The sequence below is a fragment of the Streptomyces sp. NPDC018947 genome (assembly GCF_044390505.1).
In the GTDB taxonomy this organism is placed as follows: domain Bacteria; phylum Actinomycetota; class Actinomycetes; order Streptomycetales; family Streptomycetaceae; genus Streptomyces.
Map to the genome: position 1 here is coordinate 1 of NZ_JBIRZD010000026.1, position 54,377 is coordinate 54,377.

40 protein-coding genes and 11 pseudogenes are annotated in these 54,377 nt (G+C 67.3%); 25 read left to right on the top strand and 26 right to left on the bottom strand.

What is annotated here, in order from left to right; all coding sequences use genetic code 11:
* Positions 1 to 950 precede the first annotated feature (950 nt).
* From ACH499_RS33435 to ACH499_RS33445, 3 genes are all read left to right on the top strand, one after another.
* The gene (locus ACH499_RS33435; protein ID WP_399020709.1) at positions 951 to 2,369 is read left to right on the top strand and encodes a hypothetical protein; all 1,419 of its coding nucleotides are present in this window, start codon (positions 951 to 953) and stop codon (positions 2,367 to 2,369) included.
* A 168-nt stretch (positions 2,370 to 2,537) separates the two neighbouring features.
* Positions 2,538 to 2,771, top strand: coding sequence for a DUF6207 family protein (locus ACH499_RS33440; protein WP_399020711.1), 234 nt, complete (start codon positions 2,538 to 2,540; stop codon positions 2,769 to 2,771).
* Positions 2,772 to 2,934: 163 nt separating this feature from the next.
* Entirely contained in the window at positions 2,935 to 4,035 is a 1,101-nt protein-coding gene (locus ACH499_RS33445) for a hypothetical protein (RefSeq protein WP_399020713.1), read from the top strand.
* 697 nt (positions 4,036 to 4,732) lie between these two features.
* On the opposite strand, the gene ACH499_RS33450 is transcribed toward ACH499_RS33445, so the two are convergent.
* Complete coding sequence (locus ACH499_RS33450; RefSeq protein WP_399020715.1) at positions 4,733 to 5,716, bottom strand: ABC transporter permease; 984 nt, start codon at positions 5,714 to 5,716, stop codon at positions 4,733 to 4,735.
* 106 nt (positions 5,717 to 5,822) lie between these two features.
* Here ACH499_RS33450 and ACH499_RS33455 point away from each other — a divergent pair, with 106 nt between their 5' ends.
* Both ACH499_RS33455 and ACH499_RS33460 read left to right on the top strand, forming a co-directional pair.
* Positions 5,823 to 6,446 (top strand): TetR/AcrR family transcriptional regulator, encoded by a 624-nt coding sequence (locus tag ACH499_RS33455; protein WP_399020717.1) that lies wholly within the window; start codon positions 5,823 to 5,825, stop codon positions 6,444 to 6,446.
* Between the two features lie 43 nt (positions 6,447 to 6,489).
* Positions 6,490 to 6,673, top strand: a pseudogene (locus ACH499_RS33460) (IS630 family transposase); the annotation flags it as partial.
* A 19-nt stretch (positions 6,674 to 6,692) separates the two neighbouring features.
* Here the strand turns inward: ACH499_RS33460 and ACH499_RS33465 are convergent.
* Positions 6,693 to 7,435, bottom strand: a pseudogene (locus ACH499_RS33465) (IS5 family transposase); the annotation flags it as partial.
* A 428-nt stretch (positions 7,436 to 7,863) separates the two neighbouring features.
* Between ACH499_RS33465 and ACH499_RS33470 the strand changes: the two are divergent.
* Entirely contained in the window at positions 7,864 to 8,337 is a 474-nt protein-coding gene (locus ACH499_RS33470) for a lamin tail domain-containing protein (protein ID WP_399020719.1), read from the top strand.
* 178 nt (positions 8,338 to 8,515) lie between these two features.
* Here the strand turns inward: ACH499_RS33470 and ACH499_RS33475 are convergent, their stop codons facing one another.
* The 3 genes from ACH499_RS33475 to ACH499_RS33485 form a co-directional block, all read right to left on the bottom strand.
* Positions 8,516 to 8,887: a hypothetical protein gene (locus tag ACH499_RS33475; protein ID WP_399020721.1), complete on the bottom strand. Its 372-nt coding sequence runs from the start codon at positions 8,885 to 8,887 to the stop codon at positions 8,516 to 8,518.
* Positions 8,888 to 8,923: 36 nt separating this feature from the next.
* A complete protein-coding gene (locus ACH499_RS33480) occupies positions 8,924 to 9,583 on the bottom strand; it encodes an HNH endonuclease family protein (protein ID WP_399020722.1) in 660 nt (219 codons plus the stop codon).
* A gap of 340 nt (positions 9,584 to 9,923) precedes the next feature.
* A complete protein-coding gene (locus ACH499_RS33485) occupies positions 9,924 to 10,625 on the bottom strand; it encodes a restriction endonuclease (protein WP_399020725.1) in 702 nt (233 codons plus the stop codon).
* Between the two features lie 1,428 nt (positions 10,626 to 12,053).
* Between ACH499_RS33485 and ACH499_RS33490 the strand changes: the two genes are divergently transcribed.
* Together ACH499_RS33490 and ACH499_RS33495 are read left to right on the top strand one after the other, a co-directional pair.
* Positions 12,054 to 12,338 (top strand): hypothetical protein, encoded by a 285-nt coding sequence (locus ACH499_RS33490; RefSeq protein ID WP_399020728.1) that lies wholly within the window; start codon positions 12,054 to 12,056, stop codon positions 12,336 to 12,338.
* 10 nt (positions 12,339 to 12,348) lie between these two features.
* Complete coding sequence (locus ACH499_RS33495; protein WP_399020730.1) at positions 12,349 to 13,365, top strand: helix-turn-helix domain-containing protein; 1,017 nt, start codon at positions 12,349 to 12,351, stop codon at positions 13,363 to 13,365.
* A 194-nt stretch (positions 13,366 to 13,559) separates the two neighbouring features.
* Here ACH499_RS33495 and ACH499_RS33500 read toward each other — a convergent pair.
* From ACH499_RS33500 to ACH499_RS33520, 5 genes and pseudogenes are all read right to left on the bottom strand, one after another.
* Positions 13,560 to 13,850: pseudogene (locus ACH499_RS33500) on the bottom strand (transposase family protein); the annotation flags it as partial.
* 296 nt (positions 13,851 to 14,146) lie between these two features.
* A complete protein-coding gene (locus ACH499_RS33505) occupies positions 14,147 to 14,584 on the bottom strand; it encodes an SUKH-4 family immunity protein (protein WP_399020732.1) in 438 nt (145 codons plus the stop codon).
* Positions 14,585 to 14,665: 81 nt separating this feature from the next.
* Positions 14,666 to 21,219, bottom strand: a pseudogene (locus tag ACH499_RS33510) (RHS repeat-associated core domain-containing protein).
* A gap of 126 nt (positions 21,220 to 21,345) precedes the next feature.
* A complete protein-coding gene (locus tag ACH499_RS33515; protein WP_399020734.1) occupies positions 21,346 to 24,954 on the bottom strand; it encodes a LamG domain-containing protein in 3,609 nt (1,202 codons plus the stop codon).
* Positions 24,955 to 25,842: 888 nt separating this feature from the next.
* Positions 25,843 to 26,106, bottom strand: a complete 264-nt coding sequence (locus ACH499_RS33520; RefSeq protein WP_399020736.1) for a transposase — start codon at positions 26,104 to 26,106, stop codon at positions 25,843 to 25,845.
* On the opposite strand from ACH499_RS33520, the gene ACH499_RS33525 reads away from it, so the two are divergent.
* From ACH499_RS33525 to ACH499_RS33550, 6 genes and pseudogenes are all read left to right on the top strand, one after another.
* Positions 26,096 to 26,815, top strand: coding sequence for a hypothetical protein (locus ACH499_RS33525; protein WP_399020738.1), 720 nt, complete (start codon positions 26,096 to 26,098; stop codon positions 26,813 to 26,815). The genes ACH499_RS33520 and ACH499_RS33525 overlap by 11 nt on opposite strands.
* A gap of 65 nt (positions 26,816 to 26,880) precedes the next feature.
* Positions 26,881 to 27,024: pseudogene (locus tag ACH499_RS33530) on the top strand (IS5/IS1182 family transposase); the annotation flags it as partial.
* A gap of 118 nt (positions 27,025 to 27,142) precedes the next feature.
* Positions 27,143 to 27,550 carry a DUF6193 family natural product biosynthesis protein gene (locus tag ACH499_RS33535; RefSeq protein ID WP_399020740.1) on the top strand — a complete coding sequence of 136 codons (408 nt, stop codon included), beginning with the start codon at positions 27,143 to 27,145 and terminating at the stop codon, positions 27,548 to 27,550.
* A 52-nt stretch (positions 27,551 to 27,602) separates the two neighbouring features.
* Positions 27,603 to 27,850, top strand: a pseudogene (locus tag ACH499_RS33540) (IS5/IS1182 family transposase); the annotation flags it as partial.
* Between the two features lie 576 nt (positions 27,851 to 28,426).
* Positions 28,427 to 29,107 carry a hypothetical protein gene (locus tag ACH499_RS33545; protein ID WP_399020742.1) on the top strand — a complete coding sequence of 227 codons (681 nt, stop codon included), beginning with the start codon at positions 28,427 to 28,429 and terminating at the stop codon, positions 29,105 to 29,107.
* A 38-nt stretch (positions 29,108 to 29,145) separates the two neighbouring features.
* Positions 29,146 to 29,576: pseudogene (locus ACH499_RS33550) on the top strand (transposase family protein); the annotation flags it as partial.
* 282 nt (positions 29,577 to 29,858) lie between these two features.
* On the opposite strand, the gene ACH499_RS33555 reads toward ACH499_RS33550, so the two are convergent.
* Both ACH499_RS33555 and ACH499_RS33560 read right to left on the bottom strand, forming a co-directional pair.
* Positions 29,859 to 30,161 carry a DUF4240 domain-containing protein gene (locus ACH499_RS33555; protein ID WP_399020744.1) on the bottom strand — a complete coding sequence of 101 codons (303 nt, stop codon included), beginning with the start codon at positions 30,159 to 30,161 and terminating at the stop codon, positions 29,859 to 29,861.
* Positions 30,162 to 30,303: 142 nt separating this feature from the next.
* Positions 30,304 to 30,570 (bottom strand): hypothetical protein, encoded by a 267-nt coding sequence (locus tag ACH499_RS33560; protein WP_399020746.1) that lies wholly within the window; start codon positions 30,568 to 30,570, stop codon positions 30,304 to 30,306.
* 127 nt (positions 30,571 to 30,697) lie between these two features.
* Here ACH499_RS33560 and ACH499_RS33565 point away from each other — a divergent pair, with 127 nt between their 5' ends.
* The 3 genes from ACH499_RS33565 to ACH499_RS33575 are packed head-to-tail and all read left to right on the top strand — an operon-like array spanning position 30,698 to position 34,255.
* Entirely contained in the window at positions 30,698 to 31,039 is a 342-nt protein-coding gene (locus tag ACH499_RS33565) for a hypothetical protein (protein ID WP_399020747.1), read from the top strand.
* 55 nt (positions 31,040 to 31,094) lie between these two features.
* A complete protein-coding gene (locus ACH499_RS33570) occupies positions 31,095 to 31,586 on the top strand; it encodes a hypothetical protein (protein WP_399020750.1) in 492 nt (163 codons plus the stop codon).
* Positions 31,583 to 34,255 carry a Helicase associated domain protein gene (locus ACH499_RS33575; protein WP_399020752.1) on the top strand — a complete coding sequence of 891 codons (2,673 nt, stop codon included), beginning with the start codon at positions 31,583 to 31,585 and terminating at the stop codon, positions 34,253 to 34,255. The genes ACH499_RS33570 and ACH499_RS33575 overlap by 4 nt, the downstream gene beginning before the upstream one ends.
* 89 nt (positions 34,256 to 34,344) lie before the next feature.
* Here the strand turns inward: ACH499_RS33575 and ACH499_RS33580 are convergent, their stop codons facing one another.
* The 4 genes from ACH499_RS33580 to ACH499_RS33595 all read right to left on the bottom strand — a co-directional run bounded on the left by ACH499_RS33580 (position 34,345) and on the right by ACH499_RS33595 (position 39,701).
* Entirely contained in the window at positions 34,345 to 34,836 is a 492-nt protein-coding gene (locus ACH499_RS33580; protein ID WP_399020754.1) for a hypothetical protein, read from the bottom strand.
* A complete protein-coding gene (locus ACH499_RS33585; protein WP_399020756.1) occupies positions 34,833 to 36,320 on the bottom strand; it encodes an RNA-directed DNA polymerase in 1,488 nt (495 codons plus the stop codon). The genes ACH499_RS33580 and ACH499_RS33585 overlap by 4 nt, the downstream gene beginning before the upstream one ends.
* A 310-nt stretch (positions 36,321 to 36,630) precedes the next feature.
* Positions 36,631 to 38,700 (bottom strand): Shedu anti-phage system protein SduA domain-containing protein, encoded by a 2,070-nt coding sequence (locus tag ACH499_RS33590; protein WP_399020758.1) that lies wholly within the window; start codon positions 38,698 to 38,700, stop codon positions 36,631 to 36,633.
* A gap of 233 nt (positions 38,701 to 38,933) precedes the next feature.
* Complete coding sequence (locus tag ACH499_RS33595; RefSeq protein ID WP_399020760.1) at positions 38,934 to 39,701, bottom strand: Shedu anti-phage system protein SduA domain-containing protein; 768 nt, start codon at positions 39,699 to 39,701, stop codon at positions 38,934 to 38,936.
* Positions 39,702 to 40,028: 327 nt separating this feature from the next.
* On the opposite strand from ACH499_RS33595, the gene ACH499_RS33600 reads away from it, so the two are divergent.
* Entirely contained in the window at positions 40,029 to 40,490 is a 462-nt protein-coding gene (locus ACH499_RS33600) for a hypothetical protein (RefSeq protein WP_399020762.1), read from the top strand.
* 100 nt (positions 40,491 to 40,590) lie between these two features.
* Positions 40,591 to 41,109: a lamin tail domain-containing protein gene (locus ACH499_RS33605; RefSeq protein WP_399020787.1), complete on the top strand. Its 519-nt coding sequence runs from the start codon at positions 40,591 to 40,593 to the stop codon at positions 41,107 to 41,109.
* Between the two features lie 260 nt (positions 41,110 to 41,369).
* Here ACH499_RS33605 and ACH499_RS33610 read toward each other — a convergent pair whose 3' ends face one another.
* The gene (locus tag ACH499_RS33610) at positions 41,370 to 41,648 is read right to left on the bottom strand and encodes a hypothetical protein (protein ID WP_399020764.1); all 279 of its coding nucleotides are present in this window, start codon (positions 41,646 to 41,648) and stop codon (positions 41,370 to 41,372) included.
* 154 nt (positions 41,649 to 41,802) lie between these two features.
* Entirely contained in the window at positions 41,803 to 42,216 is a 414-nt protein-coding gene (locus tag ACH499_RS33615) for a hypothetical protein (protein ID WP_399020766.1), read from the bottom strand.
* Between the two features lie 98 nt (positions 42,217 to 42,314).
* Between ACH499_RS33615 and ACH499_RS33620 the strand changes: the two are divergent.
* Together ACH499_RS33620 and ACH499_RS33625 are read left to right on the top strand one after the other, a co-directional pair.
* Positions 42,315 to 42,860 (top strand): annotated as a pseudogene (locus ACH499_RS33620) (transposase family protein); the annotation flags it as partial.
* Positions 42,861 to 43,601: 741 nt separating this feature from the next.
* Complete coding sequence (locus ACH499_RS33625; protein WP_399020768.1) at positions 43,602 to 44,033, top strand: transposase; 432 nt, start codon at positions 43,602 to 43,604, stop codon at positions 44,031 to 44,033.
* A 497-nt stretch (positions 44,034 to 44,530) separates the two neighbouring features.
* On the opposite strand, the gene ACH499_RS33630 is transcribed toward ACH499_RS33625, so the two are convergent.
* On the bottom strand, positions 44,531 to 45,967 hold the full coding sequence (locus ACH499_RS33630) for a NucA/NucB deoxyribonuclease domain-containing protein (protein ID WP_399020770.1): 1,437 nt from the start codon (positions 45,965 to 45,967) through the stop codon (positions 44,531 to 44,533).
* Between the two features lie 338 nt (positions 45,968 to 46,305).
* The gene (locus ACH499_RS33635) at positions 46,306 to 46,893 is read right to left on the bottom strand and encodes a DUF6461 domain-containing protein (RefSeq protein WP_399020772.1); all 588 of its coding nucleotides are present in this window, start codon (positions 46,891 to 46,893) and stop codon (positions 46,306 to 46,308) included.
* A 629-nt stretch (positions 46,894 to 47,522) separates the two neighbouring features.
* Here ACH499_RS33635 and ACH499_RS33640 point away from each other — a divergent pair.
* Positions 47,523 to 47,762, top strand: a complete 240-nt coding sequence (locus ACH499_RS33640) for a DUF6207 family protein (protein WP_399020775.1) — start codon at positions 47,523 to 47,525, stop codon at positions 47,760 to 47,762.
* On the opposite strand, the gene ACH499_RS33645 is transcribed toward ACH499_RS33640, so the two are convergent.
* The 3 genes from ACH499_RS33645 to ACH499_RS33655 form a co-directional block, all read right to left on the bottom strand.
* Positions 47,755 to 48,297: a hypothetical protein gene (locus ACH499_RS33645; RefSeq protein WP_399020777.1), complete on the bottom strand. Its 543-nt coding sequence runs from the start codon at positions 48,295 to 48,297 to the stop codon at positions 47,755 to 47,757. The genes ACH499_RS33640 and ACH499_RS33645 overlap by 8 nt on opposite strands.
* Before the next feature lie 509 nt (positions 48,298 to 48,806).
* Positions 48,807 to 49,361 (bottom strand): SUKH-4 family immunity protein, encoded by a 555-nt coding sequence (locus ACH499_RS33650; protein WP_399020779.1) that lies wholly within the window; start codon positions 49,359 to 49,361, stop codon positions 48,807 to 48,809.
* A 66-nt stretch (positions 49,362 to 49,427) separates the two neighbouring features.
* On the bottom strand, positions 49,428 to 49,685 hold the full coding sequence (locus ACH499_RS33655; protein WP_399020782.1) for a hypothetical protein: 258 nt from the start codon (positions 49,683 to 49,685) through the stop codon (positions 49,428 to 49,430).
* Positions 49,686 to 49,858: 173 nt separating this feature from the next.
* Here ACH499_RS33655 and ACH499_RS33660 point away from each other — a divergent pair.
* Positions 49,859 to 50,206, top strand: a pseudogene (locus tag ACH499_RS33660) (transposase); the annotation flags it as partial.
* 17 nt (positions 50,207 to 50,223) lie between these two features.
* On the opposite strand, the pseudogene ACH499_RS33665 reads toward ACH499_RS33660, so the two are convergent.
* Positions 50,224 to 51,406 (bottom strand): annotated as a pseudogene (locus ACH499_RS33665) (IS110 family transposase).
* 590 nt (positions 51,407 to 51,996) lie between these two features.
* On the opposite strand from ACH499_RS33665, the gene ACH499_RS33670 reads away from it, so the two are divergent.
* Positions 51,997 to 52,434, top strand: a complete 438-nt coding sequence (locus ACH499_RS33670) for a DUF5959 family protein (RefSeq protein WP_399020784.1) — start codon at positions 51,997 to 51,999, stop codon at positions 52,432 to 52,434.
* A 74-nt stretch (positions 52,435 to 52,508) separates the two neighbouring features.
* On the opposite strand, the pseudogene ACH499_RS33675 reads toward ACH499_RS33670, so the two are convergent.
* Both ACH499_RS33675 and ACH499_RS33680 read right to left on the bottom strand, forming a co-directional pair.
* Positions 52,509 to 52,796 (bottom strand): annotated as a pseudogene (locus ACH499_RS33675) (hypothetical protein); the annotation flags it as partial.
* Between the two features lie 210 nt (positions 52,797 to 53,006).
* Entirely contained in the window at positions 53,007 to 53,471 is a 465-nt protein-coding gene (locus tag ACH499_RS33680; RefSeq protein WP_356206852.1) for an excalibur calcium-binding domain-containing protein, read from the bottom strand.
* A 182-nt stretch (positions 53,472 to 53,653) separates the two neighbouring features.
* Between ACH499_RS33680 and ACH499_RS33685 the strand changes: the two genes are divergently transcribed.
* Complete coding sequence (locus ACH499_RS33685; RefSeq protein ID WP_399020786.1) at positions 53,654 to 53,992, top strand: hypothetical protein; 339 nt, start codon at positions 53,654 to 53,656, stop codon at positions 53,990 to 53,992.
* Positions 53,993 to 54,377 lie beyond the last annotated feature (385 nt).

Consider the following 54,377-nt stretch of genomic DNA (forward strand, 5'->3'; position numbering starts at 1 on the left):
CCGGTCCGGGAGCAACGGCTCGATCCGCGCCCACTGCGCATCAGTCAACGGCACACACGGACCAACGACCGGCTGATCCAAACGAAACTGCCTAGCCGGCCTCCCTGCTCGGCCCGCCGCCTCTCACGCATCAGGTGGCGCTGAACTCGTGGGCAGGCCCTCCGCGCCATTCCACCCACTGCGGGTCGTCCACGATGGCCTCGGGTCGGCGACGCCGGCGCCCTCGAGGAACACGACCAGGACATGGTCGCTGTAGGCGGTCCCGAGGATCTCGTCCCGGCCGCTGCTGTGCACGGTGACCCTCCGGCCCCCGTCGGGGAGGGCCGGTGCACAACAATCGGCGCGCTGGTCACGCCTTCCAGCGTGCCTCCGGACCCGTGGGTGGTGCGAGACGAGCTGGTGGATGTCAACGGGAGACCTGTCTGGCGCCTATCAGGGGCGATCCCTGGTTGTCCCGGCCCTGTCCCGCCCGTCGGGGGCCCCCTCGGGGGGCGGCGCCGTTCTGCCTCCTTGTATCCAAGAGCCCACGTACTTCGGCTCGCTGTGAAGGTGAATACCTGCCCCGGAGGTACTGACGCGTGCGGTTTGCATCGCCACGGCACCGCCGGTGACGGAGGAATCCAATGCACAGACGCTGTGGAGGGGCCGGAGCAGCCGCCCGGGTCAGACCGCGGCGGCCTGCTTCCCCAGCGCAGGCGAGCGGAAAGGCGGGACCGTCCCCACCGCGCGCAGATGCTCCCAGTTGAGCTCCGGGTGGTCAGGAACGACCGACGGACGCCGTGGTGTAGAGCGCGACGCCGACGGTCCCGGCCGGGCTCGTGCTGAAACCGCGGGGAGCGGACGTTACTTCGTCCGCTTCTCCCCGGGGTGTCAGACCCGGGGGCTAACCTGTGCCGATCATGAATGCAGGTGACCGGGCCTGGCGCTCGGATGCACTGGAGGGGAAGCACATGAAGCTGAGACGCATGGCCGTCCTTGCGGCTGCCGCCGTGGTCGGCCCGACCGTCCTCACGGCCACGCCCGCACTCGCCCAGGAGAACCCGCCGGTCGAGGTACCGGACTCGGCGCCCAAGGAGGGGGCGGAGTCCGGCGGCGACGTCGTCTCCGCGGGCTTCACCGAGGGTCCGAAGATCTGGATGCGGGACTGGCAGGTCCCGACGAGCTTCGAGCCCGGCGGGAGCTTGCACGAGCTGACCGTGCTGGTCAACAACGGGGACCGTGCCTCGGTATCCGGTTACGTCCCGGCCCTCGGCATCTCCGAGGAGACCGGCGCGCTGAAGTCCTCGGACATCACGGCCGAGGTGCAGGGTTCGGACGGCAGGTGGCGTCCGGCGGCGCTTCGCCTCGACCGCGGGCCCAAGGTCTTCGAGGTCGAGTTCGGAAAATTCGACGTCGCCTCCGACGGCGAAATGTATCTGCACGTGCGGATCGGTTTCACCTCCGACGCACCGCAGGTCCCGATCGAGCTGTACACCACGGGCCAGGGCAGCAGTGCGGACGGCAATGTCGTGTCGGCCGCGAACTGGTACAACAGCGCGATCGGGGATGCCGCGCCGGACGGCGAGAACGGGGAAGGCCAGGTCGACAACGAAGGCGCGAAACTGACACTGGACGGCGTCCCGGCCTCCGGCTTCATAGCCGGGGCTGACTGGACCGAGCTGACGATGCACGTCGACAACACGGGCCTGCAAGCCGTCGACGAGTACGGGTACGCCGTCGGTCTGAACATGACACGCGGTTTGGGGCAGGGCGCCTGGCTCAAGGCCTCCCAGATCAAGATCGAGGCCTACGGCCTGGACGACAACGGCGTCGAGGGCTGGTACCCGCTCGAGGTCGAGGGATCGGAAGAGTTCTACAGCATGACCGTCGGCGGGCTTCCGCTCGACGCGGACGAGAAGACCGAGGTCAAGCTGCGGATACGCTTCACCGAGGACGCCGCGCCGGGTCCCCTGGAGCTCCACACGGTCGGCTTCACCTACCACGAGGGCACGGACTCGTGGTCCACGTCCGAGCCGATGACCTACCTCACGAAGATCGTCGCGGCGTCCCTCCCCGGAGGCAGTGAGCCTGACGACACCTCGGGCAGTGGCGACCACACAGGTGGTACGGGGAACGACACCTCCGGTCTTGGCGACCACACAGGTGGTACGGGGAACGACACCTCGGGCAGTGGCAACCACACAGGTGGTACGGGGGACGGCACCTCCGGCAGTGGCAACACCCCGACCGCCGCCGGAGGCCAGCTCGCCCAGACCGGCGCCGACGCCGCCACCACCTGGGCCATCGGCGGCGCTGCCCTGTCCCTCGCCATGGGGGCGGTCTTCGTCGCCGGCACCGGCAGGCACCGCCGCCCCACCCAGGAGGCATAGGGTTCGGGAGGTCAAGCGACCCCCGGTCGGCCGCCTGCGGACTGCTGAACGCCGCCTCGCCCCGCGACCGTCGACCTGCTAGGTGGGCGGCAGCGAGCGGGGCGCTCGCTCGGGTGAATGCGGACGCTCGCGCGAACTGCCGTCGCCGTGGGGTGCGTCGTGCCGGTCATGGAAGCGATCAACGATGCGCACGTGTCTGAGCCCGGTCTGGTCGTCGTCGACGTCGCCGCGGCCGACGACGAGACCGCCTTCGCCTTTCATGCGGCGCTGGCCGCACAGTGGGCGACGACGTCTGTGGAGCGCACGACGCGGGACGCGGGCCAGGCGGGTGTGCGTCTGCGCTGCTACCTCGACCTACGCCAACCGATCAACCCGCCCGGCTCCCGCGGCGGGCCCTGGTAGGAACCCGGGCCAGTGGGGTGTTCGTCTCCCTCGCGCTCACGCCGAGCCGTAGGCGTGACAGGTGATGCTCCGCTGTCGTCGCTGTCTCGCCAGCGGAGGAAAAACGCGTTGGCCGGTGAGCCGTGTGCTGCGACGATGCCCCTGTTTCTCCAACGGAGGGTATTTGTTCGTTTTTCTGTGTGCTGGCTGCGGGGCCAGGCTGACCGTCCCGCTGTCGCAGGTCGCACTGCCGGCCCACGCTCATCAGAAGTACGGGAACGGAATCCAGCTACCGGTGCTCATGGAGTCGGGCACGTTCGCCGTGGACCCGGAGCCCTGGGGGCCGCCGTGGCGGCGGTGGGAAAAGATCCATCCCGAGGAAGCGGCCGCCCGCGGTGTCCACGCACCGGTGTTCGCCCTCTCCGACGGCGCGCCTGGCGCGGTCGTCATCGCGCCGGGCGACGCCAGCGGCACGGTGCTGATTGCGGACAGACGCGCAGGCGGCTACTGCTGCGGCCTCGACGGCGCCGACGGCCCCAACGTGGCGTGCGTGGAGTGTTCCCTGCCGGTGGCGAGCCGGATCGACGACTGTTCGCTCTGGCAGGCGATGTGGCTCGCCCCGAACGCCGTACGCCGCGTCCCTGCCGACGGCGCCGACGCCGCGCCGCTTTCCTGGTCCGAGCTGATGGAGGCAGGGAAGGCCACGCCCCCGTTCGAGCCGAGCGCCACATGGGGGTCAAGGATGGGGGCCGGCCACTGGTCGAACTACTGGTGGTCGTGGAGCCCGCAGTGGGAAGCGGCGGCAGGGCAGGCGCTCGCCCACCTGCTGGCGGCGTCGCAGGGCCAACCGGTGACCGTCCCGGACGGCTTGGCCGGGCGAGTCTTCCAACGCGCGCTCGACGCCCTGCTGCCCCCAGGTGGGCCGGCGCGGCGCGCCGCCCTGGCCGGACCCCGACTGCCCGCTCCCAGCGAAGACGTTTCCATCCTCCTCGTGCCGTCCCATCCTCAGACGGGGAAGACCTGGGCCCCGTCCCTCCCAGCGCCGTACCTGGTGCCGCTGCCGTTCGGGGTGTGGCTGTGGCTGGCCTTCCCCAAACCAGCGCCGCCCGAAGGGGTCCGTAGCCTTCACGTCCGCTGGACGGTGAGTGGATCGGTGGCCGGCTGGCAGGCGGGGCGGTTGCGGCTGGCTCCGGTGGCGGGGGCGGTGTCCCGTTCGGGTGGCAGGCGTGTGTCGTTGCTGTTCAGGTCGTCCAGGCGGTCGCGGTCGGCGCTGGTCACCCAGTAGCGGTGCACCTTGGTCCCGGCGCGGAACTGGATGGGCACGAAGGTGCCGGCGGCGGTCTGGCGGACCATGTCGTCGAAGAGGACGTCGCGGGGTTTCGGGGTGGAGTGGGCCTTGCCGCAGCGGCGGATGCCGTGGGGGCAGGGGTAGAGGGCGTGGGTGTCGCAGTGCCAGAAGTCGAGGACGCGGAAGCCGGAGACGATGCGGAGGTCGCCGTTGCGGGCGACGATGTGGGCGGGGAGGTTGTCGCTGCGGGTCCAGTGGGTGTCGTTGCGCTGGGCGTAGGCGGCGCCGTCGGTGTGCCAGGCCGGGGTGATGCCGTTCTTGGCGGCCTTGGCGGCGCGGGCGCGGACGCCGCGCAGGCCGCTTTCGTCGATGGTGGACAGTTGGACTTCCAGCCGATGCGGCGGCCGTCGGCTCCTTCTACGAGGGTGTCGGTCTGGATCCAGGTGCGTCCGACGCGGGTGCGGACCTCGCTGTCGCCGCTGAAGCCGCCTTCCTCCGCGGCGCGCAGGATGCGTTCCTGGTAGGCCTTGTGCTCGTCGCTCATCGGGGCGGTGTGGCGTTCTTCGTCTTCGCGGCGTTCGTGGACGGCTTCGCGTCGGCCGCCGCGCATGCGCAGGTGCATGCTCTGCGGACCGTCGGCACCGTCGGCGTCCTTGGTCGTGGTGATCCACGAGCGCCCACGGCCTGGTCGGCCTCAGACGGGGCTTGCCGCGGGCCGCAACTCGAGGGAGTCGTTCCCGCCGGGGGCGTGGCGGCGCTTGATCAGCGCGCCGAGCCAGATCAGGGACAGCCCCAACAGGCCCCAGATGCCGAGGGTGACCAGAGGTCCGCCGACTGCGTTGCCGTCGAAGTAGGAGGCCGAGCGGAGTAGCTGGCCACCGGCGCCGGGCGGCAGCCACTGACCAAGAGTGGCTGCCGGTTCGGGCAGGAGCTCTGGGGCGGTGGAAACGCCGGAGAACGGGTTGCCGAGCAGCATCAGCACCAGCGCGCCCAGGCCGATTCCGCCGGTGCCGAGCAGCGCCGCCAGGCCTGTGACCGTCGCGCCGCCGGCCAGGGCAACGAGGGCGAAGGCACCGGCCTCGGTCCACCAGTCCCCGGCCAGCGCGCCGAGCCAGCTGTGCGCAATGCCGGCGGCGACGAGCCCGATCGCGCTGGCGGTTCCGAGGACGGCGGTCGCGGCGCGGGTGCCGCGCAGGCCGAGTACGGTGACGACACCGCCCATGGCGATTCCCGCCAACGTCATGGGCAGCACGCTGGCGTTGAGCGCGGTGCCGCGTGGGTCCTCCTCGGGCAGCGCGACGACATCCTTCGTCGGCATGGGCCGGCCGCCTTGTTCGCCGATGGCATCGGTGAGCAACTGCGCCACGGCCGGGCTGGCGGCGGAGGCGGTCAGCAGCTGCGGACCCTGCTGGCTGACCACGACGGCGCCGTAGATCTCGCGCTTTTCGATGGCGGTGCGGGCGGCGGCTTCGTCCGCGTAGGGGTGCACCTCGAAGGCGCCGTCGTGCTGCTCCAGCTCCGTCTTGACTGGTGCGGTGGCCTGGGCGGGCCCGGCGACGCCGAGTGGCAGGTCGCGTGGTTCGAGGCGGGCGTTGGGCCACAGGAACGCCCACAGGGCAAGTGCGATCACGGTGGGGACCAGAAGGACAACGGTGATCACGCTGCGTCCGTGCGACATGGGATGCCTCGCCCACTCAGAGAAGGATCGTTCGTTTTACAATTCTCACCTTGGGCCGGGCTGGAGTTGCTTGTCAAGAAGGAACGTTCGTTTTAGCGTGGCGGACATGGCACGTGTATCCCAAGCGCACCTTGACGCCCGACGGCAGCAGATCATCGCCGGCGCCCGCCGCTGCTTCACCCGCAACGGCTTCCATGCCACGTCCATGCAGGACGTCTTCAAGGAGACGGATCTGTCGACCGGCGCCGTCTACCGCTACTTCAACAGCAAAGACGAACTGATCCAGGCGGTAGCCGCCGAGGCGTTCACCTCGATGCGCGATGCCTTCGCCAGCGCCACCCGGGAGACCCCGATACGCCCGCTCGACGAGGTGCTCAGCGACGTGTTCAGCCGTGTGCTGGAAGAGCAGGCACATCAGGCAGGCGCCGAGAGTACCGGCGCCTTCGCCGAGCTGATCCTGCAGGTGTGGGGTGAATGTTTGCGCAGCGAACCGCTCGCCATCACCCTCCGGCGGGGGTACGAGGACATGCATGTGGTGTGGAGCGAGCTGGTCCGGGCCTACCAGGAAGCAGGCCAGCTGCCCACCAACGTCCCCACCGACCACGTCGTACGCACCCTGATGGCCTTGGTGCAGGGCTACATTGTCCAGCAGGCCCTGTTCGGCGACGCCAGCAGCGCGATGCTACGCAACGGACTGCACACTCTGATGACGGCGAACGCTGACACCTAGTCTTCTGAGTCAGGAATTCCCTTCAGATACGTAAGGTTGCCTGGTGGCGCGTACTGGGCGGCCGAAGGCCGAGTTGATCCTGTCGGATGCGGAGCGGGCCGCGCTGGAGGGATGGATGCGGCGCCGTTCCACTCCGCAGGCGTGGGCTTTGCGGTGCCGGATCATCCAAGGACGTGGCCGCCCAGCTCGGGTCGACAGCGCATGCGGTGGGCCGCTGGCGGAAGCGGTTAGGACTTGTCCGGGCGATCACGTGCGAAGCCAGATGACGAGGGCTGCCGCAGTGACGGTGCCGAGGTAGACGTACCCGCGCTTGTCGTAACGGGTCGCGACCGCACGGGAGTTCTTCAGCTTGTTGATCGCTCTCGACGGTGTTGCGTTTCTTGTACCGGTCCTCGTCGAAGCCTGGTGGCCGACCGCCGCGTGATCCCTTGCGCAGGCGGGCGGCCTGGCTGTCAGTCTTCTCCGGAATCGTGTGCCGGATGCCGCGTCTGCGCAGAAAGTCGCGGCATGGGCCGTTGCTGTATGCCCTATCGGCGGCCAAGCTGTCGGGTTTCTTGCGGTGCCTGCCTCGGCCGATCCGCGGGACTCGGATCTTCTCCAGTACGGCTATGAACTGGGTGCAGTCCGCCCTCCGCCCTGGTGCGACGATCAGGGACAACGGGCGGCAGCAGCCGTCCGCGCTCAGGTGGATCTCGCTGGTGAACCCGCCCCGCGAGCGGCCCAGGCCCTCACCTCCAGCACCACCTCCACCAGCCGGGCGACAAGGCTCTGCCACGGCGTCTCGTCCTGGTGTTCCCCTGGCCCATCCCCCTTTGAGGAAAGGGCTGGTGCGGATTGGTGCGAGCGCCGGCCGCGTGCTGGTGGGCGCGCACGATGGTGGAGTCGACCGAGATGTCCCAGTCGACCTCACCGGCCGCGTCCGCTTCAGCCTGGACCTGCCGAAGCAGGCGCTCCCAAGTCCCGTCGGCGGACCACAGCCGGTGGCGTTCGCGGGGAAATGCAGGTGCAAGGCCTGCCCGGCGCTCCATCCAGTCCCGTCCCCGGCATCTCGGGGGTGGGACTTCTTCACATCTGCTGCCGGTCGCGGTGCGAGGGGCTGTTACTCACGATCGGGTGAACGCCGCAGGACGGGTGGGGTGGTGTGGCCTGGCGTTTCGGGCCGTGAGGCCAGTGCTGGAGCGGGCTCTGGCTGTGAGCAGGCGTCAATCCGGCGCGTTCGCGACTTAGGTGGATTTTGCAGGCGAGTGTCACGGTGGGATGGGGGCTCGGTAACAGCGTTCACGTCGTCTCCGCGTGCCGGTCGCCGGGTGGGCAGGGTGTGGCTGCGCGGCCGACCGGCAGCGCATGCACCACGCACCACCCGGCCACCGTCTTGATGCCGTGCGGCTGGGGTGCCCGTACCGAGCAGGGGGACCCTGTGTCGAAGTCCTTCACCGCCCGCCGTCTGACCGCCGCCGCTCTTGCCGTCGGGGCGCTGACCGCGGCCCTCGCGGTGCCGGCCACCGCGGCCGACCACCACCGGGCGCCGCGCCCGAACGTGGAGATCAGCGACGTCCAGTACGACTCCCCGGGCCGTGACGACCGCTCCAACCGTTCCCTGAACGCGGAGTGGGTGGAGATCACCAACAACACCCGCCGCGCAGTCGACCTCGACGGCTGGACCCTCAGGGACGAGGCCGGCCACCGCTACACCTTCCACGACTACCGCCTCGAGGGCCGGTCCACGGTCCGCGTCCACACCGGCCGGGGACACGACACCCGTACCGACGTGTACCAAGACCGCCGGACCTACGTGTGGAACAACAACTCCGAAACGGCCACCCTCCGCAACGACCGCGGCCGGTTCATCGACTCCGAGTCCTGGGGCCACCGCCACGGCGGCCGCCGCTGACACACCCGGGCGGTGCCGGTGAACCCCACCGGCACCGCACCGTGCGGCACACCCTCCCCCACGGCCGGGGACGGCGTGCCGCACGGCCGCGAAGCGGTTCCTCACCGACTCCTACAGCGCGCCCCCGAGGAACGTCATGACCACGGGGCTCGTGGCGCGCCGCGGGGCCGTGCGGGTTTCAGGGGATCATCACGCAGTGGTTCTCGATGACCCGGCTGCCGCGGTCGAGGCCGCCGCAGACGGCCAGCCTCGGGTACGCCCTGACCTCCCGGTTGACGACGAACCGCCACCGCGAGACGTTCACCTTGCTCCCCCGGTAGTCACCGACGAACGCACGCAGCGTCCCCGGCAGGCCGTCCCTCGTGGTAACGGTGACGTCCTGAACGTAGTCGCGGCCCTGGTATGCGGTCGCGACGCAGATGTAGGTGCCGCAGGTCGACTTCACCTCGGCACTCGCAGGCGCCGCGGTCACCAGCAGCAAGCCGCCGGCGGCCGCGAGCGCGGCCGTGACCGTGGAGATCCGCAGTCGTGTCCTTCGTGCTGTGGTCATGAGCCTCTCCTTGTTCGCGTTCACTGGCCCCCCCGGTTACGGGACCGGCTCGTACGTCACGGTCTGCTCCGGGCAGCCGGCCGCCACCTCCACCAGCGCTGCGATCTCAGCCTCGTCCGCCGACAGAGTCCAGCGGAGCTTCGTGCCCACCCACTCGGCCACGTACCGGCAGTGCACCCCGGCCGCCGGCGGCAGCCACTGGGCCGGGTCCTGATCAGCCTTCGACCGATTCGAGCGGGCAGTCACCGCAACCAGACTGGCCAGTGCGCCCTGGTCGTTGGCGTACGCCTCACGGCGCTGCGCCGACCAGGCGGAAGCCCCGCTGTCCCAGGCCTCGGCGAGCGGCACCATGTGGTCGATGTCCAGGCCGGAGGCCGACGTCACCCGGACCTGGTCGTAGTACGACCACCAGCTGCCGCCAGCCAGGCGGCACCGCGGCCCGACGGTGGGCGGTTCGACGGCCTCGTCCAGGAGGACCTCGTTACGGGTGGAGCAGCCGTCCACCGGATCGTCCCCGGTGTTCCAGTGACGGAACGCGTCGCGGGTGTAGCCCTCCCGGGACTCGTCCGCCACCGGCAGGGCAGCGACCGCATCGGACAGGGATACGGTTTCCGCCGCGTGGGCGGGAGTGGTGGTGGTGAGGGGCAGGACAGTGAGGAAGGCGGCGGCCAAGCCGCGCCGCACAGAGTTGAGCATGCACCGTTGATAACGGCCCGCCAGGGGGCGCTGACCGGCCTTCGACGAGTGCGCCGCCCGTGTGAGTGCAATCGTCGTACCGGCACAGACCGCTGGTGGCCTTCTGCGCGGTGTTGGCGACGGGGGTGCCGTGGCCAGGCTGGGGGCAGAGCCAAGGCGTCCCACACAGGCACTCAGAGTGCAGGATCTGGATGGGGTGTCGCCGAGATACGGGCCAAAGGGGCAATTGGCAGGAACGAACTTGGTTCCCTACCTCTGCCCGGTGACAGACAGGGCAGGGCGGGCGTTTGAGGCGGAACCAGCGAGCGAACAGGTCCTCTACTGACAGGACCCAGCGCGGTCAGCTCAACGGCGCTGCTCGGCGCGGGGGCGGCACCGCCCGCAGCAGTTCCCACAGCGGACGGGAACCAGACGCCCATACGGCGAGCATCTGGCGGTCGACAACGTGCAGCCGCTGCTGCTTGGCGAAGGCCACGGCCGGGCCGGTCACCCGGCCGTTCGTGACGATGACCGCGACGTCCGCCCCGTGCACCTGCCGGGCCGTCCCGTTGAGTACCTGCAGATCAGGCGTGCCCACCGGCGAGCCCTGAGCCCCGTTACGGCGGTGCTTGCACTGGATCACCCAGCGCCGCCCGAAGGGGTCCGTGGCCTTCACGTCCGCACCCAGATCACCACGGCCGCCGACCCGCTGGGCATCCCGGCAGCCGTCCCGCTGCATCAGGTCCCGTATCGCGTCCTCGAACCGGGCGTGGTGCAGTGCGTCCAGCTGGGGCAGCCCGTAGCGCAGGCCCTGCGCCTGCACCGCCTCCCACTGGGCCCGCTGCTGTCGGTTGTAGAGCCGGACGGCGCCCGCCAGGACGGCGAGCACCAGGGTCACGACGAGGACCCACCAGTGCGTCAGCAGCCAGTTGACCACCATCACCGCCAGGCCGATGGCGGCCGCCGCCACCACGGCGAAGGCGATCAGCTGTGCGTCCCGCTGCTGCTGCCTGCGGGTGGTTCGCCGGCTGCGCCGCCGCGTGGGCGGCCGCCGCCGGGTCACCGCTCCCACCGGATCGGGTACGACACCGTGGGACGCGGCTGGGGTGCCCGCGCGGCGGGGGCGCCGTCGAACCGGATCGGGTACTGAACCGTGGTCCGCGGCCGCGGAGTCTCCCCGTCCCCCGCTGAGACGTTGCTGTTGCCCAGCCCGACCACGGCTAAGGCCACCACCCCGAAGATCATCGTTTCCCGTTTGGCGCCCGGAGCCCACCGCGAGTACCCGCGAACCGGTGTCCCGTCAGAGCGCACGTACGGCCGTACCCAAGGCATACAAGCCTCCCCCGCGTAACAACTCCCCGCACACCGGCCCATGCTGACAGGAGGCACTGACAACGCGTCAGCACATCAGCACTCAAGGTGATCAAGGAAGGGGAGAACAGGCCAGGTCAGGGAAGAGGTGGAGCTCTGCCCCACCCAGCCACCCTGCGGAGGGTTGTGTGCGGCGGGACGGCTCTTCGGGTGCGGGTCCGTGGGTGGTGGAGATGACCCGGCAACCGTCTACTGACCATCCGCACCGCGTGCAGGGTGTCACTCACTGGCTGGTCGCCCGTGCCAGACGGCGGTCGAGCTCACCGTCGGGCTCCCGCTCCTCAGTGGCCGTGCCACCCCGCGGGACTGCGGTGGGCTCCGGCTCGGCTGGGGGGTTGCGGGATACGAGGTCGCGTGCGGCGTCCAGGGCCGCAGCGGCGCCGGTACCGGCGGCATGGCCGCAGCAGGTAAGTGCGTGTTCGAGTGGGCCGTCCACAGCTCGCCCTTGTACAGCGCTTCCCGGTCCAACAGTGCGGCCAGCCCTTCCACCGGCGGCCTGACTGCCCACACAACTGTAGGCCCGCGCCATATGGCGCGGGCCTACAGTTGTGATCAGCGCGTGGGCCCGAATCTCCCGCGCACTTCTCTTGGTTGTCGAGCTAATGGCACCGTCACGGCCAAGCGACGGTCCTCAGCTCTGCGCGGGCCGCGCGCCAATCGCGACCCAGATGTGTCCCCGGATTGATTGTCAGCAGCAATTCAGGGCATCGCTCAGCGAGGCCGTCTTCACGGACCGCCTTTTGCGACGTACTCATGGTCTACCTCGCAGGACGGCGAAGTCGCGTCGAGAAGCTGGACAGCCCGTGAGCCAACCCCTTGCTCGTGACAGGAGCTGCAGTTCAGAGCGTCGGTGGGCGTCAACTGCAACTTGGACGGCTTCTGAGCCAACGCATCGGCCGTTGGTGAAACGCCCGGTGTTCCTGGAATCGTTAGCTGTGGTGTGGTCCCCAAGTCGTCCCAACGGACTGTACGCCAACGGCCCGTGACCGCAAGGACCACCCGGATCCACGATCGCAGGCGGGATGCCTCGCCAAGGCCTCCCGCGATCCCCCGATTCGACTTCATGTCAGCAGCACAGAGGGGGTGGCCCAAGGGGCCACCCCCTCGGACAGGAATGGCCATGACCATCAAGAAGAACCACGTGGGGCCTCCCCCCGTCCCCACATCACCCCCTGCAGCGGGCTTCGGCATGCCGCAGGCACTGGTGATCCTCGGCTTCCTCACCGCGGCCGTCGTTCTGCGCCTGGCCGCCCAGGCGAGTGTCCAGGACACGGTCGTACTCCTGACCGTCGCCGGCGGCGTCAGCATCCTCGTGATGCTCGCCGCCGGCTGCCACGGCCGCTCCCGGCGTCAGATCGTACGACGCCTACTCAGCGCCGTACTGGCGCCCGGCTCGGGAAACTGAAGGGGGACCTGTGGCACGCCCAGAAGCCCCCGTCGACCACCAGATCCCGGAACTCGGCGCCCTCGCCGAGAGCCTGCGCGCCTTGCGTCGACAGGCTGGCCTGACATACACCGAACTGGCCAAGGAGTCGTGCTACTCCGCCGCGACTCTGAAGCGCGCCGCCAGCGGGAAGCACCTTCCCGCCCTTGGCGTGACGGTCCAATACACGACCCTTTGCATGCTCCTTGGCCCGCTCCTGGACCCCAAGGCCGGTCCGGAGATCATGACCTTGTGGGACAGCGCGGACAAGGCGGTGAACAGGGCGCGCATGGATGCACGTCGCTCAACCGTGCTGCCCAAGCCGCAGTACGTCCGCGACGAGGCCGATCTTTCAGGAGCGCTCCGGGACGTATGGTCCTGGTCGGGTCGCCCTTCCACCCGGTATGTGGAGAAGGCCTCGAAGGGCCAGGTACCACGTACAACGGCCAACGTCATCTCCACCGCACACGCCGTCCCCAGGGACTTCCGGCAGTACGCCGCCTACCTTCGGGTATGTGGCGTCACGGGAAGAGCGCTGGAGCCGTGGTTCCGGGCCTGGTTCAAGATTAGGGGCGTCCCCTCTGTTCCACAGTCCGTCTTCACGGCTCTCCAGGATGATCTCGACGCTCAGGCGGCCTACGTCGACGTTCACACGCAGGTCTACGGATCCGCCGCTTCGGTTGTCGAGGTACTGGGACGGGTCGCCGCCGCCAACCACGACCGGGGCAAGGCCGCCCCCCAGTGGCAGCGTCAGTTGCAGCGGGAGACACGCTCCGCCAGGAACCGGCTGTCGCGCGACGAGATCCTGCCGCTCCTGTGGGCCGCGAGCGGGAAGCGGCATGCCGGGTACCCGGCGCATGTATGCAACGAGCTACCGCTGAAGAAGCACGCTTCCCCGGACGGACGGGACGCCAAGCACCGGTCGAACCGCGACGTGGCCAAGTACCTGCTGAGTCGCGACATGGGCCTGTTGGTGCAGTACGGCCTCTTGAAGACAGTCGGCGCCTAGGCGGGGTACGGGCCGGATCACGTCCTGCCCGTACGGCGAATGGCAAGGACGGTCGAGTAGCGGCCACCCGTAGGAAGCGACTACCACCCGAGCGTCCGGGGCGCCGGCAGCTTCATCGCTGACCGTCCCGGACAATGAGGAGGGGCTCCACTCCTCACTGCAGACGGATTGTCAGGGACACGCATGCGCCAGCGCTGACCTGCCGCCGTCCGGGCCGCCTCCGCAAGACTCGGGGCGAGGGCGGCCAGGAGTTCGACGGCCTCGGTGATGTACCGGTACGCGGTCGTGGTCCCGATGCCGAATCCGGCTGCGAGCTGGGCGTAACGGGTGGCCGTTGCGGAGGTGGGCGAGCGTGAGCAGGGCCTGCCGGCCGGGGCTCAGGCGCCGCCAGCGGGTGCCGAGCTCCCGGCGGCGCGGCGGAGCTTGGCGGACAGGAAGCGCAGGGCAGAGCTGGACACGTCGATGCCGGACGGGTAGACAAGCACACGAAGCCTCTGGTGGAGACGGTTCTTCTTGGTCGAAAACCCATCTACCAGGGGCTTCACAGTCTGTCAGCCCAACTGCCCATCCGAAACGGCAGGTTGGAAAGGGCTCAGTGCTTCCGCCCCTATGGCCAGCCGACGCTGACGCTCGTCCAGATGCGGCAACAACACCTGGAACTTCGCCGCCAGAACGGCCTCGATCCCCTCCGGTCTCCCCATACCAGACCAACGAGCCCCACAGCTGGAAGCCACGACTTGTTTCCCGGCAGGCCCTTAGGGAACCGGATAGCACTGGGGCATCATTCGTGGAAATTACCCATCGAGACATCCCAGCGAAATTCATACCAGTACGCACCCTCGCGATATGCACTCAAGTCAACCTCGCGGATAACATCTTCTACCCTTTGCGCTCCAGCTTCCCACTCGTCAACGTCAGATTCTTCACCATAGAACGGGAAAATCTCACCCAATCGGACAATACATTGAGTGAAACGAGGAAGTGATGTGTTCACCAATTCGACATCTTGCGGACTCATGCCGTACAGCACCTCTTGTGAAGCCTCATTGAAGTACATCGAAGAATTCAGTCCGAATACACCGAAGCGGATCAGATTCCTACCATGGGTCGATTCCACCGGCTCCGCCTCGTCAAGCGCCCTGTAAGAGAAGAACTCTTTTGGTACGGTCAGTTCCGTGCCACTGTGCGCGGCTACGAGGGTGACGAGCTGAGTCTCCATAGAATGCTCCAGACAGTAGAACCCGGCGATGGTGAGGGCCTGCACTGAGATACAAGCCCTCACCATTACATCACACTCAGGTCACTTCCCCTTGAACAGTTTCGAGATCTCGACTGCAAGATCCTTAGACGTCTTCGCCCTGCCAGTGTCACCAATCCCATTCCACGGGAATGACCAGCTCACATTCTTCACGCCAGCGTTCCTCAATTGGCTGGCACAATTATGACCGGTAGCACAGGGTTCACGCTCCGAGTAAACCGCCACAATCTTCCTTTTCCCCGCCCTTTGCAGCAAGTACTCCTCGGAATGGAGCGTCGAGTCAGAATGGGCAACCATAGTCGTTCCGTCCTCTAGCAGAGCAGCCGCATAGTTGCCATTTCTCTTATTGTCGATAAGGCGCTGAAGTTGCACCGCTTTACCAAGATGGCCTTCGCCGTAAGGTATCTGCCCTACGAGCTCGATTGCTTCGTCGATGAGCTCGGCAGCCCTCTTGGCGTCGCGCCCTTCCCCTAGAAGCTTCCCGAGCTTTTTCAGTTTTCCAGCTGGCAGGAATCCAGCCGCGATCATTCCACAAGCCAGCGCCTCATATTGAGAACAGGATTCAATGTCCTCCGTGTCGGGCGTGACGGCGTTTTTCCACGCCTGATAGTTCTCATTAAGGCCGCATTTGACGTCCCAGAAGCCGCAATCACTGTGGAAGAATTGCTTAAATCCGCACTTGACGTCCCAGAATCCGCACCCCGGGTCCGCTGGGGCCGCGTACTCCACGCTTCCACCGCTACCTACTCGCGCGGTGCCACCTACCGACGTCGGCGTATCTGAAGATTCACGGTTGTCGACAACTGGACCTCTGTCTTTAATTCCACCGTTCCCGCCGGGGCCGCATTCGTTCCATCCGCCAACGCAGTCGGCGAGTCTGGTCCCGGTGGGATCCGAGTAAGTAAGGGGATTGTTAGCGGCGTAGCTGTACCCGTTGAGGGTTTGCGGTTCGTCGGTTTCAAGCAGTGGATCGACCGAGATGAACTGACCAATGCTGGGGTCGTATTCGCGGGCGTCGATGTGAGTAAGGCCGGTGGTGGCGTCACGGGTTTTTCCGAGGAACCCCTTGTCGTCGGGCCAGGGTCCGTACAGCGGTTTGCCGCGGTCTTCGCCGAAGGGCGTGGTGTAGCGCTTGGTGAAGGTGAGGGCGTCGTCGCGGTTGATGGCCAGGTGGGAGGTGCCGTGGTGGTCGCTGATGAGGTAGGTGACCTTGGATGGGCCGCCGGTCTGGTTGGAGCGCATGGCGGCGGTGATGCCGTCGGCTGCGTAGTAGCGCTGGGCCCAGGTGGTGCCGTCGGCGCGGAGGTGGAGTTCGGTGGCGCCGGCGTAGAGGATGCGTTCGCCGTTTTTGGTGGCGCGGATGAGGAGGGTGCCGTCTGCGCCGTAGAGGTAGTCGGTTGCCTGGTCGTTCTCGGTGAGGCGGGTGAGCTTGCCTTCTTCTGACCAGGTCAGGTCCTGCGTCGTGCTGGCGGTGGCGCCGGGGCGCTTGGTGGTGTTGCCGGTGGTGTCATAGGTGTAGGTGCGTTCGGGGGTGGTGCAGTCGGTTTTGGTGGTGGTGCCGGTCAGGGTGTGGGGCTGTTTGGTGTTGGTGTAGCAGTAGGTGGTTTTGGTGGTGGCGGTGCTGGTGTGCTGTGTGTGGGTGGTGCGCTGGCCTGCGGTGTTGTAGGTGTAGCTGGTCCAGTAGGGGGCCGGGCCCGCCAGTGCGGTGGCGCTGGGGGTGTCGGTGCACTTCTGGGAGGTGGGGGTCCAGGCTTCGGTCAGGCGCTGGTGGGCGTCGTAGGTGAAGCATTGGGTGTCGGCGCTGGTGGTGCCGCCGAGGGTGGTGGCGTCGCTGATCTGGGTGACGTTGCCGGCCTGGTCGTAGGTGTAGTAGAGGTCTTGCGGCCAGTAGGAGTGGGTGTTGTCCTTGACGTAGCTGTGGGTCAGGCGGCCTGTGCCGGTTTCGAATTCGTTGGCGACGACGACGCTGGTGCTGCCGGTGGCCCGGGTCAGCTTTTGTGGTTGGGCCAGGGCGGAGTACTCGATCGCAGTGAGGTAGGTGCCGATCGAGGTCAGGTTGCCCAGGTCGTCGTACGTGTACGTGGTGTCCTCGTCTTCAAGGCCGCCGAGCGCAGGTTCCCTGGTCCGCTCCACCGCGCCGGGGGTGTTGTAGGCCGTCTCGAACTTGAGCGTGGCGGGCTGTCCGGCTGTGACGAACGGGTCGGTGGCCGGCAGCCGCAGTTCGGTGTGGGAGGCCCGGCCCATGGTGTCGTAGGCGGTGACGGCCTGGGTGTAGGCGGCGCCGTTCTTGCCGCCGACGTAGCGGGTGGAGGTGGTGGGCTTGCCCTTGAGGAGGGTGTCGTAGGTGTAGCCGGTGAGCTGGGTGGCGTCGGTCTTCGAGCCGGCCCACGTGCCGGTGAGGCGGCCGAGTCCGTCGTAGGCGCTCAGGATCGACTTGCCGCGGGAGTCGGTGGCCTTGATGACCTGGTCGAGGGCGTTGTACTCGGTGGTCGCCTTGCCCATGTCGGGGTCGTTCGTGCTTGTCTGGCGGCCGAACAGGTCGTAGCCGTAGGACCAGGTGGCGCCATCGGGTCCCTTGATGGTCGTCTGCCGGCCGTCGAGGGCGTAGGTGAACTTGGTGGAGGCGAAGCCGGGGCCGGGGCCGGTGCCGAACTCTGCGTCAGCGGGGATGGCCCCGGCGTAGGAACGGGTTTCGGTGGTGCGGCCGCGGATGTCGGTGATGGTGCGTTGTGCGGAGCCGCCGTCGAGGGCGGTGGTGGCGGTGGAGTCACCGGTGTAGCTGGTGGTGGTGGCCCACTTTTTGACGCCGTTGACGTACAGGGTGCTGGTGGTGGGCCGGCCGGCGCCGTCGAAGACGGTCACGGTCTGCTGGGGTCCGCGGCCGTACTCGGAGCGCGTGTAGGTGCTATTGGGGGTGCTGGTGTTGTCGAAGATGTCCGCGTGCGTCTCGTAGGCCAGGCCGCGGGTGTCGTACCGCGTCTCGGTGAGCAGTCGTCCGCCCTCGGGGGTCGGTGACTGGGTCTGCAGCGGGCGCAGGAGCGAGTCGTAGAGCGCGTAGCTCGTGTTGTAGGTGTCGGCCTTGTTGGTCAGCGTGGAGGACGACACCCAGGACGGATTGCTGTTGTCGAGGTGATAGGCGAACTTGACGCTCGGTCCCAGGCTGCTGGCGCGGTTGGGCAGCCACACGCCGGTGACCCGGCCGAGCGCGTCGTACTTCTGCTCGGTCCGCTTCAGGTTGAAATCGAGGCTGCGCAGTAGCAGGCCGCGGCGGGGGTCGAGGTAGCTGACTGTGCGGTACTCCATGGGGTCGGTCGAGGGTGTTCGGGTGGTCGTAAGCGTTCGGGTGAGGGGGCCTTCGCTAGCGGGGGTGTAGGCGGTGGAGGTGGTGCTGCCGGCGGTGTCGGTGACGGTCAGGGGGCGGCCGAGCGCGTCATAGGTGGTGGTGGCGGTGGTCTGCCAGCCGGAAGGCAGACGCTGGCCGTCGGTTGCGGCGGTGGTGGCGTAGCCGGTGGCGCGGCCGGTCCAGGTGACCTGGCCCTTGGTGGGCTTCTGGGTGGCGAGCCAGGTGGTGGCGCCTGATGTGTCGTAGACGGCCGCGGTGTCGGCGAGGACGTCGCCGGGTGTGCTGCTGGTGGCGGGCAGGCTGAGGCTGCTGTCGGTGATGGAGCACTGCTTGGCGACGGTGCGGGTGCGGGAGACGAGGCTGGTGATGCCGGCGTCGGGGTTGCGGGCGTACCAGGTGCGGGTGCAGGTTTCGTCGCCGCCCACGCCGGCCTGGCCGTAGTCGTCGGCGGTGGTGATCATGCCGAGGTCGTCGTACTGGCTGGCGGTGCTGTGGGTGCGCCACTTGGCGGCGGCGGTGAGGTAGGTGCTGGTGTAGGTCGAGGAGGTGCGGACCCACCGGGCGATGTGGGCGGCGGCGTCCGGGGCCGTTTGAGTGGCGGTGTTCTTGTAGGTGTAGTTGTGGAAGACGCTGCTGATGGGCTGGCTGCCGTTGTAGGTGATCTGCTGGCGCAGCAGGCCCTGCCACTGGTCGCTGTCGTTGGCGGCGGCGAAGTCGATGTCAGTGTCGAGCAGTTCGGGCACGGTGACGGACTTGGTGGTGCCGTCCTTGTTCTTGTCGCCGTGCATGCCCTGCAGGTAGAGGGAGACGGTCTTGGAGCGGGTGGTGCCTATGGCGCCGGTGTAGGCGGTGACCTGGCGGTAGCCTCGCCAGTCCGACCAGGTCCGTTCTTCCTTGGGCGTGAAGGGGTCGTCGTTGTGGTGCCAGGCGGCGCCGCTGTAGGAGTAGGCGTACTCCACGGCCGGGTTGTCGGTGGCCGGGTCGTGGGCGCCGACGGCGGTGACGCGGTATTTGTGGAACCAGTCGATCGCCGCGGTCTCGGCGCCGTTGATGTGCCAGTACTGCGGGTAGCAGGTGCGTGTGTTGGTGTCGGGGGCCGCGTTGAGGACCTCGCTGCGTACACATTCCGGCGAGGAGAGCGTCACTGCGGTGATCGCGCCCGTCTCGGAGGTGACGGTGGAGATGCGGGGACGGGTCAGAGGCAGGATGTCGTCGGTGGCGTCGACCCGGTTGGGCCGCATCTGGTAGCTGAAGGTGATCGGGTCGACGGTGATGCTGGTGTCGCCGGCCTTCCCGGTCCGCTTGAGGGACTTGAGGGTGAGGACCTGGTCGGAACTGTCGCCGATGTCACCGCCGTCCATGTACTCCTCGGTCAGAGCCCAGGAGTCCACCGGGTCGTACGCGCTGCTGGTGGCGTTGTAGGAGACGGTGTCGATGCCGGTAAGCCGCTTGCGGGTGAAGAACGAGGGGCCGGCCGCGTTGCATTCGTCGTCCTCCTTGGAGCAGATCGCGTCGAACGGCACGTCCGGCCAGTTCTTTGCGGTGTCCTTGGTGAGGCTGGAGCAGTCGGAGGCGGTGCAGCGTTCGGCGTAGGTGAAGGTGACCTTGGCGTCGGCCTTGTCGGTGAACAGGGCGTCCTTGCGCAGTCCGTACTCGATGCGATTGAGGTAGCCGCCGCGGGTGTAGGGGGTGCTTGCCGTGGTGGCCTTGTTCTTCTTGTAGTAGTTCGATTCCTGGGTGTACCAGTAGGTGGACGCGTTGCCGCGGGTGTCTTCGACGTAGTCGAGGTTCCAGCGCCAGGCCTGGGTCAGGGCCCGGTCGGCGAAGGCGCCACCGGCGCTGTAGCCGGGTTCGCCGGAGTCGTCGCCGAAGACGGTACGGTCCAGGTGGAGTTGGTGCGCTGGGTGTCGGCGCCGTCGAGTTTGTTCTTGCCGAAGACGTACTTGGTGCCGTCGCCGGTGATGATCGTCCAGTATTCGCCGTTGTCGTCGCCGTTGTCCGCGCCGGTGGAGCGGGTCACCGTGGAGGCGTCGTCGTTGGCCAGCCGCCAGGTGCCGGTGGTGTTGTCCTTGACCAGGCGGGTCGACTTGCCGTTGAGGACCAGGCTCGCGTTGTCGTATTTCCAGCACTGGTCGAAGACGTCGTCGTGACCGTCCTCGTCACAGGAGCCGTAGGTGCGGGTGATGTAGGACTCGGTGAGGGAGAAACCCTCACCGACGGTGGTGGTCTGGTTGTTGGTCGTGGCGGTGCGGCCGTCGACACTGCCCGAGTCGTAGGACAGGGACAAAGGTGGCACGGGTCCTGCCGCGGCGGGCGGCATGGTGAAGTCGTGGGACCAGGTGAAGGAACCGGAACTGCCGCCGGCCTGCCAGGACGAGGATTCCGACAGCTTCGTCGCCGAGTAGTCACCCGCCCCCTTGGGCGACTGACCCGAACCCGCCGAGGCCGCGGTCACCGCCAGCACCGTCGCACCCGAGGCGGCACTCTCCGCTTCGCCCAGCAGCTGGGTGGCCGGGCCGTCCTGTGCCGCCTGCGTGAGTGCGACCTGCGCCGAGACGGTCTGGTTCTTCAGGTCGTTGTCCGACGGCAGAGGCGTCTGCGTGCGGCACTCCGCCTTGTGCGGGGTTGTGAGTGCGCAGGTCGGCAATTGCACGATCCGCAGGCGCTGGGACCAGCCACCGCCGATGGCCGAGGCGAACGCGGAGTAGTCGACGCTCAGGCGGGCCGAGCCCGGACTCTGTGCCGCCGCCGTCAGCAGGACACCGGTAACACCTGCCGTGCGGGCCGCCTTCTGATCCAAAACGGTGACCTGCGCATCACCGGACGCTACGGCGGAGGCAGCCGAGGAACGCTGCTTGGTGGACGCTGCCGCTGTCAGCGTGACGGGGACATCGGCCGGTGTTGCGGTGCGCTGCGTACCGGGCTTGAGGGTGACGGACGCGGTGCCGTTCTTCGGCCAGTCGGCTTTCCGCTCCTGCGTCGCCTGCGTGACCTGGGCAGTGTTCGCCTTGCGGTCCTTGGCTACCTTGGCGCGGGCCTCCTTCGCGCCGGGCCCGTCGAATGCCTTGACCTTGGTCGCCGGTGTCCCGAGCACGTCGGGTCGTCCCAGGCCGTCTGGCTCAACGGCCTGCGCCACCTGGGCCAGGCCGGTGGGCACGACGAGTGCCAGAGCCAGCGACTGCGCCAGGAGTCGGCCGACTCTGCGCCGCGCCCCCTCCCCACGCCGCCTTGAGGTGCCTATGCCAAAGACCATGGTTCTCGCCCCACCCAGTTCCTGAGTCACGAAAAGTTCCGCACGCTTGTCGCAGCCCGCAGGGTCTGCTGCTTTTCCCTGCGGTGAGGACAGCCGCCGACGCGGCTGTCCTCACCGGATGCCTCGTCAGTCGCCCACGATGTCGCCGACCTGTTCCGCGGTGGCCATCGCACCGGTCCAGACACGTGCCTCGGCCACACTGGCGGGCAGGAAGTGCCGCCAGGCGTCCTTGGAGAAGCCCTTGCCCAGGGTGAACTCCCCCGAGCCGGCCTTCGCTGTGAACGCCTGCGGCTCCCCGTTGATGTCACGGCTCAGGTAGAGGCTGATCGTTCCCGTTCCCGCCTCGAAGACACCGGTGAGCCGGACCATGCCGTCCAGCATCGCTGCCTCCCTGGAAGCGACCGCGCTGAACGTGCCGTCGGCATTCAGACGGCCGAAGCGCCAGAACCCCTCCGGAACGGTCTTGTCCTCCAGAGTCTCCTCGTCGAACACGATGGTGCTGCCGGTCCGCTCGAACCAGATGCCCCAGGCCGAGCCGTCGGTAGCGCGCTGGCCCAGGACCTGGCCGGCGTAGCCGACCGGCTTGGCCAGGAGCTTGTCCGAGTCGAGGGCGGCCAGGGTCGTGACGGTGAACGATCCGGTGTCGTCGACCACCGGTCCCACGGTCGCGGCCGCGTCGTCCGTGCCGTCGAACACGATCGCCTCGCCGTCCAGGACCGCTCCGCCGGACAGTGTCAAGGAGCGGCCGTAGCCGGAGGTGGTGTCGGGGACGGTGGCGCCGCTGCCGCGGTCGGCCGACCAGTCCGCAACCAGTTCCACCGCCGCGCGGTTCGGTGAGTTCATCAACCGGGCGTCGTCGGCGATGAGGTCGCCGGTCAGGGCTTCCTGCCAGACGGTGACCTCATCGATGGAGCCGGCGAAGTAGTCGGTGTAGGTGTCGCGCCACAGCACGCGGCCGATCTGCAGCCCGCCTTCTGCTGCCCAGGCTTCGGACACCGTGTCGCTGCCCTGCAGTCGGCCGTTCACGTACAGTCTGATCTGCTTCTTCGAGGCGTCGTAGACGGCCGCGAGGTGCGTCCACACCCCGCGTGCGGCCGGCTGAGTCGCCGTCACCTTCTGGTCACCGATGTTGCCGTCCGCGGCGTCCCGGGGCGAGGTGCTCAGCGTCCACGTCTTGTCCTCCTCGCGGTAGGTGAGGTAGAAGCCGCTGTAGAAGGCGCCGTCCTGGCCCAGGACCGTCTGGTTGCGTGCTACGCCCGGCTTGAGCATGGCCCAGGCGGAGACCGTGTAGGAGGCGCGGGTGTCCACCACCGGTGTACTGGTGGCGGCGTAGCCGGTGGTTCCGTTCAGGGCCAGGCCCTTGTCCGTGACGGGGGCCGGGAGTGGGTTGTCCTGGGTGTCGTGGGTGATCACGCCGCGGCGGCCGTGGTCGTCCCGTGCCGCTTGCCCGTACAGGGCCGCGTCGTCGCGGCCGTCGACGGTGGCGGAGTCGACCGCGTTCCCGGAGGCTTCGTCGAAGTGGTAGCGGCCGACCGGGGCCTCTCCGGAGTCCACGAGGAAGTCGGTCACGGACTGCTCGCCCCAGCCGAGGCTGTCCTTGGCCCGCACGTACAGGCGGTACAGGCCTCCGCGGGTGGGTGTGACCTGGGCCGTGGCGGTGGCGCCTGTCAGCTCGGCGGACCACGTCGCGGTCGAGGACAGCTTGTACTGGTAGGCAGCGTTCGTATCCCCCGTGGCAGGCTTGAACGTGAATGTGGCTGTCACCCCGGGTCCGCCGCCGGCGACGCAGGCGTCGCTGGTGCACTTGGTGTACGGGCTGGCGATGGTGACCTGCGGGGCCTTGGGCGCGGTGGAGTCGATCTTGAAGTAGCACCAGCCTGTCGAGGGGCCGTACATGCCCGTGCCATTGTGGTAGGAGAGCGTGTACGCCTGGTGGCGATACAGTTTGCCGTCGGTCAGGGGCGACCAGTCCAGGGTGGCGGACTGCCCGTCGCCGATGTACCCGGTGGAGGGCCGGATCGAGCCGTTGCCGGCGTAGGTGTCCGACCAGCTGCCGTCGGCGTTCTTGTGATCGATGTCGAAGTCGACCCGCAGCTGGGCGTCCTTCTCTCCGCCCGCCTTGGTCTGCGCATAGGCCCGTAGCGTCGGGGTCGGGTCCGAGATGATGGCCGGTGCGGACTCGTTCCTCTCGCAGACGGTGCCCGAGCCCGTCACCACGCCGAATCCGGTGGGCTTGTCCGGAAGACCCACGAAGTCCACCGCGAGGACCGCGTCGTCCTTGAACCGCTTCCAGGCGGCCGTGTCGGACTCGTTGTTCGCGCGGAGCTGCAGGGTCAGCCGGGAGAACTTGCCGGCCGCGAAGTCCCGCACGGTCGGGGTGAGGTTCTCGTTGGGTTCCTCGGGGTTGTCGTTGAACTCGATCGGCGCGTCCGGCGAGTCGGGGTCACACAGCGACCCGCGGCCGGCCGACACCGACCGGTCGACCATCCAGTCCAGTTCCGTCGGGCGCGTGGACCACGTGGTCGAGGAGGAGATGTTGTTGGTGCGCACCAGGTCCACCAGGCGCGGTTCGCACTGGAACGCCCAGGGCTCGGTCACCCGGAAGGTGGCGTCCAGGACCTTCTTGCCCGCGAGGCTGGAGGGCGAGAACTCGAAGTACAGGCGCTGCACATAGCCCGGCCCGCAGTAGTAGCCGTTCCAGGTGCCGCACTTGCCCACGCCCTTGCCCAGGCCGTCGTCGCCGTTGCCCCAGCCGTAGGACTCGTAGCCGTCGCTGCGCAGCAGTGTGCGCTCCGACTCGCCCCAGGTCACGGTCGGGTCGATGAAGACCGGGAACGCGGATGGTGCGGTGGAGGTGAGCATGTCCGCGTCCGGGATGACGGACAGCGAGTCGTGGCCGACCTCGACGTCCATCCGGGTCACCGTGTCGCCCTGGCCCGGTTCCAGACCCGACCCCGACGGTGCCGACTCCGCGGGGTCCGACGGCTCGCCCGTGGCGCCGGGTGCGGGGTCGTCGGTGGTCGCGGTCATCAGCTGGGTCTGGGTGCCGCCGGTGGGGTTCTGGCCGGCGGAGTCCCACATCCGGGCCGGCGGGGCCTTGAAGACCGTCGTCCCGTTGCCGTCGACCGCTGCCAGGTTCCCCGCGGCGCCTTCCCGCACGGCAAGGTTGTGGGTCTCCAGCCCGAAGGTCAGCTTCTTCAGTTCCTCACTGGCTGCCGCTTCGGGGGTCTTCACCACGAGGACGGGCTGGAAGCTCTCCGGTGTCGCGGTGACCTGCAGGTCCACGCCCTGCAGGACCTCCGGATACACCGCGCTCGGCCCCTCCAGGCGCGGAGCGGGCAGGGTGCCCGGCCAGTCCAGCGCCAGCGAGCGGCCATCGTCCTCGATCCGCGCGAGCGGCGCATCAACACCGCCGCCGGAGAACGCCATCTGCACCGCGGCGCCCTTCGGGGCCACCGTGCCGTCCGCCCGCTGCACCAGCGTCGCGTCCGGCTTCTGCCAGCCACCACCCGGCGCCGCGACCCGCACCGGAACCGACGACTCCTCGAGTGTGAACGTGTAGCCGTCCGGGTTCGCGAACACCGTCGTGTTCTCGGTGCGCTGGCCCGTCACCTCGACCCGCTGACCGGACTCCTGCGCCTGCTCGAGCGCCTTCTGCCCCTCCGTCAGCGGCACCGCGGGCGGCGGCTCCTCATCGGCTGCGTAAGCCACCGGGCCCGGCAGCAGAGCAGCCATGACCGCCGCACACACCACCGCGGTCACACCCGCCGCCCGGCTCCCGGACAGCCCGCTATCCGGACGCCCGGCATGACTGCCCCGTCCGGACACCACGGCTCGCCCGCCCCGCAATCGGGTCCACATCCCCGCCACACCCCACCCACAACGTTCACAAAGATTGCCGGGAGTAACTAACCCCTCAACAGAGCGCTACGTCAACGGGCGGTAAAAGGGACAACACCGCTCTCAAGATCACGAAGGCCATGTGAGGAACCCGACGTTTACCAAGGGTTGTATGAAGGATCACGTTTCAGATACGGATCGGATACGACAAGATCACCACCGAAGCCCGATTGTCATCACGACCACCAATGCGCCGGACCCGCCGCATCCCCACCCGGGCCAGGATTCACGTCTGGAGAAAGGCCAGAGGCCGCCGCGGGCTCGGGCGACAAAGGCACGCAACTCCCTGTCCGCCACAACCACCACCCAGCCTCGCGCAACAAGTCCGGCCCCAGGCGTCGGCCTTCTCGGCGATGGTGTGGCCGATCCCGCGTTTTCACAGGTAGGCGCCGAATTCACGAGAGCCGTACCCCTTGCCTGCGAAGACGTGCCCGGGTCAGCAGCGCGAGCGGCCCGGGACCGAGGCGCGGCACGCGGATGCATTTCAGCAGCGAGATGCCGTCATGGCGTTGGCCGGGAGTGATCAGGAGGGACAGGGCCAGCTTCGGCCGCTCAGGCGAGGTGGCTCTTGGTGGTCAGGCCTCCGCGTGATCGGCCGAGGGCCTGATCGTCCGGTTCGCCCGGCCGACGCATCCCCCATTTCGGCCGGTGGCGGCGGCATGCTGGTGAGCTCGCACGGTGGTGGAGTCGATTCCGACGAGCCAGTCGATGTCGCCGGCTGCATCAGCCTGGGCATGGATCTGTTGGAGTACCTGGGTGAAGACACCGCGCAACGCTGTAGCGACGGAAGCGGGTGTAGACCGTTTGCCATGGACCGTAGCGGTCGGGCAGGTCACGCCACGGCAGTCGGTTGCTGATCTTGTAGACCATCCCGTTGATGACCCGCCGGTCATACATCCTCGCCCGACCAAGGATTGTCCTGCCATGCACATGAGGTGGCAGGGGCAAGCGTGGGAGCAACAGCCATACTCGATGTGTGACGATCACGGATGTGGACGAGGTGCTGCCAGACCCATGGGATCTGCTGGCGGGGAACAATTGGGCTTCGCTCGAACATGCCCATGGGCCGGCCGCGGAAACCCCTGCCCTGCTGGCCGGACTGTTGGCGGACGACCCAGGCACACAGGCCAGGGCGTTGCGGCACCTCAACGACCCGCTGCATCACCAGAACACGATCTACTCCGCGACCGTGCCTGCGGCAGTCTATGTAGCGGCGATCCTCGGCGACCCGCGCACGGACACCGTTGTGGTCGACTGTGACGGCCGAGCCCTTGCGCTGCGCGCTGCCTTGCTGGACTGGGTGACGTCGGTGGCCATCGAGGTCGACAGCGAGGCAGAGGCCCACATGGCAGGCGTGGGGTTTTGCCTGGAGGAGTATCCAGAGTCCGTCCAGATCCGGGCACTGCGTCCCGGGCTCTTCCAGGATGTCTCAGCTTTCCTCCACGCTCCCGACCTGGCTGTTCGGGAAGCGGCCATTGCTGCGGCTGTTTCGCTCCTGGACGCCCCGGACCTTGTTCAGCAGCGTGCCCTTGTTACCCCACTGGTCCGTGATGTGTTGGTCTCCAGCGACAACCGTTCGTATCGCTTCATTGCCCGCCGCGGTCTCAAGTCGTGGGGAGAAGACACCGTGTTGCTGCCTGACGAGCAAGACTCGGATCCGTGGGCGGGCGGCTGCAACAGCGAACCGCCCTTTTGACCGCGATCTCCACGGCAAAGAGGGCGACCCCCCATCCTCAGCCGGCGTGATGCCGTGATCACGCAGTGGCTGGTGTGAACACGGCGTCCGAGCCTTCCTGGAAAGCCCCGTTCAGTGGGCTGCGCCCGCGCGGCTTCCACAAGCTGATCACCGCGTTACGCCGGGAAGGAGCGGACCCGACACTGCGGAACAACTCTCAGTCATGGCCGGCGGTACGAGCGGAGCGGGTAATCCCACTCCTGATCGCTGAGTTCCTGTCGGCCATCAGACCGTGATCTACCGGACGTGATCTTCGATGGTCGGGCAGCAGACCTGCACAATCACGGGATGACCAATACAGTCGAAGCAGCCTGGCACAAGATCCTGACCACTGCGGGCGAATCTCGCCAACCCGAAGAGTCGCCACTCTTCGCTCCGTTTGCCGAGCTGGTGCTGGTGGCGCATGCCGTGCCGCTGCTTCGTCAGCTCTACCCCTGGACCGGTATGTGGGAGCTGCACTTCAGCAGGTGCACGGAGAGCCGCTACACCTGGGACATTCCCTACATCGGCACACTGCGAGACGGCCGGTACTACGTCGAAGGGCCGAGCCGGACCAGCCCTCGAATCGCCGAGACGGACAGCGCACAAGCTGCAATAGCGATGGTCATCGATCACCTGCCACCACACTGCGGCCCGGCCTTCATCGGCAATGCAGAAGAACTGGTCGCCTACGAGAGGGCACAGGAGTTCCGCTGAGGCGGGAAAGGATGCTGGGGGCGGCACTCCGGGCCGGTGCGATGGTCCCGGCATGGCCGGTGTGATCACGGCGTCGGACCCATTCTGGACAGCCCCGTTCACCGGGCTGAGTCCGCGCACCTTCGGAAGTCGGTGACCGTGCTGCGGCGCAAGGATGCGGACGCAGTCCGCAAGGGCCGACCGTGAGCCTGTCCCTGGCGGACCGGGTCTTCTGGTCGCGGCGTACCGGCGCATCAACTTGACGACGCGCCAGCTTGCTCTGTCGGGGTGTCGAAGTCTACGGCGGACCGTGTGACCGACCAGCCCAGCAGCGGCTTGGTCACCGGCGCGGGCGCCTCACCGACCAGACGGACTTCCTCCGCGCTCCACACTCCGCTGTCCCCCAGCGCGTCACCCGCCGCCGTGATGATCACGCTCCCCGACGTGCCCAGCACCACGGTCGCCCCGCCGACGATGAAGCGCTGCATGTCGGATGGGCCTCCCGTGAGTGCCTCGATCTCTGTTTCTTCCACGAGCGTCCACAGTGCGGTCGCCGCAACCCCATCAGCCATGGGCTGCATTCTCGCCGCTGCGGCATCAATCCACAGTGAGCAGATGCAAGACAGGTCTTCGCATCGCCCCGGGGTGAGGCCGGGGCTGCGCGTCCCGGGTGGGTCAGCGGGCTGTCGGCCGCGGCGCTGCACTGCGGAGCGGGGCAGGTGGTTCGGTGGCCGACTTCGGAGCGTCCGCGTCCGCGTCCGCCCGCTGCGCAGGGCTAAAGGGCTGTCCCGTAAATGATCTACGGATGATGGGCGGTCTGACAGGAGCTCTGGTGGTCTGGCCCCTGCGGGTAGCGCCTACCATGCCGTCGTGACGCGCCCCTGGACGGTAAGAAGGATGGCCGATCAGTTCGTCGAGCTGCTCGGAACGGCTCCTGTCAGTGTCGATGGTGGCAAGCTGACGTTCGTCCGAGGAAGCCTGTGCACCACGCTTTCGATGTGGAAGGACCGCTACGGTCGGTCGGCCTTCGGCTGGGTGGTCTACACGGAGTACATCGATCTTTGTGAGCAGATGGACGGCTTCGGTGGCGTGGGCATCCGGATCGACCACCCCGCGCCGTCCGGCGACGCAAGTCCGTCCAGCATCCCTCCGGCCGCCTGCTATCCCTGGCCGGCGGGCAGCGCCCTGCTCCCCTCTGAGATCGCCGCCGGCGTCACTCGCCACGGGCTGCCCTCCCTGCGCTTCGTCCGCGACCCCCACGACCTGGGACTGCTGCTCCTGGCGGACACCCACATCCACCGGGACGGTGTCTGGTCGTTCACACCAGCCAACAACGAGCCGGGACGGCTGGCGAAGGCCATCCTTCTGGCTCGTCAGTGCGGTGATCAGGAACTGGAGCGGGCAGCTGCCGCCAAGCTGCGAAACCGCGGCGAGGAACCAGTTGCCCCTCACCCCGGCTACCTCTTCCGGCAGGCCGTCGCCGACTGGTCCAGGCAGTACGCCAAGGCCACCGGCATCGATCTCAGTGACATGGCCAAGCTCAAGCGGAAGCGCCCCCAATACCCCGAGATCTCGTAGCTCCACACGGCGCCGCCATACTCGGAGATGATCTCGCCGTGACCGGCGTGATCACGGCATCAGAGCCCCGCTGGATAAGCCCTTTCACCGGGCTGAGCCCGCAGCAGTTCAGCGTTCTCATCACCGCTCTGCGGAAGGAAGAGGTAGCCCCAGCACGCAAGGGACGACCATGGGGGTACCGCTGGAGGACCGCGTGCTGCTCGTCATCGCGTACTGGCGAACCAACCTCACCCTGCGCCAGCTCGCTCCGCTGTTCGGGACCTCGAAGTCGGCTGCCGACCGCATCATCGCCCACCACGGGCCCACCCTCGCTCTGCGCCAGCGCCAGTGGTTCCGCAAGGATGCCGTGCTGATCGTGGACGGCACCTTGGTTCCCACCCCCGACCACAGCATCGCCGAGCGCTCGAAGAACTACCGCTACTCCACCAACCACCAGGTCGTCATCGATACCGACACCCGGCTCGTCGTGCCGTGATCGGCCGTCGCCTGGGTTATGAGACACCGGCGAGACGGCGACCGTCACACGGAGGTTCCGGAACCTGCGGGCCCCCGTGTCAGTCAGCCTGGTCCAGAACCGAGATGGAGCGCGGCCAGCCGCGGCAGACGCCTGCGCATCTGCTGGGCATCTCCAAAGTCGAACGACTCGCCCATGCCTTTGCCGTCCTCCTCTTCGGTCGTGGCGCGAGCGTCGGTGTAGGCCTCCCATGCCTCCCTGGCCTCCCAAAAGGCGTCCGAGTCACCGATCAGTCGCTCATATGCCCTGGATTTCATCGAAGATGACGTCCTGGTCCCCGGCGGCGGCCGCGATACGCACGGCAGGATGCTCGGCGAGTGCGTCCGGGCAGGCAGCTGCCCGTTCGTACCACTCACGTCCGAGCGCCACCAGACCCGCCGTGAAGTCGCTGAACCGGTCATCGGAGCAGCCCCGGCCAATGAGGTAGGCGGCCGCCCATACGTCCCAGCGGTAGACCGCATCGCGCAGACGGGAGAAGCGGTGCTCGAAGGCGAGGATCTCTTCCGCGGGCACGGCCGACAGATGGTCGACGACGGCCACGTCGAGCGGCTTGGCGCTGTCCTTAGGCGGCCTCGAGCACACGCCAGAACGCTTCGGAATCCATGGCGGGCGGTCTGCCAGGGAGCTACGACAGCCTCCTCCGCACGGGCGCGGAGGTTAAAACTCAAGCTCAACTTGTCGTTCAACCTCGCCGCTCGATGAGACGGGCGAGTGATTCTGTGGGCCAGCAGAGCCACTGCAGGAGTGGGTCGGTGACCACGAAGTAGTGGACGCTGACCCACCCTCGCCTCTTGTCTAGGACCTGCGGGGCCTCATCGCGGTAGACGTAGCGGAGATAGCGGCGGCGAATCGGTGCTCCTGCTATCAGCAGTACTGGGGAGGCGACAAGGACGGCCAGCGGGATCAGGGTTCTCACGGCCGTGAGCTTGGTTCTCTCCTCATAAAGCATGCGCTCAGTGTGCTGGTCCTCCGGGTCGCTCGTCAGCCCCGGTACTTTTATGCAGGCAGCGGCTGATGACCTGGATACCGGTCGAGCTGAGCGCGTGGTGGTCGTCGACTTGGGGAGGAACGGGACTGTGGGCTGGTACGTGCTGGTGGAGCGGGTCAAGTACGGGGAGTGGAGCCTGCTGGACAAGATCTCCGTCGAAGGCGGAGAGGAGGAGGCCCTTGCCCGCGCTGAGGAGACCGCTCGTACCCGTCCCCCGTGGGGCCGTACCGCTTCCAGCCCATGCGGCCGGCTGGTCTTCCGCACGTCACCGACGAGCTGGCTGGTGGAACTGACCGAGTCGTCCTGGAGCAAGGGCGACAAGTCACCGACCACGTACACCGAGCACCTGAACGTCCGCGTGGCCGAACTCGTCCACGTGCAGGAGCTGGTCCCTGCCGAACCTCCCAGGAAGGGCCGCTTCGGCCGGTGAACGCATCGCGCTTCCTTGCCCCCGACACCGGCGGAAACTCCAGGCAGTGCGTGTGATGAATGATCGCGCGCCTTCGCCCCTCGGCCCGGACTCCCCGTACAGCGACGCCTCGATCTACGTGGACGCCGTGTCCGCCCCGCGGATCATGGGCCGGCTTCGAGACACCCTCGGCCTCCAGAACAACGGTCCAGAAGTGACCGTCGGGCCGGTGCACGTGACCGGCGAGCACAACGACTACGCCACCGGCCGGCACGCCCACCCCTCCGACTTCCTTCAGTGGCCGACCGTGCTGGAGTGCGAGACCCGGGCAGGAGCGCCCAACGAGGTGGTGCAGGCCGTCACCTCTGTGCTCGAAGCGCTGTGGCGTGCCGGCTTCAAAGCCGTAGCCGCCTGCGACTTCGAGGACGAACTGCCCGCACACGGCGGGATCGACCGGTATCCCTACCCCCGCCCCGCCTCTGCCTCTGCCTCTGCCTCTGGCGCGTCCGCAACCTCTTCGGGGTCGTGGTGGAGGCACCTGATGTCACCCGGGAAAACAAAAGGATGAGTTCTGTGATCAGCCTCCGGGAACATCAGGTGACCCAGAAAACGGCCATTCGGGAATGGGCCCGATTTTTTGCAAGATCGTCTGTGCCCCCACAGGGAGCCCGGGGCACGATCGTGTCCGCGACCGGATCCGGAAAGACGATCACGGCTGCAGCAAGCGCCTTGGAATGCTTCCCGGGCGGGCGGATCCTCGTGACCGTGCCCACCCTGGACCTGCTCGCACAGACCGCCCAGGCGTGGCGCCTGGTGGGCCACCGCGGCCCGATGGTGGCGGTGTGCTCGCTGGAGAACGACCCGGTCCTCAACGAGCTCGGGGTGCGCACCACCACGAATCCGATCCAGCTCGCCCTGTGGGCGGGAACCGGGCCCGTGGTTGTGTTCGCCACGTACGCGTCCCTCGTGGACCGAGAGGACCCAGAGGACCCGACGGGCCGGCAGACGGTTCGCGGGCCGCTGGAAGCCGCCCTGACGGGCGGGGAGCGGCTCTACGGCCAGCAGATGGCCCCATTCGATCTCGCCATCGTGGACGAAGCCCACTCAACCGCGGGTGATCTTGGTCGGCCGTGGGCGGCGATCCACGACAACCAGCGGATCCCCGCCGACTACCGGCTCTACCTCACCGCCACCCCACGCATCCTCGCCGCGCCCCAGCCGCGAAGGGGCGTGGAGGGCCAGGAGGTGGAGCTCGCGAGCATGGCCGACGACCCGGACGGCACCTTCGGGGCGTGGCTTCCCGGCGCCGAACTGGGGCTGTCGGAGGCCATCGAGTGGGGCATCCTCGCCGGGTTCGAGATCGACGTCCTGGAGATCCGCGACCCCTCCCCCATCGTCGGGGAGTCGGAGGAGGCGCGGCGTGGCCGGCGCCTGGCGCTGCTGCAGACCGCGCTGCTGGAGCACGCCGCGGCGTACAACCTGCGTACGGTCATGACGTTCCACCAGAGGGTCGAGGAGGCCGCCACGTTCGCGGAGAAGCTCCCGCAGACTGCAGCCGCGCTGTACGCGACCGAGATGTCGGCCGAGGATCTGGCGGCCGCGGGCGAGCTACCCGCGTCGTCGATCGGCGCGGCCTTCTACGAGCTGGAAGCCGGCCGGCACGTGCCGCCGGAGCGGGTGTGGTCCGCGTGGCTGTGCGGCGACCACCTCGTCACCGAACGACGCGAGGTCCTGCGCCAGTTCGCCAACGGCATCGACGCGGCCGGCCGCCGGGTCCACCGGGCGTTCCTCGCGAGCTGCCGCGTGCTCGGGGAAGGCGTCGACATCACCGGCGAGCGAGGAGTCGAAGCCGTGTGCTTCGCCGACACCCGCGGATCGCAGGTCGAGATCGTGCAGAACATCGGCCGCGCGCTCCGGCTGAACAAGGACGGCTCCACCAAGGTCGCTCGCATCATCGTGCCCGTCATCCTCGAGCCCGGCGAAGACCCCACCGACATGGTCGCCTCCGCGAGCTTCAAGCCGCTCGTCGCCGTCCTCCAAGGCCTGCGCTCGCATGACGAGCGCCTGGTCGAACAGCTCGCCTCCCGCGCCCTCACCAGCGGCAAACGCAAGACCCACATCCAACGCGACGAGGACGGGCGGATCATCGCAACCAGCGGGGAGATCGGGAGTGAGGACGAGGAGCAGGGCGACACCGACGCTGCTGCCGAGTCAGCCCTGCTCCACTTCTCCTCCCCCCGGGACGCGGCAACCATCGCGGCGTTCCTGCGCACCCGGGTCTACCAGCCGGAGTCGCTGGTCTGGCTCGAGGGCTATCGGGCCCTGCTGCGCTGGCGGAAGGAGAACGAGATCACCGGCCTCTACGCCGTCCCGTATGACGTAGAGACGGAAGTAGGGGCGACCAAGGCCTTTCCGCTGGGGCGATGGGTGCACCAACAGCGGAAAGCGCTACGGGCCGGGGAACTCGAACCGCGCCGCAAGAAGCTCCTCGACGCCCCCGAGGCAGGCATGGTCTGGGAGCCCAGCGAAGAAGCCTGGGAGACCAAGCTCGCCGTGCTCCGGTCCTACCGGCGCGCCACCGGGCACCTCGCACCCCGCCAGGACGCCGTCTGGGGCGAGAGCGAGACCGAGGGCCTCGTACCGGTGGGGCAGCTTCTGGCGAACCTGCGTCGCAAGGACGGTCTCGGCAAGAACCCCGAACGCGCGGAGACACGGGCCGCGCAGCTGACCTCGATTGACCCGGACTGGGACTGCCCCTGGCCACTGGACTGGCAACGCCACTACCGCCACCTCGCCCACCTCGCCGCCGACGAACCCGGCGGAGTACTGCCCGACATCGCCCCCGGCGTCCTCATGGACGGCGACGACATCGGACGATGGCTCCAACGGCAGACCCAGCCAGCCACCTGGAAACAGCTGTCGCCCGAACAGCAGGAACGGCTGACCAAGCTGGGCGTGCAACCCGCCCAGGCGCCGCCCCCCGCCCCCACGGCCAAGGGCCCGGCAAAGGGGCCGCCCAAGGCGCAGCGGGCGTTCCAGCGCGGGCTGGCCGCCCTCACACAGTGGGTCGAGCGAGAAGGCGTCCAGCGGCCCATCCCGCGGAAAGCGATCGAGGTTCTGCCCGACGGGACCGAGACGAAGCTCGGCGTATGGGTCTCCAACACACGTGCCAGACGCGACAAACTCACCGGCGAGCAACTTGACGCCCTGCGAGAGCTGGGAGTGCAGTGGGCCTGAGTTGAAGCCGCGAGGTTGACCGTCACCGGGTGAGAACACCGTAGGCCCGCGCCGGTGATCGGTGCAGGCCTGCGGCGGTGACGTTGGAGTTACTCAGCTGCGCCTTGCTCTATCCGCTTGCTGGCCTGGTCGAAGAACCGGTTCGGCAACGGGATGTCGTTGGCAGTGATCCTGATGTAGTCGGCGTTCAGCTCCCGGGCCCTCACAGACAGGTCCGCAGGATCGGCGTCGGGCGCCAAGAGGCCGAGTTCGGAATCCACCCGGTGCTTGAGCGCGGTGTAGGCCCGCGCGGAGGCCAGATAATCCGCGGCGTTCTTCTGGGAGCCGAGGAAGGAGGCAGTGGCGGCAACGGAGCCAGCGACGGCTGCGACCGCGCTGAATGGCCCCTTGATGCCTATGGCGTCGAGCAGTCCGGCCATGGCGGTGATGCAGGCCGGGATGAAGACCATCAGCCGCCCCCACAGTTCGGCGTTCTTCGCGGCCTCGAAGTAGCCCTGTGCGGTGTAGAGGCAGTTGCCCTTGATGCGCTCCAGTTCGGCGCGCACGGTGTCGATCTGCTGGAACGGCTGGGGCATGATCATCCGATCTTAGGGAGGGCTATGTTGGGTTCGGTGGCCAGGAATGTGCAAGTCCACAGAAGATGCGCGTAGGCGTCCTTGACCTCGCTGAGGTAGTCGCTCGTCAGATGCCCGGACTCGTACAGGCCCACGAGTAGCGCCCTCCGCACAGCGGGTATCTGCTCGCGCTCAAAACGGTTGCGAAGGATACGGGACTCGGCGAGGGAGGCATGCCTCCCGGCGCAGCGGGCGGCGACCTCGCGTGAGTAGTCCTGGCGGTTGCGGTCTTCCAGGACCATCCACGCGGCCTCTTTCGTCTTCGCTGGGCTGTCCTGCGTGCTCAGGAAATAGCGCAGGATGCGCTGTTCGGTGAAGGGGAATGACGCACTGGCCCCCCGGTCGATGAACCGTGCCAGACGGCCGGTGATCTCGCGCTCCCGCGAACGGCCGGTGACGGCGAGGTAGCGAAAGACCTCGGTGACGGCGTGGGGGGTGCGCTCCAGGCTTTCCAGACACCAACTGACTGCGTAGTCATCGCCGAGCTCGCTCATGCGATTCAGGACGAATCGGGTCTTCGTGCCGCTGAACGTGCCTTCCTTGTCCAAGGACTCGAACTCTTCCCTGATCTTGTCCCGTGATCCGGGGATCCCGTTCTTGACGGCATATTTCAGGGAGCTGTAGCGGGTGTCGAGCTCTTCGGCCAGGCCCTCTTCCGGGTCCAGAATCCGGGTCTTGGCTGCGGCGATGGTCAGACCCATCCCGCGCAGAAGCCGGGTGATCTCTATGAGCACATCACGCAGGGCCGTTCGATCCCGGTGGAAGATGCGGATGTCGTCCGAGTAGCGCGCGAACGGGAGCGACGCCCGCGCCAGAAACGCGTCTATCGGCATCAGGACCAGGTTCGCGAGGATGCCAGAGGCGTTTGGGCCCTGGGGCAGTCCGCGGGCGTCGGTGATGGACTGGAAGCGATTTAAGAAGGCCGCCAGATCCTCGCCCGGGCTCTCGTCGCCGTCCAGGTCGTACAGGCTCTCGACGAGGGATCCGATGTCGATGTGCTCGTAGAAGGCGGAGACGTCGGTGTGCGCGATGCGCAGCGCGGGATTGAGGCGCAGGGTCTTGCGGGTGCTCTCCTTCATCCGTCCCCAGCAGGCCGACCACGGTACGGGCCGGGCCATGCGGTGCCACCACTTGTAGCCGTAGACGTAGGGGTGAAGCTGCCGGTCGATCCGGGGAGCGATGCGGTAGACCATGGCCTCGTAGATGATCCGGTCACGCGGGTCGAAGTGAGCGAGCGGCCTAACCGCGGTCTCGTTCTTGGGGAAATCGTGGATCTGGGCCCCCCTGGGGCCAGTGTCGCCGGAGCGGATCAGGCGTTCCAGCGTCGCACGGTAGCCTCGATCCCACTGATGGACGATGTCCTGGTAGCCGATGACGTCGGGAAGTTCCGCGAAAGGCTCGTCACCGATAAGCAGGTCTTTGGCCTTGCTCAGCCGGTCTGCCAGACTCATACGGCCCCCTCCGCACATGACACGCCCCGCAGGAGAGTATCCGTACGGGTCCTGCGACTCGCCCGTACGGCGGGCCACGGCATCGTCCGCGGCTCCGCCGGCGCCGTGGGCGCGAGCGGCACCGCGTGGATCGTCTGGTGGATCCAGCAGCGCTGACCCGGCGCACCCGCTGATCCCACATCCTCAGACCTGGTGGTCCCGGTCCAAGCCGGAGCCACCAGCGGCTCACCCCCGTACGACGGTCACCACACGCGGACCGCCGTACGTACTGGACACACCCACAGGCCAACCAGGCAGGTGGATGGGAGCCTTAGCGATCTTCGACGATGAAGCACGCCCGCTGGTAGAGCTCGTCGAACGTGATGATCTCGACGTCCTGGATCGATGTCCGGTATAGCTCGAAGGAGTTGATCTTCTCCGGGTTCACGGCGCCGTTATCGGTGAACTCGCGCAGGCTCCCGATCACCACCACCTGCCGGGGCCGGGTGGTGGAGAGTTCGACGCCGGTCGGGGTGCCGTCGTCGTCGTAGATGCGGGTGAGGAACTCGCGGGAGATGAGTTGCTGGGCCTTGCTGACCGTCTTCTGCACCTGCGCCACTCCGCCGCCCAGTTCTTTCGATGCCTGGTAAACGCCCGCACGGTATGGGGTCTTGGCGAGCAGCTCCGTGTCGTGGGTCTTGATTTCGCAGAAGAGCATGCTGCTGATCAGGCCCTTGGAACGCATGATGGCGTCGATGCGTTTCCCTGCTCCGCCGAATATGTTGGCACCGGTGGTGATGCGTTCCAGTTTGCCGTCGTCGATGGATTCGCAGGCGATGAGGTTGAGCCCGTAGCCGAAGATCCACTGGTTCGCCTCGAAGAAGGCCTGCCAGACCGCCTCCGCCCCGCGCGTCGTCGCACGGCTCTCCTCCAGCTGGAAGTAGTCCGGATCGTCCAGCAGCCGCTTGAACTTCTGGAGCTGCTCTCTGCGGTTGCTGATCAGCCGGATGTCCTCCTCGGTGAGCCCGCCGCCGATCGCGGTCCTGACCGCACCGAGAACCATCGTTCGGTCCTGGCCGGTCAGCAGCTGGGCCAGCTGGACTCCGTCTCCGGCCATGAGCTGGAGGGAGCCGCCGGGCGTGCTCAGCCCGGCGCAGCCCTGGAGAAAGTTGATGACCTTCCAGAAGTTCTCGTGGACATCCCCGGTGTCGACGAGCGCTTTGACGGACCGGGTGGCCACGGTGTCGGGCACCGTCTGCGTGGCGGAGACCTCCCCCGCCTTCTTCTTGTCCTTCTTCCACAGCTTGATCCTCGGCGTGAAGATGCCGTCCTTCTTGATGATGGTGACATTGCACAGGGTGGCTACCCTGGGCCGGTCGTCGAGGACGAAGTCGGTGATCATCCGGCATGCGCGGGTGTCGTAGAGGTAGTGAAACCCGTTGCTGTCCTGCGAGGCACGGATCTCCAGATCGGCAAAGTCCCTGCGGGTGACGTCGAACTCGGTAGTGGAGAAGGAGAGGCGGAGACCGCGAACGATGGGGGTAGCGGGTGCCGCAGCCTCGGTCCGCCAGTCCGGGGAGATGTTGGGCAATGGCCGGGTATCGCCTTCGACCACAAGGTTCTGAACGTCGGTGCGTCCGAGCTGGCCGAGCAGGGGCTGCAGTGTCCGCCAGATCGCCTCCTCCGTCTCCGGGGTGCAGGTGGGCTGGAGTTCGCGCTCCACGGTCAGGACCGCCGCGTAGGTGTCCGCCGTCCAACCGTCACCAGGCATGGGGTGGAAGAAGCCGCCGTCGCGGCGCAGGGTCAGGACAGCCGTGCGTAACAGGTCACGCGCGGGCGCCTCGCCGGCGCAGTCCAGAAGGCTGTAAGTCTGCCCGAGGACCAGATCGAGCTTGCCCGTGTCGTCGTCGTTCAGCGGCAGCGGGACCAGCGGTCCCGTGGGCGGAAGCCGGACCGGCGTGTAGACAGGGCGGCCCGAGAGGAACTCGTACGAACGCAGGCCCCACCCGTCCGGTGCCAGCAGCCGGTTCAGCTCCTCAACCTGCTTCATCGCCTCCTCGACACCAGCCGCGACCTCGGGATGGACGGTTCGCGCAAGGAAGGCGAGCAGCACCTCGTCCGGCCCGTCGGAGAGCTCCAACCGGGGATCCTCAAAGATCCAGTCGTCGTCCAAGTCGTCGTTGTTGATCCGGTGCTGCTGGATGTCAGCGCGGACAGTCGGGAGCCGGCCGTTCTCGGACGCAGGTCGGTCCAGGTCGTAGAGGCCCTCCAGGAACGTGACCTCGTCCAGTTTCCCCCACCAGGGGCTCGATATCTTGCGCAGATAGCTGAAGATGTCGTGCCGCGTCACCGTCGTGATCGATGGCTGCGAGTGTGCCGAGGCGGGGTCACTGGACGTCATGTGTCTCAGGATGAAGGGCAGGGCGGCCACGTACCTACCGATCGGCATTTTTCGCCGCCGAACCGTTCTACCAGCGCGAGCGGCACCGGGGAGGCAGGTCGAACGGATTGTCGCCGGCACGGGACGCACACGGCCATCCTGGAGCGGCTCACCGAGAAGAAGGGTTTTGTCGCTATCTTCAGGATCATCCGGTTAGCGAGGAACACGCGAACTGAGACACCCTGCTTCGGGGGTTACTCCCGACCGACCGGCATGAAGTAGGTGTGCTCCGAGAGAGCTACTTGTCGCCAGTACTTCCAGCGCTCGGCGATGTACGCCCTCCTCTCCTCACTCATGAGATCCGTGCGAGACAGCACCGGTGATGGGTCTTTGATAACCACAGCCAGGTCCGTCATGCTGAGGCCGGTCGTGAAGGTGGGCGGTAGCGAGTCGAGACGCCACCCATCGACCTCGCGGGTGAGGGTTGCGTAGTCGCCAGCCTCCTGCTCGGCAGTCAGCTGGTCGTACGTGAAGTAGTGCTCGTGGCTCCGCAGCATGTGGTCACGCTTCCGCCTCATGTAGCTGAAGTCGGTGTGCGGAGACGATGCCGCACGGAACTCGGCGTCGCGTCCATACACGAGGACGAACTGCGGCTCGATGGGACGGTTCACGTACTGGGGAGCAACGTACGTCTTGGCGAAAGTGAGCTGGTTCTCTGGAGAGTCGAACCAGACCTTCCACTCAGTCAGCTGATCGATCGCCTGGGTCAAGGAGGCGGTCGGTGTCCTCGTACTTGGGTTGAACCACGCTTTCTCAGGACTCTCGATCTCGATGCAGATAGGCCGAACAGCACCTGTGTCGAGTCTCACCCACATGAAGTCGGGTACACGAGTCGGGCCGAGCCCCTGCAGCGGAGGCTGTCTGATCATCGCGCTGAATGAGGGCCCGTGATGCCCTCCAGGCCCGACATTGCCTGCCGCGCCAGGAAGCAGACAGGGGTGGAGCTCCAAGAACTTCTGCACCTGTCGCTCACTGGGCGAGCTCGCCAGCAAATGCTTCCACCGAGAGACAAGGGAGGTTGCGTACGTCTCCCAGGTCGTTGCCTGGGGACGTTCCGGGCGCGTATCCAACTCGGCATGGCGAATGGTGTCCACCACAGCAGTATGGGTGGCGATGCGCGGTCGAGTACCAGAAACAGTGACAGACAGCCATCTTAAGCAACCGACTCTCGTCGCACGGACGAGAAGGACAGCCAGCGGCTCCAATGCCCCATTCCAAGGACCTCGCGTGAAAAGGAGTAGCCCCGGCAGTGGGGAGAACAGAAGTACACCAGAGCGTCGGCAGCCACGGTGAACTGCTGGGCCGGCCAGCACGAGCGCTATCCCGAGCACCGCCGGTTCCCGCCGGTGGCGTGCATCGTGAACTGCACCCACTACTACGCGCAGGAAGCCGTCGAAGCGTTCTGGACCGCATGGAAGACGGAAGTCGGCACCGGCCGCCTCGGAGCAGCGGGGCGGCGCCCGGGAGACGGCCGGGACAACCAGGGCGGCGGGCACGGCCGGGCCTGGCGCGACCAAGCTGTCGCCATAGTCCTCGCCGAGCTCCGGCAGGCCGGCGGATACCGGCGCGGCCTGACCGCACGCCTCGCACGCGAGCACGGCGGCGCCGAACGCAGCTGGCAACGCGCCATAGCCGAAGCCCGCGCTCAGTTCGAACGCCGCCAGGGGCACGACGGTGTGGTCGAGGACGCGGCTGGACAGGCGGTGTCGGATGTTGCAGGCGAGTGTCACGGTGGGATGGGGGGGCGGTAACAGGGTTCACGTCGTCTCCGCGTGCCGGTCGCCGGGTGGGCAGGGTGTGGCTGCGCGGCCGACCGGCAGCGCACGCACCACGCACCACCGGCCACGGACGATGCCGTGCGGCTGGGGTGCCCGTACCGAGCAGGGGGACCCTGTGTCGAAGTCCTTCACCGCCCGCCGTCTGACCGCCGCCGCTCTCGCCGTCGGGGCGCTGACCGCGGCCCTCGCGGTGCCGGCCACCGCGGCCGACCACCACCGGGCGCCGCGCCCGAACGTGGAGATCAGCGACGTCCAGTACGACTCTCCGGGCCGTGACGACCGCTCCAACCGGTCCTTGAACGCGGAGTGGGTGGAGATCACCAACAACACCCGCCGCGCGGTCGACCTCGACGGCTGGACACTCAGGGACGAGGCCGGCCACCGCTACACCTTCCACGACTACCGCCTGGAAGGCCGCTCCACCGTCCGCGTCCACACCGGCCGGGGACACGACACCCGTACCGACGTCTACCAGGACCGCCGCCACTACGTGTGGAACAACGACTCGGACACGGCGACCCTCCGCAACGACCGCGGCCGGTTCATCGACTCCGAGTCCTGGGGCCACCAGCGTCACGACGGCCGCCGCTGACAGCCTCGGGCGGTGCCGGTGAACCACACCGGCACCGCACCATGCGGCACGCCCTCCCCCACGGCGGGGACGGCGTGCCGCACGGCAGCGAAGCAGCTTCCTTCCTCACCGGCTCCCTGCAGCGCGCCCCGGGACCCCGAGGAGTCATGGCCGTTCCCCAAGGGGCTTGTGGGGCAAGGCGGGCCAGTGCGGTCCTCGGTATCGCTCGACTCCATAACCTGGCCTTCACCGGCCAACCCGCACCGCATACGGGACAACCTCTAGCTCGCGCCAAAAATATCATCCAGCCTTGACGGCCAATCAGCGTGCGCAAGCTCCGCCGCTATGAGCAAGTCACGCCAATCAGTCTCCATCAGCTCAATCGCATCGAAAAGTTTGTCCACACTCCCGTCCGCCAGAATTACAACTGCGGCCGTTATCTTTTCCTCCGCAGCTTCATGAAAAACCCTGTCCTCAGCTTCTCCCAGCAGGGAGGAAACCGAACTCGCTTCAGCCCCGTACTGCCCTTCGAGCTTAGCGGCAATGCGACTTGTAATCACCGTGGACCCTCTCCACAACTAGACGATGAGCGACTTTCTTTCCTTCGATGACACCTAATCCTCTGAGTCACTTGCGCGGAGGAAGCAAGTAGTTTCCGCTCAACCTGTAACCCGCCTCGCTAAGACTTGTCCCGTGATCCCACGAGGCTGAGGGTCATGCTGCGTCAGGGTCGGTGCCGATGGCACCGGCCGAGCGAAGCGAACGCCCGAGGTCTCCGGTGAGGATGCGCGGGTGTCGCCGCCACCACCACAGGTCGGGGCCGGGCAGTCGGTGGAACTGGTCGAGCGCTTGGCCATCGTCATTGACGGTCGCGGCCCTGTACCGGTCGTCCAGAGATCTGATCCGCGAGGTCCAGAGCTGGACGATGTGTTCGTCCAGCAGGAGCCATGCCTCGTGCAGCCAGTTCCGGCAGTAGAGGTCGTTGGTGTACTGGTAGATGCCGTCGCCGTAGCCGCGCTCGATGACGCTCACCAGGGCGGCCCACGCGTTCACCCTTTCAGCGATCGTGAATGCCGTCCGCCAGCCGCGCTGGTGCAACAGCTCCCCCACCTCGGTCTCCGTAGCCACGGGCGGAGGATCTCACGCGGAAGCCGTCCGGGCGATCGAGATACCTCCCGCCAGAGACTGCGGGCCCTGAAGCATGATCAAGGTGAGACGATCTCGCCGTGGCTGGTGTGATTACAGCGTCGGAACTCTCCTGGATAGCCCCGTTCACCGGGCTGAGCCCACGACAGTTCACGAAGCTCGTGACCGCGTTGCAGGGGGAAGGGCGCCGACCCGGTCAGCAGAGGCCGGCCCTGGGGCCTGCCGCTGGAAGACAGATTCCTGCTGGTGGCCGCGTACTGGCGGACGAAACTCACCCTGCGGCAGTTGGCCCCGTTGTTCGGGATCTCCAAGTCCGCCGCGGACCGGATCATCGCCCACCTCGGGCCATTGCTCGCCCTGCGGCCTCGCACGAGGTTCCAGAAGGACACGGTGCTGATCGTCGACGGCACCCTGGTCCCCACCCGGGACCATACGATCGCCGAGCAGTCGAAGAACTACAGTTCTCCACCAACCACCAGGGCGTCATCGACGCCGACACTCGCCTGGTCGTCGCCGTCGGCCGGCCGGTCCCAGGGAACCGCAACGACTGCAAGGCATGGAAGCTATCCGGAGCGAAGGACGCCATCGGCCGGACCATCGTGACCCTTGGCGCTGGCTATCGGGGCGTTCGAACTACTCCGCAAGATGATCCTGCTCCAGTGACCCGCTCAGTACAGGGGCCCCTGCTGCTGCGGGTGCAGCAGTCCGTCGGTGCCCACGACGAGCGAGATGGGTGCCTGCCGAACAGCGAGTCGGGTTCTGGCAGGCTAGTCGAGTGAGCGGGAATGTAGAGGCGTTCGGCGACCGGTTTCGCGATCGGCGCGAACGCAAGTACGGATATGACTTCCTCGATGAGGTTCTGGTGCACTGTCCTCGGTGTGATGGGTGCGCCAGTGTCACGCCTCACCCCGAGATCCCAGCAGATGAGAAGGCTGCCGGCTCCGGGAGCCTGGATCTCCATCGGCGGCTCCGGTGCACGGGGTGCAGCTTCTTCAAGGATTGGAAGGTCGACTCTGCTGTCGTGGGCAGCCCTGTCGATCCTTACTTCCAGCGACCAGTGTGGTTGCAGACGAGCTGCTGTGGACACGTCCTGTGGGCCTATAACGTGGGTCATCTCGATCTGCTGGAGGCCTACGTGGGGGCCAAGCTTCGTGAGCGCGGAGAGCTTGTGCCTTGGGCCCCGATGAGTCTGGTTGAGCGGCTTCCCACCTGGTTGAAAGTCGCGAAGAACCGGACCGAGGTTTTGCGGACGATCAGGCGTTTGCGTTCCACACTGCCTGCTGGTGGGTGATGGAACGCGCGGTGGCCACAGCTCAGGCACGGCCGACGGGCGTCCATCCGGCCAGTATGCAGGTGCCAGTCGCGCTGTGCTGCTACAAACCCGGCGAGAAGAGCCGCCTCATCCACCGGGCCCGCGCTCAGACCTGCTCAAGGGCGTACGCAAGGGCTTCTCCTGGCAGGACTACCGCGACCTCCTGGTCCGCGCGCACATCCAGCTCGGCGGGCCGATCGTGGTGGTTTGGGCCAATCTCAACACCCATCTGACCGCCGGGCTGAAACGCTACGAGATCGAGCACGACTGGCTCACCACCGTCCGCCTTCCGCCGTATGCACCCGGCCTCAATCCCGTCGAGGCCGTCTGGTCACTCGTGCGCAGGGCGATGGGCAACACCGCTTTCGACACACCCGACGACCTCGACCGCACACTCCGCCGCGAGTTGCGAAGGATCCACCTCCGTCCCCACCTGATCGACGGCTGTCTCACCCCCACGGGCCTCAACCCACCGACCCCACCCTGAAAAGCTCAGTAGCTGATACGGCACTCGTTCGTGGCAGAAAGTCTGAGAACGGGGGCTTGTGTCGGCGGGAGCGGCTTGGCTGACGCGGGTGACCAACACAGGAGCGGCCGCCGACCAGGGTGGCGGGTTCGAGGCAGTGTTCCTTGACCCGGTGGGGCAGGCGGTGCAGCAGCGGTGGACGGATGCCGCTATGAACTGTGCCGGTCGGGAGCCTCGCCGGGTGGTGAAATCAAGGGCCGACTGGAGGGCCCCGGCCCGCTCCCTGCTCCTGAGGGAGGTGAACACCCGGTGAGATCTCCGGCGCTGTGATGGCGCTCAGCACGCACAGTCACGGCTGCGTCAACGGGATGGGCTCGGTCGACTCCTGAACCGCGTGGATAAAAGCACCCAGCGCGCCGGGGGGGCTTTGAGGTGTCGTGAACTCAGGAGCTCCCCACTGCTGAAGAGGCGTGGGGAGCTCCGAGGGTGCGTGTACCTCTGCAGAGCAGGCTGCCGCGTTAGTCGATCTTCATGTAGAAGCGGTCGTTGGTCTCGGAGGGGCGGTCCAAGCCCTTGTCCCAGGCGAGCATCCGGTCATCGACGTAGTACTCGCGCAGCATTCCGCCCGCGACGCGGTTGTCCTTTGCCGGCACTGACTTCACGGAGAAGTCCCAACTGGCGTTGCCCGCCCCTTCAAGGGTGGAGGCGAAGGGGTACTCGTCGCACTGTTCACCGGGGTTGGTTCCGTTGGGCAGGCCCGTGTCCCGGTACAGGTCGCGCTCCGGCCCGGTCTTGAAGCAAGCGCCGTCCTTGTGGTCCTTGTTGGCCTTGGTCTCGTCCGGGTGCAGCTTCTTGGTGATGCGGTGCAGTCCGGGAGCGTCCGTGTTGGCCGGGTCGTACTTGCCGGGGATCTTCTTGTCCCTCGGCCACGGCTGCCCGGGAGGGGCCAGCAGCGGGTAGGTGGAGCGCGGCTGGTTGAAAGCGATGTACAGGTGCTCGGCCACGGCGTGGTGGGTGGTGCCCCGGGTGTAGGTCAGGTGCGGGGTGACCTCGCTGAAGATGCACGCCTTGGGGTACTTGGCCTTACCCTTGTTGAAGTAGGTTGCCGAGTCGCAGCGCACCAGCCGCGGCGGAGTTTCCGCCCTGTTCAGCGTCGTGTATTCCTCGTTGTCGGTGAAGGCCTCGACGTACCACTGGTTGTAGGAGATCTTGTCGCGGCCTTCGCTGTTCTGCTCGCGGTTGTAGATGTCCCAGTTGGCCCAGATCGGGTTGTTGTCCCACGTCGCCCAGGGCATCGTGTACGAGCCGGGGCCTGCCCCGCAGACGTCGAAGTCCTGCGAGCACTGGCCCATCAGGCTCAGCGGCACGCCGGGAGCGACGAAGATGTTGTCGATGGGGCCCCAGTCGTAGTCCACCGAGTCCTTCTCGATCTGCGAGAAGATCCTCACCCGGCGGTCCTTGGCGTCGCCCTGGCCGAAGACCCTCCACACCGCGCTAGTGGTGCCTTCCTTCTCGACCGGGACGCCCTTGCTGTCGATCTCCCAGTACTCGACCTGGAGGTTCCACCTGGCACAGTAGGTGAAGCGGTTGTAGACCCGGCCGATGCCCTTGTCGGCGGCGTCGCCGTCGAAGCACGCGGTCAAGCGGTCCTCGTGGGGCATCTCCCCGATCGGCACCCACCCGCGGTCGTGCTCGGGAGTCGGGATCGGGTCGGCGGCTGTCTGAGGGCTTTGGGATGCCTGCCGGGCGTTGTCGGCGGCCGTCTGCTTGGATGCGCGGTCGGCTTCTAGGACCGTCAGCGGCGCGGCTGCCTTCTTGGCGGGCTTGGCCGGTGCTGCTCTGTCGGGCTGGGTTGTGGGCGCGGGAACTGGGAGGCTCTTGTGGCCCTGTTCACGGGCTTTGCGGCCCTGCGCGCGCAGCTCGGCCAGTTCCTGCTGGGAGATGCCGACCTTCATTCTGATGGTCTGGTCAGGGCCGGTGGCCGCGTCCTTGGTTCCGACGGGCGTTGGGACTGCGGCGGGCTGCGCTGTGGCCAGCTGGGCCGGAAGCACGAATGCCCCTGCCATCACAGCCGCGATCAGTGTGTTCCATCGCCACGTTTTGCTCAGCGACATGCGTTGAGAATCCCCCTTGATTCAGCCGGGTTCTGGCCGACCAGCGGTCACTCGGTCAGCTCGCTTTCCGGCGTGGCAAACGCGGGCACCAGGTTCCAAGGGGGCTCATAGGTAACACAAGGACATTTCAGGCCGAACTCGCCAGCAACAGCGGGTGATGAGACCGCCTGCGGCCGGCGTCACCTGCCTGCCGCGCTCAGACCGCCCAGCCAGGGACCATCAAAGTCCTCTTCCTGCAGCTCCACGCCCGTCACCGCGCGCAGCGCCAGCATGACGCGGCCAGCAGCGTCCGTCGCAGCCACCTGACCGGTCGGCTCGTCACCGCGGGAGAAGCCCAAGGACAGCAAGTCCCCGACCGTTTGTTCTGTGTCGGCGGCCGCGTAGGGCAGTCGCCCGGTGATGGCATCCAGCTCGCAGACCACCTGGCCGTCAGCCGCCACGTGGACCATCAGCTGGTTGGGGTCCTCGAAAGCCGCAGCAGCCACCCGCCCACCCGCGGACACCGCCTCGAGCACCGCACGGTCCATGCCCACCCAGCCCTGGGTGCCCTCCAGCTCCACGATCAGCGACCAGCCGTCCCGAAGCTCGCGTCCGAGCAGCAGCACGTCCGGCTGCGTGCCGTCGGCTTCCAGCCGCTCGGTCGCCAGCTGCAGCCCATCATCGACATCTGTCACATCGCTCACGCCCATGCGCTCAAGCGCCTGAGCAGGCGCAAAATGAGCGAGCGTCACACACCAGCCTTCACCGAACAGGTCGGACAGATCCACCACTCGACGTCTCCTTCCTCCGACTGATGTCCCCACCCTCTCGGTCTCTGCCCACACCATCAAGCAAGCCCCGCCCGCCGGGACTGTAAATCGTTCGGTGCAACTCCCGATCGCCTCCCCTCCACCGGTGTCGGCGAACAGGTTCCCGCATGTCTGCCGCAAGCCCTCGCCAAACGCCACCTCAGCTTCCTCGCGGACATCACCACCGCCGCCGGACGACGAGCTCACACCGAACGCCCCCGCGTCCTCGCTCTCTACCGCATCACCTGATCAAGCGGACGACGTCCACCATCGCCTCCACCACGACATCAGGCCGCACGACCGTGGCGTCCAGGACGTCACGCAAGCCACACCCGACGGTGAACTCCCGCCCCGCCCACGGGTGCCCGCAGGGAGCCCGCGTGGTCATCGCGGCCCAGGGGCAGCGTGCTGGGGCTCGGTAAGGGGGCCGGTGACCGAGCCGCCATGGGGGCGGTCTTCGCCCCCGGTCGGCCCTGCGGACTGCTGAACGCCACCTCGCCCCTCGGCCGTCGCCCTGCGAGGTGGAACGGCAGTGAGCGGGGCGCTCGCTCGGGTGAATGCGGACGCTCGCGCGAACTGCCGTCGCTGTGGGGTGCGTCGTGCCGGTCATGGAAGCGATCAACGCTGTGCACGTGTCCGAGCCCGGCCTGGTCGTCGTCGACGTCGCCGCGGCCGACGACGAGACCGCCTTCGCCTTTCATGCGGCGCTGGCCGCACAGTGGGCGACGACGTCAGTGGAGCGCACGACGCGGGACGCCGGCCAGGCGGGAGTGCGGCTACGCTGCTACCTCAACCTGCGCCAGCCCGTCAACCCGCCCGCCTCCCAGCGAGGAGAAGCTCTTACCTGACGTCGCACGGGACCACAGCGCCGTCTGCTCGGCGTAGTTCTCCGGCCGCCAGAACCGCATAAGCAGCGCCGAGGGAGAGCACCGCTGGGATGGCGAGCATGGTGCGCAGATCGTTCTCCAGGACATCTTGGTAGCGGCTCTGGGAGATCATGACTGTGCCGCGTGCATAGGGCGCCGTATCGAGGGCGACATAACGGCCATCCCTTACCTCGGCTGACTGCAGGTTCCCTTCCGTTGCCGTGCTGAAGATCACCAGCACCACCCCCCACAGGGCCAACGCTCCGAGGGACAACTGCACCTTGCCGGGTAGGCACCGGAAGGCCAGCCATATCGTACGTTTGTCCGCGCCCGTAAGGATCAGTCGCACCAGGGCAGACACAGAAGTCAAGAAGAGCAACGCGAAAATCGCGGCCGCCAACCGTCTCGCGCCTGTGAGCGGCAAGGACCCAGGCAGCCACGTGAGCGTGGCCAGCGCCAAAAGCGTGGCGCCCAGCCCGGCCGTAACACCACCATGCAGCTTGAAAGTCCACCCCATGCTTCACAGCGTGTCACAGACTCCGGTCAAGGTCGTTGCTGTACCCCCGGTGCGCGCACCTCAGCGGAAGGCATGCCGCAGGGAATCACGATTCGTCAGCCGCCAACGACATACGCCAACAGGGCCAGTAGGAGCCCGGGGCCGGCGGCGGGGACGCCCGTGGCCGGCATCCCGTGACCCGACCTTCTTCAGTCATCAGCGGCGGGTGGTACGGGCCAGGAACGGACCTTGGAAGTCCGCGGCAGTGGCATACCGAGGCCGCACCCGTCGTTCGTCGGGTGCGGAGTGCCGAGGTTAGCGTCATGCGGTTGGACACCTCACGCGCACCTGGCCGACGAGCGCTCCGTGGTCCCACTCCGAATCCGTCTGAGGCGGCCGGCAGGACACCTCGAGCAGTTCCTAGTCGAGGTTGTAGGAGCCAAGCGCGAGGCCGGCGGGACTGGCCCCATAGATTCCCGAGGTGAAGAATCCGAGCGGAGCCATTGTGCGGGGCGGTGGCCGATCCCTTCTTACCAGATACCTTCGATGACCTCGTCGAGGATGAGATTCCACTGGGACTGTTCGTCCTCAAAGGGGGTCGCGTCAAAAGCGCGGATGCGTGCGCGCAGGTGCTCTACTTGCTCGTCGATGTCGGCCTGGTCGCCGCGCTCGTGTTCGTGGAACCTTTTGAATAGGTTCAGGGAGTAGACGAGGGATTCAACGTCTCGATGGAGCTGTGTGTAGGAGTCCAGAGGTTCGCCTTCGCCGAAGGCATACACCTTTCCGGTGTGAGGTTCGAGGGCGATGACAGAGGCTGCAAAGTAGCCGAGGACGAGCCATGAGTGGCATTCTTCGGGCAGGGTTCCGTCGTCGGGGGTGAACCACTCGGGCAGGAGGATCGACTCTTCCTGGCCAACGCTCGCCTTGGACTTGAAGGTCTCGTCGTGTGGGAGGCCAACCTGGCTGAGGAAGTCTGCGGTTCGTGTGTCGAGTTGGTTGTCGGGGGATTCGTAGCGGGGGTAGTACACGATGCCGGACAGGCCGAAGGTACTGAGGAGTTCGGCCGGAGTGATAGCGAAGCTCATGCGGGGACCTGTTCGCCGGCCGGGCTCGGCTTCTCGTCGCTGCCTTCCGTATCGCCCCGCGGGAGTTTACTGCGGGGCGTCGTCGTCCGCTTGGAGGGCGGTGCTCCGCGCGTCGTTCCCGGAGTCGGGCGTTGGTGTTGTGGTGCCGAACGTGGCCAGGCGGCGACGGGCCTCCAGCCAGGCGGACACCGTGCCGTCGTCACCGCCGCAGGCCCGCACGTAGGCGGCCAGGAGTTCCTCGCGGGGAAGGTCGTTGCGGGCGAGGGCGGCGGAGATGGTCGCGCGCGGGAGGACGTCGCCGGCGTCGGTGGCGTTGCGCTCCAACTGCCGGTAGCTAGGTCCGCCCAGCGGCGTAACTGCCGCATGGATTCCATGAATTGCGCAGGGCTGTGCGCCGCCGCCGGATCCGGCCCCCGTCCCATCACCGGTCCCTTGTCCCGTGTGTATCAGGGGAGCTTAGACCGTGTCCTATGTGGTGGTGGTTCGTTGGTCCGTTCATGGGGCGGGGCACGTGGAGTTGGATCGTTCCGGACGGGCTGTGGGAGATCGCGAAGCCACTGATCCCACGACCAAGGGTGCGGCCACAGGGCGGTGGAACACAGGACACGCCTGATGAGACGCTGTTCGCCGCCATCATCTACGTGCTGGTCAGCGGCTGCGCCTGGCGGGCCCTGCCGCCCTGCTTCGGCATCTCGAAGTCGACCGCCCACCGCCGGTTCCTGATCTGGTCCAGAGCCGGTGTCTGGGGCCGACTGCACGAAGCCGTGCTGCACCGGCTCGACGACGTCGGCCTCGTCGACGTCACCCGCGTCGTCCTCGACACCGCCCACGTCCGCGCTAAAAAGTGCCCCTATGGTTTTGGTCAAGCCGTGACTGTGGTGGGTGGCTGGTAGAAAGTGCCGTCACGGAGCATGGCGAAGAGGACGTCGATGCGGCGGCGGGCAAGGCAGACGAGGGCTGCGACGTGGTGTTTTCCCTCGCGTCGTTCCTGTCGTAGTAGGCGCGTGAGTCCGGCTGCGAGAGGGAGGCGAACGCGGCGAGGTAGAAGGCGCGCTTGAGCTGCCGGTTGCCTCGCCTGGAAGGGTGTTCACTACGGATGGGCGAACCGGATCTGCGGGTAGCGGGTGCGAGGCCTGCGTAGGCGGCCAGGTGCCCGGCCGTGGCGAAACCGCTGCCGTCACCGACGTCGACGAGGATGCGGGCCGCGGTCCTGACCCCGATGCCGGGCATCGAGATCAGGACCTGGGAAAGAGGGTGGGCCTCCAGCAGTTCCTCGATCCTGCTGGCCAGGAGCTTGCGCTGATCCAGTACTGCGGCCAGCGATCCGGCCAGGCTGGGAATGATCAGTGCTGCGGCGTCGGTGCCGGGAACGGTGACGGTCTGCTCGTCCAGGGCGATGAAGAGGTCCTCAACGAGACGTTCGGCCATGCGCGGTGCTTTGGGCCGCAGCATCGTTGTCAGGCGCCGTCTGCCGGCCTTCCGCAACTGAGGGGGCGATCCGTAACGTTCCAGCAGGAACAGGACCGCCGGATGATCCAGACGAGGGCCCAGTACCCTCTCGAGCGAGGGGTGAATCTGGGTGAGGAGGCCACGCATGCGGTTCTTGACCCGGGTCACCTCGCCGGCCAGGTCGTCGTCGAAACCGATGATCATGTTCAGCTCGGCGACCGTTTCGTCATCCGGAGCCAGGTCGCGCAGGGTATGCGGCATCGTCCGGGCGGCATCCGCGATGATCGCCGCGTCACGAGCGTCGGTCTTCGACTCGCCTGGATACAGATCGGCGATCCGCCGCATAGTCAGCCCGGGAAGATAGGCCACGCGGCAGCCCGCGTCGCGGGCAACGGCCAGCGGCAGAGCCCCGATCGAGGCCGGCTGGTCACTACCACCAGCACGGTTCCGTGCCTGGCCTGCAGCTTCGTAAACAGTTCCCGCAGCCTCGGTTCACTGTTCGGCAGCGGTTTGTCGAACACTCTCTTGCCCGCCGGCGTGATAGCCGTGCCGTGATGTTCACCCTTGCCGACATCCAGGCCGAGGTAGACATCGATCTCGCCCTAGTGGTGCACAAGCCCTCCCCAGCAGACCCTTCCCAGCCTCCGCTGCGGCATCAGCGTGCCGGCATCCACGTTCTGCCGAAGACGTCAGCATGCACGCGCGGCGGACCTTCGCGCATTGCCGGTGTCCGGCAATTTTCAGGGGGCCGCGACCGACAGGCGGCTGCACCAGCATCGATGCGTAACGACACGCAGCCCAGGAGGCGTTCTCGGTGGTGGCTGCCATCATCTCGGTCATGCCCATCAGCCAGGAGTACACACGCTCCCTGTGCGCGGACATAACGCAGATCGCCGCCGTGCCGCTGGACCCTTGACGCGATGTCCCGGAGCATGTCCCTGGCCAGTGGCAGAGTTCCGACTGGCGGCGCCAGCCGGAGTCGTGGATGTCCGACCGGGCCCGCGGACAGCGGCGCAGGGGCGGCACTGCGACGAGTGAGGCCTGGCCGCCGTTCGGCGGGAATGGGCTGCCCGGCGAGCTGACGTGGGAGGCGTTCGTCGCATCCAGCAGTGCCCCGCGGGCTGTCGTAGCCCTGCATGCGAGAGGATCAGGACACCCTGGCCCGTCACACGTTCGAGAGGCAACCGTGGTCAACGACGCGCAGACGCTGGAGCTGTTCCAGTTCGCAGACGAAGGTCAGAGCGTCACCGTCAAGGTGAGATGCGACGCGCCCTGGACGAACGGCGAGGAGCGGTACTACCAGGCAGAGATCGTTCTGCAGAGCAGCTTCGTCAAGGGACGGGTCCGCCTGGTCGTGTCCCCCGCGGATCTGGACGAGTGGGAGCGCTGCCTCGACGCCCTGGAGGCCGAGGAGGGAGCCAACTGGCCGATCGGTGACCGCAGCGCCTGGATGGACATCGTTCCCAACGACCCGTTCGAGGTGACCGTCCACGACTCACCGTCCACAGGGATTGCAGTCCTCGTGCCGGTCGATGTCGCCGAAGACTGGCTGGAGCAGAACCGGATACTGCTGGAACGTGTCCGAGCGGCCCTCTCAGTCGCCCCTGAGACGCGCACGGCTTGATGATCAGCGCGTGGCGGTCTTACGAGCTGGTGCGTGATTGCGGTTGGAGCGTGGTTGCCTGATTAGGGTCATGGTCACGCGTTGGCGGTGCGGTCGGAGACGAGGCCGGCGATGGCCCGGTAGGTGTCGGGCAGGGCCTCTCGCCGGTGCGTCCAGCGGGTCAGCTGCTTCCAACGTTTGTGATCGGCGAGCGGATGCTCGACGGTGATGCGCTTCGATGAGTGTCGGTGCCGGGCCTCTTCGCTGACGGCGTGTACGTACGGCAAAGCGATCTTGTTCGGTTTTCTGGGCGGTGTGATCGCCTGGCCGGGGTGGTCACGCCGGAGACCGAGGTAGCCGTCGTCCAGAAGCACTTCCACGTCTGCCTCGCTTCCAGAACCGCACGCATCGACGGCATCCGCCACCCCCGCGACTTCTCGCCCGGCAACAAGCCGAGACTCCCGCGTCAGCAGTCGCTTCTTACCTGACCAGCGGATGCTGCGGAAAGAGACGCCGCATCAATGCCGGGTTGAGTCGTGCCACACTTGCCGCATGCCCGCCTCGCATCCCCCGTCGAGGCGGGCCTTTTCCTGTCAGCCCCAGTCGCAGCCGGTTCCGTCGTTGTCGCGGTCGAGGTGGCTGCCGTAGCCGGGGTCGCCACGGTGGACGGGTGCCGCACCAGCGGCTCGGGCTGCGGCGCAGTTCTCGTAGTAGACGCTGCCGCCTCCGCTGCTGTCGTCGCTGCCACCGCCGCCGAAGCCGGTGTCGTAGGCAGGTTCGGCGGTGACGGTCTCCGTAACCTCGACCTCTACCGTCTCCGTCACGGTGGGCGCCGGCTTGGGTTTCGCCGTGGCGGTGGCGGTCGCTGTAGCCGTGACGGTTACGGTGGGCTGGGGCTTGGCCGCGACGGCCTTGGCATCGTCTTGCGGCTGGCTGTCGCTGGCGCCGGCCCCGATACCGAGGAAGAAGGCGAGGCCGAGCGCGGGGAGCACGTAGCGCTTCCGGGCCCACTTCGGCGCGGGCCGTCCTGCCGCTGGCGGTGTGTACGGATTGGTCATGTCGCCCCCCTGACTGATTGTCGAAGCGAAGACGATAGCCGCTATGTGAAGGAAAAGTGAAACTCCGTCAATGGGGGCACCCGGCGTTGCTGGGGCGTCGAACCGTCGTGCGCTGTACCGTCATCGGCAGGCGCGGGGCCTATCGCGGTCGGGGTTCGACCGCATCGAGTCTGGGAGGACTCGTGACCATAGGCCGCGTCAACGCCGCCAAGTTCATCGCCCGTCTGCTGCCGGAACCGCATGAGACGGATCTCGGCGGCGAGCCCGCCCACCACCTGCTGGCCACCGCCCACGCGGACATCGTCTGTCCGCCGTCGGGTCACCAAATCGGCTGGTCGGATTGCTATGCCAGCGCGGACATCCTGCCGCTCACGCACAAGACTGATCTGCTACTGGAGCCGGACGGTACGCCCCGGCCGCTGCCGGACCACCTGACCGGCGAGGCCCGCGAGCGTGCGTTGGAGGCTGGCAGGAAGGCGGCGTGGATCCGCCGCGAGGCTCATCGCCGCGGCCTCCGCTAAGGTTGTGGTTCTGGCAGAACCACAACCTCGCCTCGTTGTAGTTCTGGCATTCTGGTGGTGGTCACGCTCGTCTGCTTACGGGAAACCGGGGCGCCCGAGATCGCGTCGGTTGATAGCCGGGCGGGCCGTAAGCGCTGACACGCCATACGTGGTGCTCAGTGGCCGTGGTTCCGGTGCTGCCACCGTGGCGCGACGGCCAGACTCCGACCACCCGACCGTCTACCTTTCGGTCGGGCGGTCGTGCTTCACGCCCGCGGCGCCGGCAGTTCCCCCGGACCTGACCTCGACTGACTGATGGTTTCAGAATGAGATCCGGAGGCAGTGAAGGCACATCGGTGCAGCCGGTTGAGGCGAGGGCCTGTCCGGCTTGTCCCATGCGGCTCTG

Coding starts and splice junctions, on each gene's coding strand:
- ACH499_RS33580 (WP_399020754.1), bottom strand. CDS start 34,836: ATGATCATGCCCCAGCCGTTCCAGCAGATCGACACCGTGCGCGCCGAA.
- ACH499_RS33585 (WP_399020756.1), bottom strand. CDS start 36,320: ATGAGTCTGGCAGACCGGCTGAGCAAGGCCAAAGACCTGCTTATCGGT.
- ACH499_RS33475 (WP_399020721.1), bottom strand. CDS start 8,887: ATGACCACAGCACGAAGGACACGACTGCGGATCTCCACGGTCACGGCC.
- ACH499_RS33440 (WP_399020711.1), top strand. CDS start 2,538: ATGGAAGCGATCAACGATGCGCACGTGTCTGAGCCCGGTCTGGTCGTC.
- ACH499_RS33570 (WP_399020750.1), top strand. CDS start 31,095: ATGAATGATCGCGCGCCTTCGCCCCTCGGCCCGGACTCCCCGTACAGC.
- ACH499_RS33545 (WP_399020742.1), top strand. CDS start 28,427: ATGGCCGATCAGTTCGTCGAGCTGCTCGGAACGGCTCCTGTCAGTGTC.
- ACH499_RS33590 (WP_399020758.1), bottom strand. CDS start 38,700: ATGACGTCCAGTGACCCCGCCTCGGCACACTCGCAGCCATCGATCACG.
- ACH499_RS33515 (WP_399020734.1), bottom strand. CDS start 24,954: ATGGCTGCTCTGCTGCCGGGCCCGGTGGCTTACGCAGCCGATGAGGAG.
- ACH499_RS33490 (WP_399020728.1), top strand. CDS start 12,054: ATGACCATCAAGAAGAACCACGTGGGGCCTCCCCCCGTCCCCACATCA.
- ACH499_RS33575 (WP_399020752.1), top strand. CDS start 31,583: ATGAGTTCTGTGATCAGCCTCCGGGAACATCAGGTGACCCAGAAAACG.
- ACH499_RS33505 (WP_399020732.1), bottom strand. CDS start 14,584: ATGGAGACTCAGCTCGTCACCCTCGTAGCCGCGCACAGTGGCACGGAA.
- ACH499_RS33645 (WP_399020777.1), bottom strand. CDS start 48,297: ATGGGGTGGACTTTCAAGCTGCATGGTGGTGTTACGGCCGGGCTGGGC.
- ACH499_RS33650 (WP_399020779.1), bottom strand. CDS start 49,361: ATGAGCTTCGCTATCACTCCGGCCGAACTCCTCAGTACCTTCGGCCTG.
- ACH499_RS33480 (WP_399020722.1), bottom strand. CDS start 9,583: ATGCTCAACTCTGTGCGGCGCGGCTTGGCCGCCGCCTTCCTCACTGTC.
- ACH499_RS33535 (WP_399020740.1), top strand. CDS start 27,143: ATGACCAATACAGTCGAAGCAGCCTGGCACAAGATCCTGACCACTGCG.
- ACH499_RS33640 (WP_399020775.1), top strand. CDS start 47,523: ATGGAAGCGATCAACGCTGTGCACGTGTCCGAGCCCGGCCTGGTCGTC.
- ACH499_RS33435 (WP_399020709.1), top strand. CDS start 951: ATGAAGCTGAGACGCATGGCCGTCCTTGCGGCTGCCGCCGTGGTCGGC.
- ACH499_RS33560 (WP_399020746.1), bottom strand. CDS start 30,570: ATGCTTTATGAGGAGAGAACCAAGCTCACGGCCGTGAGAACCCTGATC.
- ACH499_RS33605 (WP_399020787.1), top strand. CDS start 40,591: ATGCCGTGCGGCTGGGGTGCCCGTACCGAGCAGGGGGACCCTGTGTCG.
- ACH499_RS33630 (WP_399020770.1), bottom strand. CDS start 45,967: ATGAAGGTCGGCATCTCCCAGCAGGAACTGGCCGAGCTGCGCGCGCAG.
- ACH499_RS33455 (WP_399020717.1), top strand. CDS start 5,823: ATGGCACGTGTATCCCAAGCGCACCTTGACGCCCGACGGCAGCAGATC.
- ACH499_RS33680 (WP_356206852.1), bottom strand. CDS start 53,471: ATGACCAATCCGTACACACCGCCAGCGGCAGGACGGCCCGCGCCGAAG.
- ACH499_RS33450 (WP_399020715.1), bottom strand. CDS start 5,716: ATGTCGCACGGACGCAGCGTGATCACCGTTGTCCTTCTGGTCCCCACC.